The sequence below is a fragment of the Amycolatopsis ruanii genome (assembly GCF_003385175.1).
GTDB classification, from domain to species: Bacteria; Actinomycetota; Actinomycetes; order Mycobacteriales; family Pseudonocardiaceae; genus Amycolatopsis_E; species Amycolatopsis_E thermalba.
Genome location: NZ_PQHY01000008.1, coordinates 115,343 through 159,518 on the forward strand (window position 1 = coordinate 115,343; position 44,176 = coordinate 159,518).

44 protein-coding genes and 3 pseudogenes (1 of these 47 only partly in view) are annotated in these 44,176 nt (G+C 71.8%); 15 read left to right on the top strand and 32 right to left on the bottom strand.

The window, feature by feature from the left end; all coding sequences use genetic code 11:
• Positions 1-433, top strand: partial view of a GAF and ANTAR domain-containing protein gene (locus D0D28_RS06525; protein ID WP_094004885.1) — the 3' portion only. Its footprint begins 281 nt before the window's first position; 433 of the gene's 714 nt are visible here — the last part of the coding sequence; its start codon lies off the left edge, out of view; it ends in the stop codon at positions 431-433.
• Here D0D28_RS06525 and D0D28_RS06530 read toward each other — a convergent pair.
• Positions 430-1,200 (bottom strand): crotonase/enoyl-CoA hydratase family protein, encoded by a 771-nt coding sequence (locus D0D28_RS06530; protein WP_116110063.1) that lies wholly within the window; start codon positions 1,198-1,200, stop codon positions 430-432. The two genes, D0D28_RS06525 and D0D28_RS06530, sit on opposite strands and share 4 nt — an antisense overlap.
• Before the next feature lie 60 nt (positions 1,201-1,260).
• Positions 1,261-2,142 carry a MerR family transcriptional regulator gene (locus D0D28_RS06535; RefSeq protein ID WP_116110064.1) on the bottom strand — a complete coding sequence of 294 codons (882 nt, stop codon included), beginning with the start codon at positions 2,140-2,142 and terminating at the stop codon, positions 1,261-1,263.
• Positions 2,143-2,315: 173 nt separating this feature from the next.
• On the opposite strand from D0D28_RS06535, the gene D0D28_RS06540 reads away from it, so the two are divergent.
• Positions 2,316-2,894 carry a TetR/AcrR family transcriptional regulator gene (locus D0D28_RS06540; RefSeq protein ID WP_094004882.1) on the top strand — a complete coding sequence of 193 codons (579 nt, stop codon included), beginning with the start codon at positions 2,316-2,318 and terminating at the stop codon, positions 2,892-2,894.
• Positions 2,895-2,952: 58 nt separating this feature from the next.
• Positions 2,953-4,119: an MFS transporter gene (locus D0D28_RS06545; protein ID WP_116110065.1), complete on the top strand. Its 1,167-nt coding sequence runs from the start codon at positions 2,953-2,955 to the stop codon at positions 4,117-4,119.
• 30 nt (positions 4,120-4,149) lie between these two features.
• Here D0D28_RS06545 and D0D28_RS36580 read toward each other — a convergent pair whose 3' ends face one another.
• From D0D28_RS36580 to D0D28_RS06560, 4 genes and pseudogenes are all read right to left on the bottom strand, one after another.
• On the bottom strand, positions 4,150-4,623 hold the full coding sequence (locus D0D28_RS36580) for an aldehyde dehydrogenase family protein (protein WP_240323112.1): 474 nt from the start codon (positions 4,621-4,623) through the stop codon (positions 4,150-4,152).
• 241 nt (positions 4,624-4,864) lie between these two features.
• A pseudogene (locus tag D0D28_RS36585) lies at positions 4,865-5,680 on the bottom strand (aldehyde dehydrogenase family protein); the annotation flags it as partial.
• Positions 5,681-5,696: 16 nt separating this feature from the next.
• Positions 5,697-6,607 (bottom strand): annotated as a pseudogene (locus D0D28_RS06555) (C-terminal binding protein).
• On the bottom strand, positions 6,604-7,797 hold the full coding sequence (locus tag D0D28_RS06560) for a fumarylacetoacetate hydrolase family protein (protein WP_116110066.1): 1,194 nt from the start codon (positions 7,795-7,797) through the stop codon (positions 6,604-6,606). The pseudogene D0D28_RS06555 and the gene D0D28_RS06560 overlap by 4 nt, the downstream one beginning before the upstream one ends.
• A gap of 146 nt (positions 7,798-7,943) precedes the next feature.
• Here D0D28_RS06560 and D0D28_RS06565 point away from each other — a divergent pair, with 146 nt between their 5' ends.
• The 3 genes and pseudogenes from D0D28_RS06565 (at position 7,944) to D0D28_RS06575 (ending at position 10,585) form a co-directional block, all read left to right on the top strand.
• Entirely contained in the window at positions 7,944-8,663 is a 720-nt protein-coding gene (locus tag D0D28_RS06565; RefSeq protein ID WP_094004877.1) for a FadR/GntR family transcriptional regulator, read from the top strand.
• Between the two features lie 136 nt (positions 8,664-8,799).
• A pseudogene (locus D0D28_RS06570) lies at positions 8,800-9,743 on the top strand (class I SAM-dependent methyltransferase); the annotation flags it as partial.
• Between the two features lie 125 nt (positions 9,744-9,868).
• Positions 9,869-10,585: an anti-sigma factor gene (locus tag D0D28_RS06575; RefSeq protein WP_116110067.1), complete on the top strand. Its 717-nt coding sequence runs from the start codon at positions 9,869-9,871 to the stop codon at positions 10,583-10,585.
• A 27-nt stretch (positions 10,586-10,612) separates the two neighbouring features.
• Here the strand turns inward: D0D28_RS06575 and D0D28_RS35510 are convergent, their stop codons facing one another.
• The 4 genes from D0D28_RS35510 to D0D28_RS06585 form a co-directional block, all read right to left on the bottom strand.
• Complete coding sequence (locus tag D0D28_RS35510; RefSeq protein WP_094004875.1) at positions 10,613-10,828, bottom strand: hypothetical protein; 216 nt, start codon at positions 10,826-10,828, stop codon at positions 10,613-10,615.
• A 379-nt stretch (positions 10,829-11,207) separates the two neighbouring features.
• Positions 11,208-11,345: a hypothetical protein gene (locus D0D28_RS35515; RefSeq protein ID WP_158224409.1), complete on the bottom strand. Its 138-nt coding sequence runs from the start codon at positions 11,343-11,345 to the stop codon at positions 11,208-11,210.
• 686 nt (positions 11,346-12,031) lie between these two features.
• Positions 12,032-12,184, bottom strand: a complete 153-nt coding sequence (locus D0D28_RS35520; RefSeq protein WP_162830994.1) for a hypothetical protein — start codon at positions 12,182-12,184, stop codon at positions 12,032-12,034.
• 104 nt (positions 12,185-12,288) lie between these two features.
• Positions 12,289-14,058 carry a caspase family protein gene (locus tag D0D28_RS06585; RefSeq protein WP_162830995.1) on the bottom strand — a complete coding sequence of 590 codons (1,770 nt, stop codon included), beginning with the start codon at positions 14,056-14,058 and terminating at the stop codon, positions 12,289-12,291.
• Between the two features lie 82 nt (positions 14,059-14,140).
• On the opposite strand from D0D28_RS06585, the gene D0D28_RS35525 reads away from it, so the two are divergent.
• On the top strand, positions 14,141-14,524 hold the full coding sequence (locus D0D28_RS35525; protein WP_162830996.1) for a hypothetical protein: 384 nt from the start codon (positions 14,141-14,143) through the stop codon (positions 14,522-14,524).
• Positions 14,525-14,654: 130 nt separating this feature from the next.
• Here D0D28_RS35525 and D0D28_RS06590 read toward each other — a convergent pair whose 3' ends face one another.
• The 11 genes from D0D28_RS06590 to D0D28_RS06640 form a co-directional block, all read right to left on the bottom strand.
• Positions 14,655-15,323, bottom strand: coding sequence for a fasciclin domain-containing protein (locus D0D28_RS06590; protein ID WP_116110070.1), 669 nt, complete (start codon positions 15,321-15,323; stop codon positions 14,655-14,657).
• A 112-nt stretch (positions 15,324-15,435) separates the two neighbouring features.
• Complete coding sequence (locus D0D28_RS06595) at positions 15,436-17,007, bottom strand: molybdopterin-dependent oxidoreductase (protein ID WP_240323113.1); 1,572 nt, start codon at positions 17,005-17,007, stop codon at positions 15,436-15,438.
• A gap of 197 nt (positions 17,008-17,204) precedes the next feature.
• Complete coding sequence (gene fahA, locus D0D28_RS06600) at positions 17,205-18,386, bottom strand: fumarylacetoacetase (protein ID WP_116110071.1); 1,182 nt, start codon at positions 18,384-18,386, stop codon at positions 17,205-17,207.
• The gene (locus D0D28_RS06605) at positions 18,383-19,243 is read right to left on the bottom strand and encodes a hypothetical protein (protein WP_116110072.1); all 861 of its coding nucleotides are present in this window, start codon (positions 19,241-19,243) and stop codon (positions 18,383-18,385) included. The genes fahA and D0D28_RS06605 overlap by 4 nt, the downstream gene beginning before the upstream one ends.
• The gene (locus D0D28_RS06610) at positions 19,213-20,403 is read right to left on the bottom strand and encodes a homogentisate 1,2-dioxygenase (RefSeq protein ID WP_094004869.1); all 1,191 of its coding nucleotides are present in this window, start codon (positions 20,401-20,403) and stop codon (positions 19,213-19,215) included. The genes D0D28_RS06605 and D0D28_RS06610 overlap by 31 nt, the downstream gene beginning before the upstream one ends.
• A 63-nt stretch (positions 20,404-20,466) precedes the next feature.
• Positions 20,467-20,991: a MarR family winged helix-turn-helix transcriptional regulator gene (locus tag D0D28_RS06615; RefSeq protein WP_094004868.1), complete on the bottom strand. Its 525-nt coding sequence runs from the start codon at positions 20,989-20,991 to the stop codon at positions 20,467-20,469.
• 36 nt (positions 20,992-21,027) lie between these two features.
• On the bottom strand, positions 21,028-22,350 hold the full coding sequence (locus D0D28_RS06620) for an MFS transporter (protein ID WP_116110073.1): 1,323 nt from the start codon (positions 22,348-22,350) through the stop codon (positions 21,028-21,030).
• Between the two features lie 28 nt (positions 22,351-22,378).
• Positions 22,379-23,785 carry an FAD-dependent oxidoreductase gene (locus D0D28_RS06625; protein WP_116110074.1) on the bottom strand — a complete coding sequence of 469 codons (1,407 nt, stop codon included), beginning with the start codon at positions 23,783-23,785 and terminating at the stop codon, positions 22,379-22,381.
• Entirely contained in the window at positions 23,782-24,558 is a 777-nt protein-coding gene (locus tag D0D28_RS06630) for an SDR family NAD(P)-dependent oxidoreductase (RefSeq protein ID WP_116110075.1), read from the bottom strand. Before D0D28_RS06630 ends, D0D28_RS06625 begins: the two co-directional genes overlap by 4 nt.
• Positions 24,551-25,357, bottom strand: a complete 807-nt coding sequence (locus tag D0D28_RS06635; RefSeq protein WP_205413195.1) for an SDR family NAD(P)-dependent oxidoreductase — start codon at positions 25,355-25,357, stop codon at positions 24,551-24,553. Before D0D28_RS06635 ends, D0D28_RS06630 begins: the two co-directional genes overlap by 8 nt.
• On the bottom strand, positions 25,354-25,761 hold the full coding sequence (locus tag D0D28_RS06640) for a nuclear transport factor 2 family protein (RefSeq protein WP_094004864.1): 408 nt from the start codon (positions 25,759-25,761) through the stop codon (positions 25,354-25,356). The genes D0D28_RS06635 and D0D28_RS06640 overlap by 4 nt, the downstream gene beginning before the upstream one ends.
• Positions 25,762-25,873: 112 nt before the next feature.
• Here D0D28_RS06640 and D0D28_RS06645 point away from each other — a divergent pair, with 112 nt between their 5' ends.
• Entirely contained in the window at positions 25,874-26,545 is a 672-nt protein-coding gene (locus tag D0D28_RS06645) for an IclR family transcriptional regulator (protein WP_233157184.1), read from the top strand.
• 1 nt (position 26,546) lies between these two features.
• On the opposite strand, the gene D0D28_RS06650 is transcribed toward D0D28_RS06645, so the two are convergent.
• Entirely contained in the window at positions 26,547-27,254 is a 708-nt protein-coding gene (locus D0D28_RS06650; protein WP_116110076.1) for an SDR family oxidoreductase, read from the bottom strand.
• Between the two features lie 321 nt (positions 27,255-27,575).
• On the opposite strand from D0D28_RS06650, the gene D0D28_RS06655 reads away from it, so the two are divergent.
• From D0D28_RS06655 to D0D28_RS35535, 4 genes are all read left to right on the top strand, one after another.
• Complete coding sequence (locus D0D28_RS06655; protein ID WP_094004862.1) at positions 27,576-28,196, top strand: L-threonylcarbamoyladenylate synthase; 621 nt, start codon at positions 27,576-27,578, stop codon at positions 28,194-28,196.
• A 46-nt stretch (positions 28,197-28,242) separates the two neighbouring features.
• On the top strand, positions 28,243-28,401 hold the full coding sequence (locus tag D0D28_RS35530; RefSeq protein WP_162830990.1) for a hypothetical protein: 159 nt from the start codon (positions 28,243-28,245) through the stop codon (positions 28,399-28,401).
• 3 nt (positions 28,402-28,404) lie between these two features.
• Positions 28,405-29,085, top strand: a complete 681-nt coding sequence (locus tag D0D28_RS06660; protein WP_094004861.1) for a hypothetical protein — start codon at positions 28,405-28,407, stop codon at positions 29,083-29,085.
• 76 nt (positions 29,086-29,161) lie between these two features.
• Positions 29,162-29,320, top strand: a complete 159-nt coding sequence (locus tag D0D28_RS35535; RefSeq protein ID WP_162830998.1) for a hypothetical protein — start codon at positions 29,162-29,164, stop codon at positions 29,318-29,320.
• Between the two features lie 35 nt (positions 29,321-29,355).
• Here D0D28_RS35535 and D0D28_RS06665 read toward each other — a convergent pair whose 3' ends face one another.
• The 3 genes from D0D28_RS06665 to D0D28_RS06675 are packed head-to-tail and all read right to left on the bottom strand — an operon-like array spanning position 29,356 to position 32,836.
• Positions 29,356-30,294: an SMP-30/gluconolactonase/LRE family protein gene (locus tag D0D28_RS06665; protein ID WP_116110077.1), complete on the bottom strand. Its 939-nt coding sequence runs from the start codon at positions 30,292-30,294 to the stop codon at positions 29,356-29,358.
• Positions 30,291-31,586 (bottom strand): phosphotransferase family protein, encoded by a 1,296-nt coding sequence (locus D0D28_RS06670; RefSeq protein ID WP_116110078.1) that lies wholly within the window; start codon positions 31,584-31,586, stop codon positions 30,291-30,293. Before D0D28_RS06670 ends, D0D28_RS06665 begins: the two co-directional genes overlap by 4 nt.
• Positions 31,583-32,836 (bottom strand): acyl-CoA dehydrogenase family protein, encoded by a 1,254-nt coding sequence (locus tag D0D28_RS06675; protein WP_116110079.1) that lies wholly within the window; start codon positions 32,834-32,836, stop codon positions 31,583-31,585. Before D0D28_RS06675 ends, D0D28_RS06670 begins: the two co-directional genes overlap by 4 nt.
• Before the next feature lie 118 nt (positions 32,837-32,954).
• Between D0D28_RS06675 and D0D28_RS06680 the strand changes: the two genes are divergently transcribed.
• Positions 32,955-33,650, top strand: coding sequence for an SDR family NAD(P)-dependent oxidoreductase (locus D0D28_RS06680; protein ID WP_240323114.1), 696 nt, complete (start codon positions 32,955-32,957; stop codon positions 33,648-33,650).
• A 170-nt stretch (positions 33,651-33,820) separates the two neighbouring features.
• Here D0D28_RS06680 and D0D28_RS06685 read toward each other — a convergent pair whose 3' ends face one another.
• Genes D0D28_RS06685 through D0D28_RS06710 form a run of 6 tightly spaced genes read right to left on the bottom strand, consistent with a single transcriptional unit; the run spans position 33,821 to position 40,392 of the window.
• Entirely contained in the window at positions 33,821-34,699 is an 879-nt protein-coding gene (locus D0D28_RS06685) for an enoyl-CoA hydratase-related protein (RefSeq protein WP_116110080.1), read from the bottom strand.
• A complete protein-coding gene (locus D0D28_RS06690) occupies positions 34,684-35,466 on the bottom strand; it encodes an enoyl-CoA hydratase/isomerase family protein (RefSeq protein WP_116110081.1) in 783 nt (260 codons plus the stop codon). Before D0D28_RS06690 ends, D0D28_RS06685 begins: the two co-directional genes overlap by 16 nt.
• Positions 35,463-36,518 (bottom strand): acyl-CoA dehydrogenase family protein, encoded by a 1,056-nt coding sequence (locus D0D28_RS06695; protein ID WP_116110082.1) that lies wholly within the window; start codon positions 36,516-36,518, stop codon positions 35,463-35,465. Before D0D28_RS06695 ends, D0D28_RS06690 begins: the two co-directional genes overlap by 4 nt.
• 13 nt (positions 36,519-36,531) lie before the next feature.
• Positions 36,532-37,704 carry an acyl-CoA dehydrogenase family protein gene (locus D0D28_RS06700; protein ID WP_116110083.1) on the bottom strand — a complete coding sequence of 391 codons (1,173 nt, stop codon included), beginning with the start codon at positions 37,702-37,704 and terminating at the stop codon, positions 36,532-36,534.
• Complete coding sequence (locus D0D28_RS06705) at positions 37,701-38,834, bottom strand: thiolase family protein (RefSeq protein WP_116110084.1); 1,134 nt, start codon at positions 38,832-38,834, stop codon at positions 37,701-37,703. The genes D0D28_RS06700 and D0D28_RS06705 overlap by 4 nt, the downstream gene beginning before the upstream one ends.
• A 10-nt stretch (positions 38,835-38,844) precedes the next feature.
• Complete coding sequence (locus D0D28_RS06710) at positions 38,845-40,392, bottom strand: acyl-CoA synthetase (protein WP_094004851.1); 1,548 nt, start codon at positions 40,390-40,392, stop codon at positions 38,845-38,847.
• 93 nt (positions 40,393-40,485) lie between these two features.
• On the opposite strand from D0D28_RS06710, the gene D0D28_RS06715 reads away from it, so the two are divergent.
• Together D0D28_RS06715 and D0D28_RS06720 are read left to right on the top strand one after the other, a co-directional pair.
• Complete coding sequence (locus D0D28_RS06715; RefSeq protein ID WP_240323115.1) at positions 40,486-41,115, top strand: TetR/AcrR family transcriptional regulator; 630 nt, start codon at positions 40,486-40,488, stop codon at positions 41,113-41,115.
• A 62-nt stretch (positions 41,116-41,177) separates the two neighbouring features.
• On the top strand, positions 41,178-42,770 hold the full coding sequence (locus D0D28_RS06720; protein ID WP_116110086.1) for a long-chain-fatty-acid--CoA ligase: 1,593 nt from the start codon (positions 41,178-41,180) through the stop codon (positions 42,768-42,770).
• Here the strand turns inward: D0D28_RS06720 and D0D28_RS06725 are convergent.
• The gene (locus D0D28_RS06725) at positions 42,767-43,705 is read right to left on the bottom strand and encodes a hydroxymethylglutaryl-CoA lyase (protein ID WP_162830999.1); all 939 of its coding nucleotides are present in this window, start codon (positions 43,703-43,705) and stop codon (positions 42,767-42,769) included. The genes D0D28_RS06720 and D0D28_RS06725 overlap by 4 nt on opposite strands.
• Between the last annotated feature and the right edge of the window lie 471 nt (positions 43,706-44,176).

A 44,176-nucleotide genomic window follows, 5' to 3' on the forward strand; every position in this document is an offset into this window, starting at 1 on the left:
CACCTACCGCACCGGCGACATCGCGGCGGACGTGCGCTGGCCGAAGTTCGGCGACGCCGCCGCCGCGCTGGGCGTCAACTCGATGCTCGCCGTCCGCCTGTTCACCGGGAAGACCCTGCTCGGCGCGCTCAACCTGTTCTCCTCGGCGCGGGAGGCGTTCGACGAGTCCGCCGAGCACGTCTGCGGCCTGTTCGCCGCGCACGCCGCCGTCGCGCTGGCCGGGTCGCGTGCCCAGGCGCAGCTGCGCAACGCCCTGGAATCCCGCGACGTCATCTCGATGGCCAAGGGCATCCTGATGGAACGCCACCGGGTGACCGACGACCAGGCCTTCGACCTGCTGGTCCGCGCCTCGCAGAACACCAACCGCAAACTGCACGAGGTCGCCCGCTGGCTGGTGACCGGCACCAACAACGCGATCAACGACGGCAACTAGCCGAACGATCCGCCCCGGCCCTCGCCCGCCGCGAAGCGTTGCGCTCCGCTCGTCGCGTCGGCGGCCAGGGAGACCATGCCGTGCCGCCATTCGTTCGCCATCGCGGCCCGTTCGTCCAGCCCGTCCTGCTCCAGCAGCGACAACCGGTCCTCGCGCAGGCACGTCTGCGGGAACTTCGCGATCGCCGCCGCCAGTTCCTCCGCCGCGGCCCGCTCGGTGCCCGCGGGCACGACCCGGTTCGCCAGCCCCATCCTCGCCGCGGCGTCCGCGGGCACCGGGCGGCCGGTCAGCACCAGGTCCATCGCCTGGCTCGCGCCGATCAGCCGGGGCAGGCGCACCGTGCCGCCGTCGATCAGCGGCACGCCCCAGCGGCGGCAGAACACCCCGAACACCGCGTCCTCGGCGGCCACCCGCAGGTCGCACCACAGCGCCAGCTCCAGCCCGCCGGCCACGGCGTGCCCGGCGACCGCGGCGATCACCGGTTTGCCCATCCGCAGCCGCGTCGGCCCCATCGGCCCGGGACCGTCCTCGCCCAGGCGGTTGCCGCGCTCGGTGCCCACCGCCTTGAGGTCGGCGCCGGCGCAGAACGTGCCCCCTTCGCCCCACAGCACGGCGACCGCGGCGGACGGGTCGGCGTCGATCGCCTCGAACGCCTCCAGCAGGGCCTGGGCGGTCGGCCCGTCGACGGCGTTGCGCGCGTGCGGACGCGACAGGATCACGGTGTGCACCGGGCCGGCGCGCTCGACCCGGACGGCAGGTTCGATCATGCGGTCACGCTGTCACACGGTCGCCGCCTTGTCACTCAGCCCGGCGTCGCCGGGCACCGGTCAGGCCAGCGCCTCCACCGCTTCGGCCAGGGTGCGCAACTGCCGCGTCCCGTCCGGTAGCGGCACCGCGTCCCAGCCGGGGCCCGCCACGAACAGGCGCGTGCCGGTCAGCTCTCCGGTGGGTACCTGGCGCGCCAGCTCCGCCGAGTGCGCCCACACCACCGTCGCCGGGGGTTTGCGGATCGTGACCGTCGTCAGCAGCGACCGGGGCGGCACCCGCGCGCCCAGTGAGATCGTGCCGCGGCCGCGCTCGGCGAGGGCGTGCCGCAGCACCTCCAGCGGCAGCGAGTGCTGCTCGTCGGGCGCGCACGCGAGCAGCACCGACGCCGATCCGGTCTGTCCCGGCGGGACGGCGTGCAGTGCGGCGATGATCCCGTCGGTCGCGAGGTGCTCGACCTCGACCGGTCCCCCGGGCTCCGCGCACCGCTCACCCAGCTCCTGCAGGAACGGCACGAGCAGCTTCTGCCACGTGTCCACGGTGCCGTGCCGGTCGAGGAAGCCGACCACGATGCGGCGGAACGCGTCCGGGTCGAGCTTCTCGGCGGCTCCGCGCAGTGACCGCCGCCGCCGGCTCGCCACCCGATCGGGGACCTGGGCGGGCGAGGCGATCGGCAGGGTGGCGCCCGCGCTCACCGTCGCGGCCGCCGTCGCCACCGGCACGCCCTGACGCACCAGGTGCACCACGCGCTCCAGGCGCCGCAGGTCGCCGACCGTGTACCGGCGGTGCCGACCCGGTTCGCGGGAGCTCGGCCCCAGCCCGTGCCTGCGGTCCCAGCTCCGCAGGGTCGCCACCGCGACACCGAGCCGGCTCGCCACCGCGGCGGGGGTCAGCACCGCTTCGGGCGGTACCGCTTCGCGCGCGGCCTGCCCCGTGCGGCTCATCAGTTCACGCCTCCCGATGACTTCCGGTCACCGCCGCACCGGCGGATCCATCATTCGATTGTGCAACATCACGGCCGCGCGCGGTTGCCGATCAACTCGATCACCGGCCGGCGTGACTCGTCCGGACGAGGGTTACTGGAACGATCGGTTGGCAATACGCTAGGCTCCCGGTCATGGCGAGGACCAAGGAGTTCGACCCCGACGCCGCGTTGCACGCCGCGCTGGAGCTGTTCTGGCGCCAGGGCTACGAGGCCACCTCGATGCAGGACCTGGTCGGCCACCTGGGCGTCAACCGCGCCAGCCTGTACGCCACCTACGACAGCAAGCACGACCTCTACCTGCGCGCCCTGGACCGGTACTGCGAGATGCGCGGCGTCCAGACGATGACCGCGCTCAACCGGCCCGGCCCGGCGCTGGACGCGGTCCGCGACTTCGTCCGCGGCTACGCCGCCGAGTGCCACGAAGACACCGACCGCAAGGGCTGCCTGGTCACCAACACCGCGACCGAACTGCTGCCCCGCGACGCGAAGGCGGCGCGCCGCGTGGACATCGCCTTCGGGGAACTGGAGGCGGCGCTGGCCGGCACCCTCACCCGCGCCCAGCACGAGGGCGGCCTCGCCGCGGACAAGGATCCGCGCGCGCTGGCCCGCTTCCTGGTCACGTTCGTCCAGGGCATCCGCGTCGTGGGCAAGACCGACGACGCCCGCCGCCTCGACGAAGCCGTGGACCAGGCGTTGTCCCTGCTCTCCTGACAGCCCTCGTGGCTGGGCCGCTTTTTGGAACGAACAGTTGTCTATGGAAGGAGTGCGCATGCCGCGCGCGATCTACCTGCTGAGCCTCGGCGTGTTCGCGATGGTCACCAGCGAATTCGTCGTGGCCGGCCTGATGCCCCAGCTCGCCGGCGGGCTGGGCGTCACGGTTCCGCAGATCGGCTACCTCATCACCGCCTTCGCGGTCGCGATGGCCGCGGGCGGCCCGGTCCTCACCGTCGCCCTGATGCGGCAGAACCCGAAGACCGCGCTGATGGTGTTGTTCGCGATCTTCCTGGCCGGCAACGTCCTGGCCGCCACCGCGAGCGACTACGGCACGATGCTGGCCGCCCGCATCGTCACCGGCGTCGCCGCGCAGGCGTTCTTCGGCATCGCCGTCTCGTTGACCGCGCAGCTCACCCGCCCCGAGGTGCGCGGCCGCGCGATCGCCGTGGTGATGAACGGCCTGATGCTCGGTACCCTGCTCGGCCTGCCGCTGGCGACCGTCGTCGGCGAGCACTTCGGCTGGCGCGCCGCGTTCTGGGCGATCGGCGCACTCGCCGCGGCCGCCGCGCTGGCCACGCTCGCCGGGGTGCCCGCGCTCGCGCCGTCCGCCGACGGTGGCACCTTCCGCGAGGAGCTGGGCGTGTTCCGCACCCCGCGGCTGTGGCTGGCGCTGTCCACCAGCACGCTCGTCATCGGCGCCACGTTCTCCGCGTTCAGCTACTTCACGCCGATCCTCACCGAGGTCACCGGGTTCGCCGGCAGCACCGTGCCGCTGCTGCTGGTCGCCTACGGCGCGGCCACCGTGGTCGGCAACCTGGTCGTCGGGCGGCTCGCCGACCGGCACACGGTGCCCGTCCTGGTGACCGGTCTCGCGCTGAACCTCGTCTTCCTCGCCGCGTTCGCCCTGCTCGCGGACCTGCCCGCGCCGGCGGTGGTGGCGATGCTCGGCATCGGGCTGGTCGGCGTCACGATGAACCCGGCGATGGTGACCCGCGTGCAGCGCGCCGGCAACGCCCGCCCGCTGGTCAACACGGTGCACTCGTCGTTCATCACGCTCGGCGTCATCCTCGGGTCCTCGCTCGGCGGGCTGGTGATCGAGACCTCCGGGTTGCGTGCGCCGCTGTGGCTGGGCGCCGGGCTCGCGGCCCTCGGCCTGCTGACCGTGCTGCCCGAACTGCTGCGCCGCCCGGCACCCGCGCCGGCCATGCAGCCGTGCGCCTGACCGGACGGGCAGCAGCGGTTCGCGGCCGGATCAGCCTGTCCGCCCGGCATTCCCGCCCGTGGTCAGCACGCCGTCGACCCGGCGCGGGATGCCGAGCGGGTTGCCGTCGCGGAGCGCGGCGGGCAGCAGCGGCTGGGGCATGTCCTGGTAGGTGATGGGACGCAGGAACCGCCGGATCGCCGTGGCGCCCACCGACGTGTGCAGGACGGCCGTCGTCGCGGGCCACGGGCCGCCGTGGTGTTGCGACCAGGTCACCGCCACGCCCGTGGGCCAGCCGTTGTGGACGAGACGCCCGACCCTGGCGCCGAGCGCCGCCACGGCGGAGGCGGCGCCGGGGTCGTCCGGCTCGGCGTGCACCGTGCCCGTCAGCGACCCCGGGACGCGGGCGAGCGCGGCCGCGAGTTCCTCCTCGGTGGAGTAGGTGACGAGAACCGTCACCGGGCCGAAGCACTCCTCCGTCAGGACGGCGGCGTTGGCCAGGAACGTCCGGGCATCGGCGGTCACCACCTGCGGGGCCACCCGGTGCCCGCCGCCGGCCGGCTCCCGCCCCGTCCAGCAGGGCGCGCACTCCCGGGACGTTCAGCAGTCGTCGCAGGCCCTCGCGGAATCCGGCTTCGATCCGCGCGGTGAGCAGCGGGGCGACCTCCGCCGCGGCGACCCGCTCCGCGACCCGGCCGGACAGGCCGGCCGCCTCGGGCACGAACACCAGCCCGGGTTTGGTGCAGAACTGCCCGCTGCCGAGCATCGCGCTGCCCGCCAGGCCGTCCGCGATCTCGTCCGGCCGGGCCGCTCCCGCGGCGGCCGTCACCACGACCGGGTTGACGCTGCCCAGCTCGCCGTAGAACGGGATCGGATCGGGCCGCGCCACGGCGATGTCGAACAGGGCGCGGCCACCGCCGGGCAAGCCGGTGAACGCGACGGCGGTGACCGCCGGATCCGCCACCAGGGCCCGGCCCGCCGCCTCGCCGTGCACCAGGGTCAGCACACCGTCGGCGGCACCGGCGTCGGTCAGGGCGGCGGTCAGGATCTCCGCGGTGCGCACCGAAAACCCCGGATGCCCGGGGTGCGCCTTGACGACGACCGGGCAGCCGGCGGCGAGGGCGCTCGCGGTGTCGCCACCGGCCACCGAGAAGGCGAACGGGAAGTTGGACGCGGCGAAGACCGCCACCGGGCCCAGCGGGACGAGCATGCGGCGCAGATCGGTGTGCGGGGGCACCGCCTGCGGGTCGGGACCGTCCAGCGTGGCCTCGCAGAACGCGCCGTCCCGGAGGACCTCCGCGAACAGGTCGAACTGCGCGGCGGTGCGGGCGAGCTCGCCGGTGAGGCGCGGCCGGCCGAGCGCGGTCTCGGCATCGGCCAGTGCCACGAGCTCGTCGGAGTGGTCGCGCAGCGCCTGGCCGAGAGCCGCGAGCAGCGCGGCGCGCTCCGGGAAGGCGAGCCCGCCCAGCCACGGCGCGGCGCGCCCCGCGCGCGAACACACGTCGCGGATCCGATCCGGTGTGGTGTCGGCGATCTCCGGGCCGATCGCGGCTCCGGTGCGGGGATCGATCGCGCGGCTCATCGGCCACCTCCTCCGGTCACGGGGCAGCGCAACGGTTTCCCGGCCAGCGCGCGTTCGGCCTCTTCGGCGGCCAGCCGTTGCAGCGCGGCCGGCGAACTGTCCGAATAGCACGTCGCGTGCGGGGTGAACAGGATCTGCGGCAAATCGCGCAGCGGCGAGTCCGCGGCGCGGCCGCGGCCACCCGGCCCGTCCGCACCGCCCCGGCGAGCGCGTCGTGGTCGACCAGCCCGCCACGCGAGGTGTTGACCAGGACCGCCCCTTCGCGTATCCGGGAGAACGCCGCGGCGCCGAGCAGGTGCCGCGTCCGCGGGGTCAGCGGTGCGTGCAGCGAGACCGCGTGCGACTCGCGCAGCAGCGTGTCCAAGTCGGTGTGAGGGTGATCCCGTCGGCGGGCTCGGCGTAGGGATCGTGCGCGATCACGCGGAAACCGAACGCGGCGAGCCTGCGGTGCACCGCGAGCCCGATCCGGCCCAGGCCGACCAGTCCGACCGTGGTGTCGGCGAAGCCGGGGATCGAGCCGAGATCGCGCGGGGCGCACCAGCCGGTCTCGCGGATGCGGCGGTCGTATGCGGGGATCCTGCGCAGCAGCGTCAGCAGCAGGGCGACGGTGTGGTCGGCGACGGTGTCGCTGCCGTAGTCCGGCACCGTGGCCACCGAGATCCCGCGCGCCCGTGCCGCGGCGACGTCCACGTTGTCGTAGCCGATGCCGTAGCGGATCACCGTCGCGCCGGGCGCCATCGCCGCGAGCACCGCGTCCGTCACCGGGGCGAAGTTCACGAACGCCACGTCGGCGCCGTCCACGGCCCGGATCGTCTCGTCCTCGCTGCGGCAGGCGTGCACCGAGAACTCCGCGCCGAAGCGCTCGGCGACGGCGGCCTCGTCCGCCACCCCGCCGAAGGCGTGATCGGTGACGACCACCCGGGTCACGAGCCCACCTCCACCGCGCCGCGCAACAGGCCGCGCCCGGCGAGGTTCGCCATCAGCGCCCGGATGCCGAAGGTCCAGTCCGCGGCCGCTTCCGCGGTGGTGACGACGTTGACCAGGGTGCCGAGGGCGGGCGAGCTGATCGCGACGACATCGCCCCGCCGGTGGGTGAAGCCCTGCCCCGGTTCGCCGCGGTCCTCGATCGGCGCGAACATCGTGCCGGTGAACAGGACGAACCCGTCGGGGTAGCTGTGGTGGGCTCCGTGCGCGTGCCGGATCAGGTCGGTGAGGTCCCGGCTGATCTCGCTCACCGGGTTGACGCCGTGCAGCGTGAACCCGTCGCTGCCGGTGATGTCCAGCGCGACCTCGGTGGCTCGCGCGTCGTCCAGCGTGAAGCCGTCGTCGAACAGCCGCAGGAACGGGCCGATCGCGCAGGAGGCGTTGTTGTCCTTCGCCTCGGTGAGCAGGAGCGCGCTGCGTCCCTCGAAGTCGCGGAGGTTCACGTCGTTGCCCAGGGTGGCGGCGACCGGCGTGCCGGACGAACTGACCGCGAGCACCAGCTCGGGCTCCGGGTTGTTCCAGGTCGAGCGGGCCAGCACGCCGATCTCGGCACCGGTGCCCACGGCGGACAGGACGGGCGCCTTGGTGAAGATCTCCGGATCGGGCCCGATGCCGGCCTCGAGGTACTGGGACCACAAGCCCTCCTCGACCAGCACGTCCTTGACGCGGGCCGCCTCCGGCGACCCCGGGCGCAGCTGGGCGATCCGGCCGCGGACGACCTCGGCGATCCGGGACCTGATCTCCTCGGCCCGGCCCGGATCCCCCTTCGCGCGCTCTTCGATCACGCGCTCGAGCATGCTGCGGACGAACGTCACCCCCGCCGCCTTGAGGACCTGCAGGTCGACCGGGGCGAGCAGGTGGGGAACGCTCCGGTCGCGCCGCAGCGTGGCCTCGATCAGCGCGGACAGCTCCCAGTGCCCGCCGCCCTGGTGCCCGCGGACGAGCGAGACCGCGTCGTGCCGGTCCAGCAGTTCGGAGACCGTCGGGGCGACGTGGGTCAGGTCGACGGCGCGGTCGCCCCGGACCGCCGCCACGCACGGCCCGCCGACCGCGGGATCGAACACGCGGGCCACCAGGGTGGCCCGCGCGGCGTCGGCGGGGAGCACGGCCCCGGAGTAGGCGTGCAGGTTCATGGATCGGCAGCCCTCCTCGTCGCGCGCCACATCCGGGCGCCGTTAACGTCCTATCATCGTACAAAGATGCCGTCAATCGGGCCGATTCTCCGCCACGGAGGCGCACAGGAGGAACCGCGCAGCGCGGTTTATCGTACGATCGCCGAATGGCCGAAGCACTCCACAAGCGCCTGTCGGAAACCCTCGCGGACAAGCTGCAGGACGAGATCGTGCGGCTGGCACCCGGCGAGCGGCTCCCGACGGAAGCCGAACTCGCCCGCCGCTTCGACGTGTCGCGCACCGTGGTGCGGGAAACGGCCCGGCTGCTGATCCAGCGCGGGCTGGTCACCGTGAAGCCCGGTCGCGGCATGGCCGTCGCGGAGCTGGACGGACGGCTCATCGCCGAGCAGTACGGCCTGCTGATGCGCCGCAGCGAGGGCTCGTTCGCCCAGCTCCTCGAACTGCGCCTGGTGCTCGAGGTCGAGATGGCGCAACTGGCCGCGGCGCGGCGGACCGAGCAGCACCTCGCCGACCTCGAAGACGCCAACCGCCGGCTGGCCGACGCGCTCGGCCGGCCCGAGGCCCGCGACGAATTCCTGGACGCCGACCTGCGGTTCCACGAAATCGTGGCGCAGGCGAGCGGCAACCCGTTCTTCTCCCTGGTGATCCGCCCGCTCAACGGGTTCCTGCGCGACACCTACCGCACCGGGCCCGGATACCCGTCCGAAGCGGCCAACACCCTGGAAGAGCACGTCCAGATCGCCGAGGCGATCGCCGCCGGCGACCCGTCACGCGCCCGCTTCGCCACCGAGAACCACCTGCGCCGCGTCATGCGGCACCGGGACCGCCTGCTGGCGGAGAACCAGGCGGTCCCGGCCCGCACCTGACCCCCGCCCTCTTGCGCGACACGCGACTCCCACCCTAAGGTCCGATTATCATACAAAAATCGACAAGAAGTTCTCCGTCTCGCCGTTCCTGCCCGTGCACGGCCGGTACCGGATGCGCCTGCCGCTGCCCGGCGACGACCTGGCCGACGTCCGGGCCCCGTTCGCCGCGCGCATGGCGACCCTGGTGCCCGAACCCCTCCAGGCGCTGCGCCGGTTCGCCGACGCCCGCAAACCGGCCGGCGAACGCGACACCATCTCGGGGGCGCAGGCCAACATCTCGCGGCACTACGACCTGTCCAACGAGCTGTTCGCCGAGTTCCTCGACGAGACCATGACCTATTCCTCAGCCTGGTTCGCCGGCGACACCGACGACCTCGCGACCGCGCAGCGGCGCAAGATCGACGGCATTCCGGACCTGGCCGGAGTCCGCGACGGCACCCGGCTGCGGGAGATCGGCACCGGCTGGGGCGAACTGGCCCTGCGCGCCGCGCAGCGCGGCGCGCAGGTCACCACCCTCACCATCTCGGCCGAGCAGCAGACGCTGGCGCGCAAGCGTCTCGCCGAGGCCGCGTCGCGGACCGGGTGGAGGTCGTCCTGTCCGACTACCGCGAGGCCCACGGCAGCTACGACGCCATCGCCAGCGTCGAGATGATCGAAGCGGTCGGCGAAGAGTACTGGCCCGCCTACTTCGCCACGCTCGACCGGCTCCTGGCTCCCGGTGGCCGGATCGGGCTGCAGGCCATCACCATGCCGCACGACCGCATGCTCGCCACCCGCCACTCCTACACGTGGATCCACAAGTACATCTTCCCCGGCGGGCAGCTGCTGTCCCGGGAAGCGATCACCGACGCCGTCGGCCGCCACACCGGGCTGCGCATCGGCACCCGGCGCAGCCTCGGCGATTCCTACGCACGCACGCTCCGCCTGTGGCGGCAGCGGTTCCTCGACGCCTGGCCCCGCATCACCGAACTCGGCTTCGACACCTTCCGCCGGATGTGGGAGTTCTACCTCGCCTACTCCGAAGCCGGGTTCCGCGGCCGGTACCTCGACGTCGTCCAGTTCGGCCTCGGCAAGCCCTGAACCGCGCGCGACACCGGGGAGGGCGAGCGGGGAACACCGGCAATCCGGGGCGGCCGCGGCACCGAATCGCGAAAACCGGTGGTGGTCTCCCTGCTGCCGTGGCAGACCGACGCGAAAGGACCGACGTGACCGGCCACCTGCACGCGCTTTCCGGCGCCTACGCCCTGGATGCGCTCCCTCCCGAAGAGCTCGCGCGCTTCGAGGAACACCTCGTCGGCTGCCCCGCGTGCCAGGCCGAGGTCGCCGGGTTCCGCACGACCGCCGCCCGGCTGGCCGCCGCGGCCGCCCGAACCCCACCCCCTGGCATGAAGGGGCTGGTTCTCCGCAGCGTCGCCCGGGTGCGCCAGTCCGCGCCGCGGTCGTGGCCGTCCCGGCGCACGGCTCGCCGGATGGCCCGCGCCGCGGTCCTGCCCACCGCCGCGGCGGCGATGGTGGCCGCGGGGCTCGGCATCCAGACGGCCGGCCAGCAACGCGACGAGTTCGCCGCCGCGCAGCAGCACCTGAGCGAGGTCAACACGGTGCTCGGCGCCCCGGACGCGGCCACGCGCTACGACGCCGGCCACACGGACCGGGCCCGGGTCGTGGCGTCCCGCCTCCACGGCAAGGCTGTGGTGCTGGCGGGCTTGCCGCCCCTCGATCCGGCTCGCACCTACCAGGTCTGGCTCCTGGGGCCGGCGGCGGCGCGGTCGGCCGGTGTGCTCACCGCCGAGACCCCCCACCAGTGGCAGCCGCTGCTCGTCGCGCTGCCCCCGGACACCAACCGCGTCGCCATCACCGCCGAACCCGCGCCGGGCTCCGTGCAGCCCACCAATCCCGCGGCCGCGATGGTGTTCCTCGGCTGAGCGGTTGGCCGGCGATCGTCCGGTGTGTCACCAGGACCCGGTCCGGCGCACGGCCCCGACGACGGCGGCCCACGGCGGCAGGCACCGCCCGGCCGGCGGCGGGACCAGCCACTGCCCGGGCAGGGCGACGATGGGCGCGACGAGCATCGAGCGGACGAGCTGGTGGTTGACCTCGCCGGTCAGGGGATCGGCGAGGACCGGCAGGCCAGTACCTCGGAGTAGTACCGAGCGGACGGGGGACACGGCTGGATGACGATGGACATGGCGGTTCCGCTGAGGGGCTGGAGTCGCTACCGCGGTGCCGAACGGTGGACACCCGGTTCGTAGCGGCCTACAGGTGATTCGCCACCCACCCCCCGCCGGCTTGCCCCGGGCTGGTCCGGTGAGTGGCCCGGAACAACTCGGGGACGGCTGGTCGGCGTGACCGCATGCGACGACGCACAACAGGGTCGATCCCTAGTACGTCCGGGAAGCCAAAGCGGCCAGCCGCCGGTGTCGACAGGCCGATCGGAACCGCGTGCGATCAACTCTTGACGGCCACGCCTGCCGACGCCAGCGACAGCAGGCCCGACGGGACCTCGCCAGCTGGTCGAGACGCCACGTCCTGGGCAACTGCAGTTCTTCAGAACGCCATGCCCAGAACGGCGCCGAGCTCGGTCGCCACGGTGGCGTAGCTGACGACGCCATGAGCCCCGCCGGACGCCCAATGCCGCGAGACCTCAGCGTCGACTTCGCCGGCACCGATCGCGTCGATGACCAACGTATGCGGTCCACGGCGGCGAGTAACGGCACCGACAGCTCGAGCACCCGCTGCCGATGCGCCTCGATGAGTTGGTCACGTCGCTGCACGTAGTTGCCATGGTCAGAACCGCCGCCGAGGTCCCCGCGCCTGCCAAAATGCCCGGCGGCCCAAGCGCTTCTGGGCAAATCGACGGGGACGTGCGACCGGACTCCTGCTGCAGCATGCCTCAGCTCTTCGTACGCACGCCGTTTCCGGAGCACTGCTGCCTGGATCCGCGACCTCCGGTCATGTTCCGCCGCTTCGCGCTGCTTCACAAGCCACCTGAGCGCCCACGTGCGTACCAGCCGTAGAAGCCCCTATTCCGGGCGTAATCACAGGCAGGCGTTGCCGTAACCCAGGTAGAGCGGGGCGGTGTCCGGGGCTGAGGCAGCCGCGGACATGTTCCGACCGCTCCTTGTCCATTCGGGAAGTACGCCGTGCAGCCTCAACAGCTCGGCGAATTCGGTCGTCGGCAGGCGGGCAGCCATGGGGCAGGTCTTCGCCCTGTGCTCGTGCACCCAGGCCAAGGGGATCGCCTCCTCCGCTCGGCCGTCGAACACCTCGGCGATGGTCGGATTGCGGCTGCATCGCCTTCATCACCTGCACGAGGGCACCACTGGGCATCAGCGCCACGCCGAGGGTGGTGAACGCAGCGGAAGCGTCGGTCACCGCCAGGTCCGCTTGGTTGCGGCCGACTCCTCGTTGCCGGCACCGAGCGAGTCCACTGGCTCGGTCTGCTCGTCCTCGCCGTCGACCGGTGGCTCCTGTCCCAGCAGCAGATCCCGGGCGCGTTCGAGACGGGATGCGGCGGCGAGCATGCTCTGCGCGGCGCTGTCGAATGCAGATCCGGCATCAGGGCCAGCGTCGCCTCCGTAGCGAGGTCCGGAGATGAGACAGTGGACCAACACCAAGGTGCACGACATCAGAATCGCCAGACCAACCAGTTCATCACGGTTCGGCCCAGCTCATCCAGCCACCGCCAGTGCGGTTGCTGCACATGCAGGTACGCCATCAGTCCGCAGATGATGAAGCAGAGCGTCCAGTACATTTTAGCGAACTCGACCATGGCAGCGGTGGTGCCCGCGACAGCCGCGATGCCCAGCACAATCGCCCACAGGGGAACCGGCAACGGGAACACGGCGAGACACACCCCGGTGAAGAGCGCCAGGGCAATCGCGGGAACCGGCGCCAAGACGTCCTCGGAATCGGCGAACACCGCTCCCGCCAGCGCGAGCCCGAGCAGAGTGACTGTACCGGCGCCGAGCCAACCGGTGCCCATCACACCCGCCGAGGCGGAACCAGCGACGAGGAGGCCGGGAAGTAGTCGTTGCGAGGGGTAGATGTCCAAGTCCCCCTGGGTCCACCAGAACGACGCGACACCGGACAAGGAAAGGCCGACCACGAACACGCTCACGACCAGCGCGGCGATGTTGCCGATTCCGAGCCCCGTGAGGTCGGTTATCCGACCGAACGCGCTTCCCAGCACGAACGGGGCGAGCACGCTGAAGAACCAGACCACCACACCGATGGCGAAGACAGCGCATGCCGCCGCAGCACCCAGTTCATCTCCCGCCGTTCTACTGCCGGCCGTCGCGGATGCACCGCCCGTCGTCAAGGACGTAGCCGTCGTCCTCGCCCACTCGACCAGCCCTGATTGCCCCGGCATCGGGTGGCCCTCGGTTCCCGGCAGCGGATCGGCACCCGCCCACAAGGGCCCGGTCAGCAATGCTCGAGCACGCGCGGCCACTGCCGGCTCGGGGTCACCGGCCAGGCGCGCGAGCACCTCCTCGTCACCTTCGCCCGCCCCTCCACGCAGCTCGATTCCCTCCAGCAGCGCCAGCTTCAGGTTCGAATTGCCGGCGACCAGGTCGACGACGTCGGCCGGATGAGAACCGCTGGTCCCCGGCACCGGGGAAGCTGCGATGTACAGGGTGCCCTCGATGCCGAACTCGGCCTGCGGTCGCTGGGGGGAACCGGACTGTCGAACGTGGTCGTAGACGTAGTCGTACAACTCCTCAACATCAACGAGGCCGTCGTTGTCCTTGTCGGCATCACCGGTGCGCAGGCCCTCGACCAACACCCCGGTGAAGATCGACGGTGTCGCGGACCCGGTCACGGTCGGGGTCGCACCGGCGGTGACCTCGTACGAATACTGCACTGCGGACGACGAGGTGATCACCGCCCGGCCCCGTCCGCGCAACTGGGGCACCACGTCGACACGCTCGCCCGTCCTGTGCCGTGAATTCACGAGGAACGCACCCGCGTAGCAGCAGTCCAGCAGCACCACGATGCGGCGGGAACGGCTGCGCTCCATCTGCTCGCGCACCCAGTCCCCGTCGATGGCGGTAGACTGAAGCCGCCGCGAGTTCGAGTTCCGCATGACGAAATACAGCCGGCCGTCATCGCCCTTCACGCCGTGCCCCGAGACGTAGAGCAGCACCAGATCGTCGGGCCGGGCTTCGGAGAACAGGTCGTCGATCGCGATACGGACCTCATGCTCGGCTGCGTTGTGCAGCAGAGTGACGTCGTACCTCCCGATGCGCGGGTCCGCCAGGACGGCCTGGAGCGCTTCAGCGTCTGCCTTCGGCGCGTCGAGCTGGCGGAACGTTTCGTCGGCGTAGGTGTCGGTCGTGATGACCAGCCCGATCCTCCGCTCCCCCACCGCGCCGAACCTCCGCTTCCGAGCAGTCAACGCCGACGATCGTACAAGTTCCGTGATCAGCTCGTTGCCGGTTGTGGCATCCTGGGGTCGTTCCGGATGAAAGGACGTGCTGGTGCGTGCGGTGGTGCAGGTCGAGGCCGAGGACGGCGATCTCGAAGAACGAGAACGTTTGACCCGATTGCTCCGCAACGAACTCCTGGCTGCCGACGTCGACGACGTCGAATATGCGCGCGACGGACATGCCCCCGATGGCGCCAAAGGAAGCGTGGACAGCGTCGGCGGCCTGGTGGTCGCCCTCGCCGACTCGGCGGTGCTGAGCGCCGCGCTGACGGGGCTCACCCAGATCGTGAGAGGGTGGATCACTCGGGGGCGGGGCCGCCGGGTGAGCATCACCATCGATGACCACGTCCTGGAACTGTCCGACGCCGAACCCGCGCAGCAACAGCAACTGGTGGACGCGTTCATCACCGCAGTTCGGCAGGACCGCCAGAACTGATCAGCAACGGCCGTGCTCGGAGGGGCATCGGCGGTTCGCCGGGAGGCGGTGCCAGACGCTGGTCCCGGACATGACCGAAGCCCGGACCGCCGTGAGGGCGGTCCGGGCTCGGAGTGGTACTGCCGGGTTCTTACTTGTTCGTGCCGGGGGTGAGGACGGTGTCGATGACGAAGACCGTCGCGTTCTTGGTGGGGATGTTGCCGCACAGCACCTTGGCGCCGTTGACGGTCATGTTCTCGCCGCTGCCGGCGATCTTGACCGAGCCGCCGTCGGTGTTGAGCGTCTGGGCCGTGGCGGCGTCCTGCAGGCCCTTGGCGTCGTAGCGCTGCGGCAGCACGTGGTACTGCAGGATCGGGGCGAGCTGGGACGGGTTCTGGGCCAGCTCGTTGAACTTCGCGTCACCCAGGGCCTGGAAGGCGCTGTCCGCCGGGGCGAACACCGTGATGGCTTCCTGGCTGTTGAGGGTGTCGACCAGGTTGGTCGCCTTGACCGCGGCGACCAGTTTGGTCAGCAGCGGGTTGGTGGAGGCCGCGCTGGCCACCGGCTGCGGGCCCATCGAGTCCAGCGAGCCCGGCGCGTTGCCCTGCGGCAGCTGGCCACAGGCCGGACCGAACACGTCGGCGTTGGTGGTCACACCGGTGGCCGCGCCGCTCGACATCGGCGCGGACATCGAGCCCGAGGGCGCCGTGGTGGGGCTGCTCGGGCTGGAGGCGGAGTCGTCACCGCTGCTGCCGCAGGCGGCGAGGGAGAACATCGCGGCGGCGGCGAGGCCGGCTCCGGCGTAGCGGGCAGTCTTCACGAGGAATCACTCCATTTCGGGATTGGCGGGGCCACGCGAGTGGATGCGCGCCCTGCTGTCATCGGGTATTCGGCGGTGCCCGGGTTCCGGATTGGACCGGGCTCGATTTTTTTTATTTGGCGGTGAAGGAGATCGTGTGCCAGCCGGTCGCGCCGTCGGGAACGGTGCCGACGCGCTCCTGCGTCTGCGTGTAGCCCGATCGGTCGGTTGCCCGGCAGCTCACCTGATGGGTGCCCGCGGGAACCGTGATCTCGGCGTACCACATCCGCCAGGTGTCCACATTGACCTCACGGGACAGCGTCGCGTCCTGCCAGGGTCCGTTGTTCACGCGCACCTCGACGCGGGCGACGCCGGTGTGCTGCGCCCACGCCACCCCGGAGATGCGCACCGTTCCGGCCGGAAGGGTGGCGAAACCCTTGGGGAAGTCGATGCGCGACTGGGTCTTGATCGGAGCCTGCTCGCCCCAGCCGCGGTTGAGCCAGTACGCCCGCCGCGCCCGCCAGGTGGTGACCTCCAGATCGGTGACCCACTTGGTGGCCGACACGTACCCGTACAAGCCGGGAATGACCAGGCGCGCGGGAAACCCGTGCTCCAGGGGCAGCGGTTCACCGTTCATCCCCAGCGCCAGCATTCCGCCACGCTCGCGGTCCAGGGCCGCCGGCACGGGTGTGCCGGAGGTCCAGCCGTCCACACTGGTGGCGAACAACTGCTCCGCGCCCGGCTGGACACCGGCCTCCTCGAGCAGATCGGCCAAGTCGATGCCGATGAAGTTCGCGGTCGACACGTAGGCACCACCGACCTCATTGGACACGCACGTCATCGTGATCGTGCGTTCGACCAGGGGGCGGTCGCGGATGTCCTGGTAGCTGTACCGCTTCTCCCGGCCGACCATGCCGTGCACCCGCAACGACCAGTCCTCGGCGCGCACCTGCGGCACGGTCAGCGCCGTGTCCACCCGGTAGAACTCGGGGTTGGGCGTCAGGAACGACGGGGTGCCGAGCCCGGCGAAATCGGTGCCGGCCGGGATGGCCGGTGCCGTCCGCGCGGGGACGAGCGGGCCGACCGCCGCCCGCGACGCCGCCGCGTTCTTCGAGCCGGCCAGTGCCTGACCGCCCACCCCGGCCAGAGCCGAGCCCACCACCACGCCGGCCCCGGTGGTCAGGAACGCCCGCCGCGACGTGCCCGTAGCGGCGGAAACCGCCCGGGGACGGGCGGCGCGGTGCAGCGCCACGAACACCGCGGCGCCGGCTATCAGGCTCACCAGCGGTGCCAGCAGAGCCGCCGCGCCGAGGTCGGGCCGGGCGGCGACCGCGACGATGCCGACGACACCGAACAAGGTGATCACCACCGCGCCCGGCCACACCGAACGGCGCGAGGCCAGCCCCGCCAGCGCGGACACCACGACCAGCACCAGCGCCATGCCGGCCAGGAGCACCAGCTTGTCGTAGGTGCCGAAGGTGCGCACGGCGAAGTCCTTCAGCTCCACCGGCGTCAGATCGATCGCGCCGTTGCCCACCGCCAGGTACGGCGAGGCGTTCACCGCGATCAACCCGGCGACGAGGTGCCCGGCCGCCAGCGCCGCGACCAGCGCCAGCACGCCGCACAGCGCGGCCACCCACGCTCTCAGCCGCACCCGTTCGGGTGGAGCGGACGGTGCCTGCGGCGGTGTTCCGGTCTCAGCCATACTCGGCATTCGCCACGGAGGCCCGCGAGTATTGGTGCCGCGCCGAATTCGCCCGGAATGGTGGTGACTGTGACCGCCGTCACGAGCACCGGCCGGCCGCTGCCGGACGCCTGGGAGCTCAACCGTTTTCGTTGATCCGGGTGAATCGAGCGGTCACCGCCGGGAGGCACCCCAGCGCGAGCCGGGGTGCCCTCGCCTCAGCGCTTGGCCTCCGTGGCCGGCCGGATCCGGCCCCGCACCTCGCCGAAGCCGATGCGGCCCGCCTGGCCCGGGGCGGTGGCCGAGATGACCACCTCGTCGCCGTCCAGGAGGAACGTCCGCTCCTCGCCGTTGACCGTGACCGGCTCCTTGCCGCCCCAGGTCAGCTCGATGAACGCGCCCCGCTGGTCCTTCGCCGGGCCGGAGATCGTGCCCGAGGCGTACAGGTCGCCCGTGCGCGACGACGCGCCGTTGACCGTCATGTGCGCCAGCATCTGCGCCGGTGACCAGTACATCTCCCGGTACGGCGGGCGGCTGACCTCCTGCCCGTTCCATGACACCGACAACGCGACGTCCAGCCCCCACGGCTCGCTTTCCCGCAGGTACGGCAACGGCACCGGCGACTGCTCCGGCGTCGGCACGCCCGCGGCCTCCAGCGCCAGCAGCGGCACCACCCACGGCGAGATCGACGTGGCGAAGCTCTTGCCCAGGAACGGGCCCAGCGGGACGTACTCCCAGGCCTGGATGTCCCGCGCCGACCAGTCGTTCACCAGCACCGCGCCGAACACGTGCTTCGCGAAGTCCTCCGTCGGCACCGCGGTCCCCAGCCCGGACGGCACGCCGACGATGAACCCCAGCTCGGCCTCGATGTCCAGCCGGCGGCACTCCCCGAACGTCGGCGACGGCTCGTCCGGCGCCTTCCGCTGCCCGCACGGCCGCACGATGTCCGTCCCCGACACCACGACCGTCCCGGCCCGCCCGTGGTAGCCCACCGGCAGGTGCTTCCAGTTCGGCATCAGCGGCTCGGCGTCCGGCCGGAACAGCCGCCCCAGGTTGGACGCGTGGTGCTCGGACGCGTAGAAGTCCACGTAGTCCGCGACCTCGACGGGCAGGTGCAGCTCCACTTCGGACACTCCGAACACCGCCTCCGCGGGCACGTCCCCGGCGACCAGCGCAGAAATCCGCGACCGCACCTCGACCCACCGGTCGTACCCCTGCGCCATGAACGCGTTCAGCGACGGCCGCGCGAACACCTCCTCGCCCAGGGCCACCGCCAGGTCGACCACCGAATCGCCGACCCGCACGCCGACCCGCGGTGCACTCCCGCGCGTGGAGAACACGCCGTAGGGCAGGTTGTCCAGCCCGAACAGCGACCCCTCGGGGATGTCGATCGTGGTCACGCCGTCACTCCTCCATCCAGCGCCGAAGCCGGGACCAGTCCGAGGTCCACCAGCTCGGCCACCGGTTCGTCGATGCTGCAGGTCCCGAACGAGCGGAACGACTCGCGCGCACCCGGGTCCACTTCGGACACCAGCTCGGCCACCCGGGATCCGTCCCGCTCCGCCAGCAACGCGACCAGCTCGTCCTCGGACGAGCCGGACCGGGCTGCCGCCGTCGCCAGCAGCAGGTTCAGGAAACCGTGCTGCTCGAACCCGGTCGACGGGTCGGTGTTGCGCAGCGCGTGGTGCAACCCGGCCGTCGCCTTGAACGGCACGCCCGCGCGGACCACGGCGAGCACCGCCGCGGCCAGCTCCGCCTCGCCCGGATACAGCGAAGCCTGCACCCCGCCGGTGCGGAACTTCGCCGAATGCCCGGTCTTCGCGCAGGTCGCGATCACCTCGGCGCGGCGGGAGTCCCGCGGCACCTCGACGAACACCGGCACGTCACCGGCGACCTCCAGCGCGCGGAAGAACTCCGGCACCGACGACTCGGCGGGCATCGCGACCTCGAACCCGGCCAGCCGCACCGGCAGGTCGGCGGCCCGGCCCAGAGCGTCCGGCAGCTGGGCCGGGCCACCCGGCGCGGTCACCGCCAGGTCCAGCGGCTCGGAGACGACCGCGTCCAGCTCGGCGAGCGCGGGCGCCGCCAGGACCAGCGGGCCGACCAGCTCGCCGTAGCCCGCACGCAGGTGCGTGGCGTGGTCCGGCACCGCCCGCGCCAGGGGTTTCAGCCCGGGCGGGAACACCGCCGCGTCGTCGAGGAATCCGCGGAACAGGTTCACGGTGTTCACCGGGGCCCCCGCCCGGCCCAGGTCCACGCGTACGCCGGGTCTTCGGCCGCGCGGCCGCCCTCGCCCAGCTCCAGCGGCCGGAACGTGTCGACCATGACCGCCAGCTCGTCGAAGTACTCGACGCCGATGCTGCGCTCGTAGGCGCCCGGCTGCGGGCCGTGCGAGTGGCCGCCCGGGTGCAGCGAGATCGAGCCCTGCCCGATGCCCGAACCCTTGCGCGCTTCGTAGTCGCCGCCGCAGTAGAACATGACCTCGTCGGAGTCCACATTGGAGTGGTAGTACGGCACCGGGATGGACAGCGGGTGGTAGTCCACCTTGCGCGGCACGAAGTTGCAGACGACGAAGTTGTGGCCCTCGAACACCTGGTGCACCGGCGGCGGCTGGTGCACGCGGCCGGTGATCGGCTCGAAGTCGCTGACGTTGAAGGTGTACGGGTACAGGCAGCCGTCCCAGCCGACGACGTCGAACGGGTGCTGCGGGTAGACGAACCGGGTGCCGACAATCCCGGTGCTGCCGCGGTGCTTGATCAGCACCTCGACGTCGGTGCCCTCGACCAGCAGCGGCTCGGTGGGCCCGTGCAGGTCGCGCTCGCAGTACGGCGAGTGCTCCAGCAGCTGGCCGTACTTCGACAGGTACCGCTTCGGCGGCGTGATGTGCGAGTTCGCCTCGATCGCGTACGCGCGCACTGGGCCGTCCGGCACCCAGCGGTGCGTCGTGGCGCGTGGCAGGATCACGTAGTCGCCCTGGCGGAACGGCAGCACGCCGAACACCGTCTCGACGACACCCTCACCGGACTCGATGTAGACACACTCGTCGCCGATCGAGTTGCGGTACAGCGGCGACGCCTCCCCGGCGACGACGTAGGAGATCCGCACGTCGCCGTTGCCGAGCACGAGCCGCCGCCCGGTCACGACGTCGTGCGACTTCCACTCCTCGCCCGGGAACAGCTCGTGCAGCTTGAGGTGCCGCGGCCGGAGCGGGTGGTTGGCCTCGGTGGTCAGGTCCGGGAGCTCCCAGACGGTCGAATCGACGATCGCCGACGGGATGTTGCGGTGGTAGAGCAGCGAGGAGTCGCTGGAGAAGCCCTCCTCCCCCATCAGCTCCTCGTAGTACAGGCCGCCCTCGGGCGTGCGGTGCTGCGTGTGCCGCTTGGGGGGAACCGCACCGACCTGCCGGTAGTACGCCATGACCTCGCCTCCTTGCCGGTCCGATGTAGTAAATGTATGTACTACTTCTCCGGCGCGCAAGGGTCAGTTGCGGCCGCGCACGTCGAACTGGTCGCGGTTGGTGATCAGCTTGTCCAGCAGCATCACGAGAATGCGCTGCTCGGCCTCGGTGAGCACGCTGGTCCACTCGTGCTCGCGCTCGTTGTGCTCGCGGAACACCTCGACCATCTCGGCCCGGCCGCGCTCGGACAGCGACAGCAGCACCGAGCGGCCGTCGTGCTCGCCGGGCGCGCGCTCCAGCAGCCCGTCCGCGACCAGGGTCTTCGCCAGGTTGGACACCGCCGCGCGGCTCATGCCGGTCAGCTCGGCGGCCTTCTTGGCCTCCAAGGGGCCGGCCAGCCAGGTGACGAACAGCAGCCGGAACGCCGACCAGGAATGGCCGCGCGGCCGGTGGACGCTGGCCTCCAGGTCGTAGGTGACGATGTTGGAGGCCCGGTTCAGGGTCAGCAGCACCTCGGTGGCGAGCTGGTGCCGGAAGCCGAACTCCCCGGCGAGCCGGCGGTTGGCGAGCTCGACGAAGGACCAGAAGTCGAGCTCGCCCTCAGCCATGACCGCAACCCTATCGCCGGAAGAAGTAGTTAATATCTAAACTACCTCATGGGCGGCAGCTGCGACACGTCGTTCCCTGGTCACCTTGAGGAAGGACAGCATCACCGCGCAGAGGACCAGGCAGCCGATCGGGAAGTACAGGCCCACCGACACGTCGTCGGCCGTGGCGTTCTTGCCGATCACGTACGGCCCGAAGAACCCGCCCAGCGCGGCGATCGAGTTGATCGCGGCCAGCCCGACCGCGGTGTGCTCCTTCGACAGCACGCGCGAGGCCAGCGCCCAGTACGGCGCGAGGTAGCCGAGCACGCCGATCGCGACCAGCGACAGGCAGATCAGCGCCGCCACCGGGGTGTGCCGGAACTGGATCGTGCCGAACAGGCCGATCGCGGCCAGCAGCATCATCGCCACCACGTGCCCGCGCCGTTCGCCGGTGCGGTCGGAGTTGCGCGCCACCAGCAGCATCCCGATGGCGCCGACGATCCACGGGATCACGCCGAGGAACCCGATGTTGGTCGCCGAGTACGACGGGTCCATCTGCTTGACGATCTGCGGCAGGAAGAAGGTGAACCCGTACAGGCCGCACGCGGCGAACAGGTTCGCGAACGCCAGGTACAGCACCTTGCGGTCCTTCATCACCCGCAGCTGGCCGAGGAAGGTCTCCTGCTGTTCCGGCGCGTAGTCCTTGTTGATCTCGGCTTCCAGCCATTCGCTCTCCGCGCGGGAGAGGAACCGCGCCTGGCTGGGCTTGTTCGGCAGGTACGCGAGCACGATCAGGCCGACCAGCACCGCGGGCAGGCCCTGCAGGATGAACACCCAGCGCCAGCCGGACATGCCGAACCAGTGGACGTGGTCGAGGATCAGGCCGCCGGTGAGGCTGCCGAGGATCATCGCGATCGGCTGCGCGATCGCCAGGGTCGCGATGGCGCGGCCGCGTTCCTTCGGCCGGAACCACAGCGTCAGGTAGAGCAGCAGGCCCGGGTAGAGGCCGGCCTCGGCGATGCCGAGGACGATCCGCGCGAGGTAGAGCTGCGGGATGTTCTGCACGAACCCGGTGACGGCGGTGACGATGCCCCAGCTGATCGCGATGCGGGCGAGCCAGATCCGCGCGCCGATCTTCTTCATGATCATGTTGCTGGGGATCTCGAACACGACGTAGGCGAGGAAGAAGATCGCCGACGCGGTGCCGAACACGGCCGTGGTGATCAGCAGCTCGTGCTGCATGCCCAGCTGGGCGTAGCTGATGTTGGACCGGTCCATGTAGTTGAACACGTAGAGCAGCGCGACCAGCGGCAGCACTCTCTTGCTCACCTTGCGGATCGTGCGGCTGCCGGGATCCCCGGCGGCGGTGGTTTCGCTCATGTCTCTCCTCGTTGAGTGTCGCGCGAAGTCAGGCCGCGGCGTTGACGCCGGCCAGGCGGCCCATGGTCAGGGCGTTGGCGACCGCGTTGCCGCCACCGACGTAGCGCGGCCCGAGCACGCCGGCCCCGGCCTCGCCCGCGGCGAACAGGCCCGCGATGACCTCGCCGCGTTCGTCGCGCACCGCCCCAAGGGCGTCGATCTCCAGCCCGGCGTGCGTGCACACCAGCTCCGCGGGCAGCAGGCGCGCCGCGTAGAACGGGGGTTCGCCGATGGGGTCCGGGTGGCCGGTCGCGCCCTTGGCGGCGAGCGTGCGGTGCCGCAGGAACTCCGGGTCGTGACCGGACGGCAGCTGCTCGTTCCACCGGCGCACGGTGGCGACCAGGGCGTCCGCGGGGATCCCGGCCTTGCCGGCCAGCTCCTCGAGGCTGCCCGCACGCAGCGTGCGCCCGGCCTCGGCCTCGGCCAGCACGTGGCCGGCGTCCCAGTGCGCGTACCCGGGCGGCAGGCCGCGGCGGGCGCGTTCGTCGAAGATCACCCACGCGGTGCCGCCGTGGGCATCGAGGATGCCGCCGGACACCGCGTAGGAGGCGTCCTCGTCCATGAACCGGCGGCCGGCCGCGTCGACGTGGATCCGCGACTTGGGCGGGAACCCGGACTGCCAGTGGTGCAGCCGCTGGAAGTACGCGGTGGGCAGCATCAGGCCCCAGCCCGCGCCGGTGACCCCGGCACCGACCTGCTCGCCGAAGCGCAGGTGGTCGCCACGGCTGCCGTCGGCGGCGACGACGAACAGGTCCTCGCCCGCCCGCAGCGCCGCCGGGTAGTAACGGGCCAGCAGGCCGGGGTCCCGGGCGAACCCGCCGCTGGCGACCACCACGGCGGTCGCCCGCACCTCGATGCCGTCGGCGACGACGCCGCGGACCCGGCCGCCGGTCTCGATCAGCCGCTCGACGCGGGTGTTGAGGACGACCTCGACGCCCCGGGCGCGCGCGGCCTTGGCGAGCACCTGCACCACGCCGTAGCCCTGGTCCTTGGGCACATGCCCGCGCCACACGTCCTCGACCCCGGCCCGGCACAGGCCCGGGGTGTGCGCGTCGCCGGACACCTTCGCCGGGATCTCCACGCCCAGGCCGATCAGCCACTCCAGCGTCGGGCCCGAGTGGCGGCAGAAGGCCTCGATCAGCCCGGGGTTGAGCTGCCAGGCGTTGAGGTCCATGTAGTGCTGGAAGAACCGCTCGGCGGAGTCCTCGACGCCCAGCGCGGCCTGCACGCTCGTGCCGGCGGCGGTGAACATGCCGGCGGAGAGCTGGGTCGAGCCGCCGAGGTCGGTTTCGGATTCGAACAGCAGCACCGAAGCGCCCCGCTCGGCGGCGGAGACGGCCGCGGCGAGCCCGGCGCCGCCACCGCCGACGACCACGACGTCCCATTCGTCGGTCACGCGAAATCCCCTCCGGTCTCGGCGATGATGCGGTGGTAGAGGCCGTTGGACACCAGACCGCCGTCCACGGTGACCTCGCTGCCGGTCATGTAGCTGGACCTGCTCGACAGCAGGAACAGCACCGCCTCGGTGATCTCCGCGGGTGTCGCCATGCGCCCGGCCGGGATGCTCGCCACGGCCGAGGTGACGAAGCTGCCGGACCCGGCCAGCAGCGCGGTCTCGACGAGTCCGGGGTGGACGGAGTTGACCCGGATCCCCCACTTGGCGAAGTTTCCGGCGGCCGATTTGGACAGTCCGGTCAGCCCCCACTTGCTGGAGCTGTACGCGGGCGAGAAGTAGCCGATCTGGCCGGAGATCGAGGAGATGTTGACGATCGACCCGCCGCCGGAGTCACGCATCAGCCCGGCGACGGCCTTCATGCCGTAGAACGGGCCGGACAGGTTGACGCGCAGCACCCGGTCCCAGATCTCGTCGGTGGTGTCGAGGAACTCCAGGCGACGCGAGATGCCGGCGTTGTTGACCAGGCCGGTGAGGCGGCCGCGGGCCGCTTTGATCTCCTCGACCACGCGCGCCCACGCGGCGGGGTCGGTGACGTCCAGTTCGTGCACCGAGACCGAGCCGCCGTCCTCGGCGATCTCCTCGGCCACCGGGGTCGCGTCGGCGATGTCGGCGAGGCAGACGTGCGTGCCGTGTTCGGCGAGCGCGCGGGCGTGGCCGGCGCCCATACCGGCGGCGGCGCCGGTGATCAGCACCGTGTCCGGGTATTCAGACATGCCGCGACCCGCCGTCGACGGCGATGCTGTGCCCGGTGACGTACCGGGCGCTGTCGGAGAGCAGGAACAGCAGCGGGCCGACCACCTCCTCCGGCGAGCCGAGCCGGTGCAGCGGCACGACGTCCAGCGCGTGCCGCAGCGCCTCCGGGTCCTCCTTGACCCAGCGGGTCATCTCGGTGTCGATGTAGCCGGGGGCGATCGCGTTGACCCGGATGCCGCGGTCGCCGAACTCGACGGCGAGCGACTCCGTGAGGTGCGCGACGGCGGCCTTCGAGGTGCAGTAGGCGGCGCGGCCACGGCGGACGCGGACGGCCGACACCGACGACATGTTCACGATCGCGCCGCCCGGTTCCAGGTGCCGCGCGGCGGTCTGCGCGCCGTAGAGGACGCCTTCGACGTTGACCGACAGGGTCGCGGTGATCTGTTCCGGCGTGATGTCTTCGGCCGGCGCGAACGGGAAGATGCCGGCGTTGTTGACCCAGAAGTCGAGGCGCCCGAACCGCTCCAGCGCCAGCTGTGCCACGGTTTCGTGGTCCGCGGGCTTGGTCACGTCGAGGCGGGCGCCGACGATCTGGCCCGGCTTGTCGCTGTTCGCGAGTTCCGCGGTGAGTTCCTTCGCGGTCGCCAGCATCTGCTCTTCGTTGATGTCGGCGGCGACGACGTGCACCCCGCGCGCGGCGAGTGCGGCGGTGAAGCGCGCGCCCATGCCGCGGGCGGCGCCGGTGACGACCGCGACCTTGCCCGCGAATTCCGGGTAGACGGCCGTCATCGGCTCGTGCTGGGCGCGTGTGTCGCTCATCGGTTCTCCTTCAGGTCGTCGCGGCGCACCGTGCGGTGGCGGATGCGCCAGGTGCCCGCGTGGCGGACCAGGTGGTCGGTGATCGTGGTCTGGCGCAGGAGTTCGGGCGGGCTGTCCGGCAGGGTGCGCACGATCTGCAGGTAGGCGCGCACGACAAGGCCGTCGTCCGCGGGCGTGACGTGCAGGTTGGTGAGGACGTGCCGCGTGACGCCGTCCTGCCCGGCGAAGTCCTCGGCGAACTTCGTCAGCGCCGCCGTCCCGGTGACGGGCGCCGGGTAGCTCGGTGAGCAGAACTCGCCGTCCGGGGTGAAGGTCTCCGCCCACTCGTGGGCACGGCCCTCGTCGATGTGGTGGCTCTGCGCGCCGTACAGCTGGTGCACGAGCGCGAGCGTGTCCGCGTCCACGTTGACCTCCTCCGGGGCTTGCACGCTGCGATCTGCGTGCTATTATCGCACGCAGCGTGCGACTACGGAAACAGTAGGTCGCGGTCCGGTTCGTCGTCAAGGGGGTGCCCGCGTGTCCGAAGTCGACTCGGGGATGTCGAAAACGCTGCACAACGGGCTGCAGATCCTGGAACTGCTCGTCGCGCACCCGCAGGGGATGACGCTGACGGAGATCGCGGAGGGGGTCGGCGTGCACCGGACGGTGGCGCACCGTCTCGTGCGGACGCTGGAGGCGCACCGGTTGTGCCGGCGGGACCGGTTCAAGCGGATCTCGCTCGGCGCGGGCCTGGTGCGGCTGGCCGAGCCGGTGGAACAGGACCTGCGCACGCTCGCGCGGCCCGTGCTGGAGGAGCTGACCGACCTCACGCAGGCCACGGCGCACCTGGTGGTGCGCGAGAACGCCGACGAGGTGCGGATGCTGATGATCGTGGAGCCGCGGCAGGCGCGGATGCACGTGAGCTTCCGGCCCGGCCAGGTGGACCCGATCGACCGCGGCTCGGCGGGCCTGGCGCTGCTGGCCGCGGCGCCGCCGGTGCCGGGCGAGCGGGAGGAGGTGTCGCTGGCCCGCGAGCGGGGTTTCGCGGTGTCCTACGGGGAAATCGCGCCGTCGGTGATCGGGATTTCGGCGATGGTGCCCGGGCGGGAGGTCAGCATCGGCCTGTCGCTCTTTTCGGCCCCCGACGAGGAATCGCTGGGCCGCACGGTGGTGGAGGCGGCCCAGCGACTCGGTTCCCTGCTGCGGTGAACTACGCGGCGGGCCGGACGATGATCTCGTTCACGTCCACCTGCGCCGGCTGCTCGATCGCGTACGCGATGGCGCGGGCGATCGCCGTGGCCGGGATCGTGTTCGCGCGGTAGGTGCGCATGCCTTCCGCCGCGTCCGCGTCGGTGATGGTGTCCGCCAGCTCCGATTCCGTCACGCCCGGCGAAATGGTGGTGACCCGGATGTCCGGGCCGGTCTCCTGGCGCAACCCCTCCGACAGCGCCCACACCGCGTACTTCGTCGCGCAGTAGACCGCGGCCGTCGGGACCACCTCGTGCGCCCCGATCGACGCCACGTTCACGAAGTGCCCGCCACCCTGGCGCTGCATCACCGGCAGGCCCGCCGCGATCCCGTGCAGCACGCCGCGGAGGTTCACGTCGATCATCCGGTTCCACTCGCCGAGCTTCAGCCGCTCCAGCGCGGACAACGGCATGACGCCGGCGTTGTTCACGATCACGTCGACGCGGCCGTGCCCGGCCACCACCCAGTCCACAAAGGACTGCACGTCCGCGGAGTCCGTGACGTCCAGCCGGCGGTACGACGCATCACCGATCTTCGCCGACAGCTCCGCCAGCCGCTCGACCCGGCGCGCGCCCAGCACGACCCGGTGACCGGCCTCGGCCAGCACTTCCGCGGTCGCCCGGCCGATCCCGCTGCTCGCGCCGGTGATGACAACGATCTTGCCCGACATGGGTTCTCCTTTCCTCACCGGCCACTCTCCGCGGAACCGCGCGCCGCAACCAGGGTGTGGTGCACCCACCGTTCCGCACAGCGCGGGGTCCTGGCTGCGCAAGCCCAGTTCCGCGTGCACTTGGCCCAGGTTCCGCTGCCGTGCGGATTGCGGCGGATCTCCTCGACGGTCCCGAGTGCCGAGCGTCCGTCGGCTGATCCGTACGCTGTGCCGCAGCGGTCAACGGGACCCGGGCCTCGAGTCGTACGACACCCTCTGGTCGTTCACCGGCAACTGACGGGCCGTGGGCGGGGCCGGCCGGCCGGACCCTAAGCTCGGGGAATGGCGAAGTACTTCGACGTGCACCCGGACAACCCCCAGCGCCGGTCGATCGGTCAGATCGTCGACCTGCTGCGGCGCGACGGCCTGATCGTCTACCCGACCGACTCCGCCTACGCCCTGGGCTGCCAGCTCGGCAACCGGGACGGCCTGGACCGCATCCGCGCCATCCGGCACCTCGACGACCGGCACCACTTCACCCTGGTCTGCCGCGACTTCGCCCAGCTCGGCCAGTTCGTGCACGTCGACAACACCATCTTCCGCGCGATCAAGGCCGCCACCCCGGGCAGCTACACGTTCATCCTGCCGGCCACCAAGGAGGTGCCGCGGCGGCTGCTGCACCCGAAGAAGAAGACGGTCGGCGTGCGGATCCCGGACCACGTCGTCGCGCAGGCGCTGCTCGCCGAGCTGGGCGAGCCGCTGGTGTCGAGCACGCTGCTGCTGCCCAGCCACGAGGAGCCGCTCACCCAGGGCTGGGAGATCAAGGACGAGCTGGACCACGTGGTCGACGCGGTGGTCGACTCCGGCGACTGCGGCACCGAGCCCACGACGGTGATCGACTTCTCCGGCGGGGAGCCGGAGATCGTCCGAACGGGTGCCGGGGACACCGCGCGTTTCGAATAGCTCTGGACATCGCCGCGCCGACGGGTCACGCTGGAAAAACGCATCCGTGATCCGCGAGGAGGCTGCGATGAGACTGGGCCGGAAACTTGCCGTCGGCGTCGTCGAGGAATCCACGGCCGAAGAGGTCACCCCGGTCGAGGAACCACGCGAGACCGCCGAAACCCCCCAACCGGAGCGCCCCGCCCCCGTCACCGCCGACCGCTGAGCCATGGCGGGCTGGCTGTCGTTGCGCCGCACGCCCCAGGAACGGCGCGACGTCCCGCTGCGCGGTTACAAGCTCGCGTACCCGATGCTCTCCGCCGACGGCACCGAAGCCGGGTTCACCGGGGTGTCGCTCGGCCGCACGCACGCCTACCGCGTGACCGCCGAGGCGAAGTGCGCGCAGAGCAGCCGCCACCAGAGCCCGTCCCGCCTGTGCGACTGCGGGTTCTACTGCTTCCACGAACTCGCCGACGCCCGCGCCCTGGCGTGCGATCCGCAGTACCAGCAGAGCGTGCTGCTGGAGGTGGACGCCGCGGGGCGGTACTTCCTGTACGAGCGGGGCGTGCGGTACTCGAAGCAGACGGTGACGGCCGTGCACGCCGGGTTGTGCGCGTGCGGGTGGCCGGCGCAGGTGTTCGTGGCGACCGGCACCGGGGTCGTGGGGTGGCGCAAGCTGCTGCCGGTGTGCTCGACGTGCGCGGGCAACCGGCCACCGCTGACGCTGGAGCACTTCAGCCGCCTGGCCGGGGTGCCCGTGCACCGGGACGACCGGGCGGTGGCGTTCACCACGGGCGCCACGACCGGCGGGCCGGAGCTGGTGCCGCTGCTGTCGGCGGAGGTGGCGCTGCTGCACGCGCGGCTGGACGAGCTGCAAACGCAGCTGGACAAGCTGACGAAGGGCAGCTGAGCCCGCGGGCCGGGCGGTTGGCTCCGGAACGGCCGCCTCGCGCCGGTGCCCGGAAACGACCACCCCGGAAGGTGACTTGCGCACCGTCCCGGGCCGTCACCGCGGCCCGTGCCCCCGCATAGTTGAGCCGCAACCCGAGCGGGTGGCCCGGCACGACCGGGCGAGTGGCTCACGCACCCTCGCGGAGGTGGCGCTGCTGCAAACGCAGCTGGACAAGCTGACGAAGGGCACCTGAGCCCGCGGAGCCCCGTCCGGGTGAATTTCCGCCCGTCAGCTGCCTGTCGGCGCGGCATCCGCGTAGTTCAGCCGCAGGCCGGGGCGCGGCCACTCCGTCGCGTAGAGCTTGCCGGCACCCGACGACGTGATGTACGCCGTCCGCAGGCCGGGGCCGCCGAAGCAGATGTTCGTCACGAACCGGTCCGGCTCCGGCGGCCGCACCACCTCCAGTAGCTCCCCCGCCGGGCTGAGCACGCTGATCCCGCCCGTCATGAGCGTCGCCACGCAGACGTTGCCCGCCGAATCCACCGCGAGCGAGTCGAGCATCTGGTAGCCGCCGAAACCGTGCAGCAACGCCGCCCCCGCGGGGCCGTGCACCCCACCCGGCGGGCGCGAAATCCGGCCCGGCCCGTCCACGTTCCAGAACCACACCCGCCCGGTCACCGTCTCCGCCGCGTACACCCGCGAACCGTCCGGGGACAGGCCCACCCCGTTCAGCCCGGTGAACCCGTAGGCGATCTCCGCGACCCGCGAACCGTCCGCCCGCGCGTAGTACAACCCACCGCGATCGCTCTCCCGCGGCCGGTGTTTGCCCAGGTCGGTGAAGTAGAACCCGCCGTGCGCGTCGAACACCAGGTCGTTGGGCCCGCGCAACGACCGCCCGTCCACCGACGTGTACAGCTCCGTCACCGCGCCGTCCCACGACACCCGCTGGACGCACCCGCCCCGGTAGTCCGGCGGCTGGTCCCCGGGCAGCGTCACCCCGCCGCGGTGGTGCCAGGCGAACCCGCCGTTGTTGCAGACGTAGACCGCCCCGTCCGGGCCGATCGCCGCGCCGTTCGGCCCGCCGCCGCAGTCCGCCACCACGGTCACCGACCCGTCCGGCCACACCCGCGACACCGTGCCGCGCTCGATCTCCACCACCAGCACCGAACCGTCGTCCAGCGCGACCGGCCCCTCCGGGAACCGCAGCCCGCTCGCGATCTCCCTCACTCCTGCTCCAGGTACTTCGGATTCGCCACCAGCACCCGGTCGGTCACGTCGGCCCGCACCGCCGCGACGACCTCCGCCACCGCCACGGCACCCGACCGCAACGCCCGCGCCAGCTCCGCGCGCGACGAGAACCCCAGCGCCGCCAGCCGTTCCCCGTGCCGCCGCTCCTGCCCGGCACCGCAACGCAACTCCCGCGAGACGATGCCCAGCACGTTCGCCGCCACCCGGGCCTGGAACGACAACCGCCCCTCGGTGCCCGGCATGACCTCGGCGCGCAGGAACTCCCCCACCGCTTCGACCAGCTCGGCCGCGCTCGGCCGGCCGTGCAGATCGGGCACCGGATCCGGCACCGCGTCGACCGGAACGGCGGGCACCCCGAGCGCGGTCAGCAGGTCGTGCTCCTGCTCGCACACCCGCCGCCCGACCGCCGCCAGCTCGACCGACCGGATGCGCCCGCTCAGGTGCCGGTCGGCCTGCCGCAGGCACAACACCGCCCACCGGACCGTCCCGAACACCTCCCACCAGCGCACCGCCGCCGGATCGGGCCGGAACCCGGCCACCTCGGCGTAGCCGTCCAGCAGCTCCTCCCGGCTGCCGAACCCGCCCACGGGCAGCGGCGAGCCGAACCGCCACGCCTTGACGCACAACCAGCCCAGGTCCTCCAGCGGGTCGCCGCGGTGCGCCAGCTCCCAGTCCAGCACGGCGGCGAGCCCGTCCGGGCCCACGATCAGGTTGCCGTTGCGGAAGTCGCCGTGCACGACGGTGTCCCCCGCCGGTTCCGGCCGATGTTCTCGCAGCCACCGCAGCCCGATTTCCAGCGACGGCAACGGCTGGCCGAGCGAGTCGTACAGCTCCACCAGCGAGTTCAGCGGATCCACCTCGGACAGTCCGGGCACGGCGGGCATCGCGTGGATCCGCGCCGCCACCCGGCCCAGCTCGGCGGCGAGCTTCGGCCGCACGTCCGCGAGCTCCGGTTCCCGCAGCAGCCGCCGGGGAATCGTCTCGCCGTCGACGTGCTCGGTGATCAGGTACGGCGAGCCCAGCACGTCCGCGCCGTGGTCCACCAGCCGCGGCACCGGGACACCGGCCTCGCGCGCGGCCCGGAACAACGCGGCCTCCTGCGCCATCTCCTCCGGACGGCACTCCCCCGGCGGGTCTCGCCGCAGCACCAGCCGCCCGCCGGGCTCGGCCGTGAACGCCCAGGTCTCCCGGCTCGCGCCACCGCTGAGCCGCCGCAGCCCGGTGATCTTCGCGCCCAGCCGCCGCCCCAGCGCCTCCGCCAGCCCGGTCATCGCCTGCCCGGCCCCGCGAACCCGAACAGGTACCCGGCGATCTTGCGCATCTGGATCTCCTCGGCGCCCTCGGTGATCCGGTAGCGGCGGTGGTGCCGGTAGATGTGCTCGAACGGGGTGTGCCGGGTGTAGCCGAGCCCGCCGTGCACCTGCATGGCGCGGTCGGCGGCTTCGCACACCAGCCGGTTGGCGCGGTAGTTGCACATCGACACCTTGTCGCTGATCAGCAGGTGGTCGGTGCGGTCGAGTTCCCACGCGGTCTTGCGCACGAGCGTGCGCACCAGCTCGGCCTCGGTCTGCAGCTCGACCAGCGGCCACTGGATCGCCTGCCGCTCGGCCAGCGGGCGGCCGAACGTGCGGCGTTCCCGCGCGTAGTCCACGCTGCGGTCGATGCAGTACTGCGCGGCCCCGACCCCGGAGGCGGCCTGCCGGATGCGGTTCTCGTGCACGAAGTGCTGCGCCAGCGCCAGCAGGCGGCCGACCTCGCCGAACACCGCCGTCGACGGCACCCGGACGTCGGTCAGCGTCACCTCGGCGTGGTCGGTCGGCATGTTGAACGTCCACCAGTGGAAGTCCACGGAGAACCCGGGCGTGCCGGTGGGCACGATGAACGCGGTGATGCCGCGTGGATCGCCGCCCGCGCCGGAGGTGCGGGCGAAGATGACGTCGTGGGTGGCGGAGTGCAGGCCGGAGTTGAACCGCTTGGCGCCGTTGAGGATCCAGTCGTCGCCGTCGCACACCGCGGTGGTCTCCAGCCAGGTCGCGTCGCTGCCGTGGTCCGGTTCGGTCAGTCCGAACGCGACCCGTTTGCGGCCGGTGATCATGTCCTCGACGAACTCGCTCTGCTGCTCCGGCGTGCCGGCGGCGAGGAACATGTGCACGAACGGGAAGTTGCCCACCACCGAGGATTCGTTCTGCAGGTCGTTGTGCAGACCGAGCCCCTTCGCCGCGAGGTGCTCGCGGATCACCGCCATGTCGAGGTTGCTGCCGTCGCCGCCGCCGACCGACTTCGGCAGCCCGTACCGCAGCCAGCCCGCCCGGTCGGCGCGCCGGAACATCTCCCGCAGCAGCTCCTCCCACTCCGGGCGGGGCGTGCCGCCGGCTTCGAAATCGGTGCGGGCGTACTCGCGGCGGTGGTCGAAGAAGCGTTCGTTGTCGTCCTGGCGTTGCAGGGGCCAGATCTCGTCCGCGAGGAACCGGTCGAGGTCGGTGAGCAGCTGCCGCAGCGCCCCGGGCAACTCGAAGTCCATCAGGCAACTCCTTGCGTGGCGGGAGAAACGTGGGGCACTATCCGCGGATGACCAACCCGTTCGACCTCACCGGCACGCGTCCGTCGTCACCGGCGGCAATTCCGGGATCGGCCTCGCGATGGCCGGCGCGCTCGCCGCCGCCGGCGCCGACGTCGCCATCTGGGGCACCAACCCCGAACGCAACGACACGGCCGTCGCCCAGCTGTCCCGGCACGGCACGACGGTGCTCGCCGTTCGCTGCGACGTGGGCGACGAGGACGAAGTCGAGTCCGCGATGGCGCGCAGCGTGGAAGCGCTGGGGCGCCTGGATTCCTGCTTCGTCAACGCCGGGGTGGGCGGCGCGGGCAGCCGGTTCACCGAGACGTCGCTGGCGGAGTTCCGCCGCGTCACCCGGGTGGACCTGGACGGCGCGTTCCTGACCCTGCGGGCGGCGGCGCGGGTGATGCTGGCGCAGGGCACCGGCGGCAGCCTGGTCGGCACCTCCAGCGTGGCGGCGGTGCAGGGCCAGCCGCGCGGGCAGGCGTACGCGGCGAGCAAGGCCGGGCTGACCGCGATGATCAAGTCGATCGCGGTCGAGCTGGCCCGGCACGGCATCCGCGCCAACGCGATCCTGCCCGGCTGGGTGCACACGCCGCTGGCGGCCCCGGCGCTGGACTCGGAAGGGTTCCAGCGCCGGGTGCTGCCGCGGATGCCGGTCGGGCGCTGGGGCAGGCCGGACGACTTCGGCGCGCTCGCCGTGTACCTGGCCAGCCCGGCCAGCGCCTTCCACACCGCCGACACGATCACCGTCGACGGCGGCTACCTCAGCTTCTGACCCCGCGAGTCCCACACTCAGGACCGCGAGTCCCACATTCAGGGCCGCGAGTTCCACATTCGGCCGCAGCACGACACCGCCGCGAACGTGGAACTCACGCGCGGGAACGTGGAACTCGCGCGCGGGAACGTGGAACTCGCGCGCGGGAACGTGGGACTCGCGGGGCGGGCTCACGGGGTCCCGGGGAAGGGTGGCACACCGGAGGGGTAGTCCGTGGACACGCGGCCCGGGAAGGTCGGCGCGCGTTTTTCCAGGAACGCCATCACGCCTTCCATCGCGTCCTTGCCGGCGCCGAGCTGCAGCAGCGCGCGGGAGTCCGCGCGGTGGGCGTCCCACGGCGTGGGTGAGCCGAGCATGCCCCACAGCAGCTGCCGCGACACCGCGACCGACACCGCCGACGTGTTGTCCGCGACCTCCCGGGCGATCGACATCGCCGCCGGGATCAGCTCGTCCGGCGGCACGACCCGCGAGACCAGCCCGCCGGCGCGCGCCTCGGCCGCGTCGAACACCCGCCCGGTCGCCACCCACTCCATCGCCTGCGAGATGCCGACGACCCGCGGCAGGAACCACGACGACGCGGCCTCCAGCAGGATCCCGCGTCGCGCGAACACGAACCCGAACCTGGCGTTCTCGCTGGCGATCCGGATGTCCATCGACAGCGACATCGTCACGCCGACACCCACCGCGGGCCCGTTGAACGCACCGATGACGACCTTCTTGCACGCCGCGATCCGCAGCGCCACCGCGCCACCGGCGTCCCGCGGCACACCGTCGATCTCGCCGAACCCCTCGACGTCGCCGATCGCGTCCTTGTTGAACGTGCCCGCGCCCCGCTCCAGGTCCGCGCCCGCGCAGAACCCGCGCCCGGCGCCGGTGACCACCACCACGCGCACCGAGTCGTCCGCGTCGGCCTCGTCGAACGCCGCGACCAGCTCGTGTGCCATCTCCAGCGTGAACGCGTTGAGCCGCACCGGCCGGTTCAACGTGATCGTGGCGATCCCGTCGGAGACCTCGTAGATGATCTCGTCGTAACTCACCGCACCGCCCATCGTCCCGTGTACACCGCTTCGGTCTTGCTGAGGAACGCCTCGAACGCGGCCGGCGCGTCCTCGGTCGCGAAGTTCACCGTCTGCGCTCGTGCCTCGCCCTCCAGGGCTTCGCGCAGCGTCCGGCTCGCGCCCTCTTCGAGCAGCCGTTTGCTCAGCGCCAGCGCGATCGGCGGCGCCTCGGCCAGCTCCGCCGCCAGGCCGTCCACAAAGGAATCGAGCTCGCCGTCCGGCTGGATCCAGGTGACCAGGCCGAGGTCGTGCGCCTCGGCCACGCCGATCATCTCGGCCCGCAACGCGAGCCGTTTCGCCTGCTGCAACCCGACGAGCCGGGGCAGCAGCCACGAGCCACCGAAGTCGAGCGACAGCCCGCGGCGGGCGAAGATCTGGCTGAACCGCGCCCGCTCGGTGGCCACCACCAGATCACACCCCAGCGCGAGGTTCCAGCCCGCCCCGACCGCGACGCCGTCTACCTTCGCGATCGTCGGCTTCGAGATCTCGTTCAGCGCCAGCGCGACGTCGTTGACCCGGTGCATCCGGGTCAACGGGTGGTCCTTGCGGTCCGCGGACAGGTCGGCGCCCGCGCAGAAGTCACCACCCGCGCCGGTGACCACGACTACCCGCACGTCGTCGTCCCGCTCGGCCCGGTGGAACGCGTCGTACAGCCCGTCCCACATCGCCTGGTCGATCGCGTTCTTGCGGTGCGGCCGGTTCAGGGTCACGGTCAGCACCGCGCCCGCCCGGTCGAGCAGCACCGGCTGGTCCGTCACGAAACACCGTCCAGCCGCCGCGCGAGCCGGGCCAGCTGCTCGTCGTGGCCGCCGAACAACAGCTCGCTGCTCTTGGCCCGCTTGTAGCAGAGGTGCGCGTCGTGCTCCCAGGTGTAGCCGATGCCGCCGTGCAGCTGGAGCCCGGACGCCGCCGCCGCGAAGTAGGCGGGCCCGGTGAACACCTGCGTGGTGGCCGCGGCCAGCGGCAGCGCGTCCGGGTCGTGGTCGGCGGTCCACGCGGCGTGCCGCAGCAGGGATTCCGCGCGTTCACTCGTGCTGTAGAGGTCCGCGCAGGCGTGCTTGACCGCCTGGTAGGAGCCGATGGCGCGGCCGAACTGCACCCGCACCTTGGCGTACTCCACGGTGGTCTCCAGCACCTTCGCGATGCCGCCGACCTGCTCCGCGGCCAGCGCCACGGACGCGAGGTCACGCACCTTCTCCAGCACCGCGGCCGGATCCGCGGTGTCGACTCTCCGCGCCGGGGTGCCCGCGAAGTCCAGTTTCGCCTGCCCGCGCGTGGGGTCCAAAGTGGTCAATGGCGTGCGCCGCGCGTCCTCAGCGACGAACCAGCCGTCGGCCGAGTACACCACGAAGACGTCGGCCACGTCACCGGAGATCACGAACGGCGCGTGCCCGTCGAGCACCCAGCCGCCGTCCCGCTCGGTCGCGGTCACCGGCGCCGGGCCCCAGGACTCGGACACGGCCAGCGCGCCGATCTTCTCCCCGACCGCCAGCGCGGGCAGGACCTCGGTGTCCCCCAGCGCCACCAGCGCGTCGGCCGCGAGCACCGCGGAGGCGAAGAACGGCACCGGCGCGAGCGCGCGGCCCAGTTCCTCCAGCACCACGCACCGTTCGACGTGCCCGGCGCCCGCGCCGCCCTGGTCCTCGGGCACGACCAGCCCGGTCAGGCCCAGCTCGGCCAGGTGCCGCCACAACACGGCGTCGTAGGTCTCGTCACCGTCCACCACGGACCGGACGTCGCTGTGGTCGGCGAGCAGTTTGCGCACCGTCGACCGCAGTTGCTGTTGTTCGGTGTCGAGCACCAGCTGCACGATCCCTCTCCTTTCAGGCGGGTCGCTGCGTGCCCACCCGCAGCTCGCGGAAGGGCACGTCGCGGTCGACGACGGGTTCGCGGGGCAGGCCGAGGATGCGGTCCCCGATGATGGTGCGCTGGATCTGGTCGGTGCCACCGGCGATGCTCGACGACGGCGTCTGGTTGATCGCCAGCGCCAGTTCGTCCCCGGCCGCGTCGCCCGGCTCCCACGCCGTGGCCCGCGGCCCGGCGATCAGCCCGGCGACCGCGACGGCCTGCTGTTGCAGCTGTGCACCGGCGAGCTTGGCCACCGACCCGCGCGCGCCCGGCGGGGACCCGGCCTCGGCCTCCTGCCGCAGCCGCGTGTTGAACAGCGCCAGCGCCCGCTCCGCCGCGTACAGCTTCGCGAGTTCGGCTCGCACCACGGGATCGGCGTCGCGCCCGTACCGGCGCGCGGTCTCGGCGAGGTTCGCGTGGGCCAGCGGGTCGTGCCGCTTGCGGACGAACCCGCCGATCGACACGCGCTCGTGACCGAGCATGGTCACCGCGGCGAGCCAGCCCTGCCCGACCTGGCCGAGCACCGCGTCCGCGGGCAGACGCAGGTTCTCGAAGTACACCTCGTTGAACGGCGCGCGCCCGGTCATGTCCTTGAGCGGCCGCACCGTCACGGCCGGGTCGTGCATGTCGATGAGGAACATCGTCAGGCCCTGGTGCTTGGGCACGTCCGGGTCGGTGCGGGCGAGCAACGCACCGAAGTCGGCCAGGTGCGCGACCGTCGTCCACACCTTCTGCCCGTTGATCACCCACTCGTCCCCGTCGCGGACCGCACGGGTCTGCAGGCTCGCGACGTCGGACCCGGCGCCCGGCTCGGAGAACAGCTGGCACCAGATCTCGTCACCACGCAGCAGCGGCGGGATGTAGCGCGCCTTCTGCTCGGGTGTGCCCAGGTCGAGGATCGTCGGCCCGCACATGCCCATGCCGATCCGGAACACCGAGTTGGGCAGGTCGTAGCGGGCCGACTCCTGGTCGAAGACCTGCTGTTCGGCCGCGGTGAGGCCCTGACCGCCGAACTCCGCCGGCCAGGTGATCCCGGCCAGCCCCGCGTCGTAGAGCGCGGCCTGGAACCGCTTGGCGGTCGCCAGTTCCTCGTCGCCGGGGACGTTCTCGGCGAGCCACGCCCGGACCTTCTCGCGGAACTCGCTCATGCGACCAGCTCCAGGATGGTGGCGTTGGCCTGGCCGCCGCCCTCGCACATGGTCTGCAGGCCGTAGCGGATGCCGGCGGCACGCATGTGGTGCACGAGCGTGGTCATGATGCGCGCGCCGCTCGCGCCGAGCGGGTGGCCGAGGGCGATCGCGCCGCCGTGCGGGTTGAGGGACTTGGCATCGGCGCCGGTCTCGGCCAGCCACGCCATCGGCACCGGCGCGAACGCCTCGTTGACCTCGAACACGCCGATGTCGGAAATCGACAAGCCACTGCGCTGCAAGGCCTTCTTCGTCGCCGGGATGGGCGCGGTCAGCATGATCACCGGATCGTCGCCCGCGAGCACCGCGGTGTGCACGCGTGCGATCGGCCGCAGGCCGAGCTGGGCCGCCTTCTCACTGGTCGTCATCAGCAGGGCGGCGGCGCCGTCGCTGATCTGCGAGCTGTTGCCCGCCGTGATGACGCCGTCCTCGCGGAACGCGGGCTTGAGCCCGGCCAGCTTCTCCAGCGAACCGCCGCGGCGCACGCCCTCGTCGGCGGTGACGTCCGCGATCGGCAGCAGCACCGCGTCGAAGGCGCCCGCGTCCTGCGCGGCGGCGGCCTTCTCGTGCGAGGCGAGGGAGAACTCGTCGACCTGGGTGCGGCTGAACCCCCACCGCTCGACGATCATCTCCGCGCCGATGCCCTGGTTGGGCCGCACCCCGCCGTACCGGGCGAGGACCTGCTCGCCCAGCGGGTTCCTGCCCTGCGCGGAGAAGCCCATCGGCACCCGGCTCATCGATTCGACACCGCCTGCCACCACCACGTCGTAGTGCCCGGCGATCAGCCCGGCGGCGGCGAAGTGCACGCTCTGCTGGGACGACCCGCACTGCCGGTCCACGGTCACGCCGGTCACGCTCTCCGGCCAGCCCGCGGCGAGCACGGCGTTGCGGCCGATGTCGCCGGTCTGCTCACCGGCCTGGCTCACGCACCCCCACACCACGTCGTCGATCTCGGCCGGATCGAGCCCGGACCGCTCCGCCAGACCACGCAGCACGTGTGCCGACAGGTCCACCGGGTGCACGCCGGACAGGCCGCCCTCGCGCTTGCCCACGGGGGTGCGCACCGCTTCCACGATCACCGCGTCTCGCACGGCTCCTCCTTCACTCGGCCGCGGCCGGAGCCACGTACTTCTCCTTGAGCCGCCGCTTCACCAACTTGCCCGTCGGCGTGCGGGGCAGTTCGTCCACGAAGTCCACGCTGCGCGGCGCCTTGTAGTGGGCGATCCGCTCGCGGACGTAGGCCAGCAGCTCGGCCGCCAGCTCCGGACCGGGCGTGGCGCCGGGCGCGGGCTGGACGAACGCCTTGACCGCCTCGCCCATCTCCTCGTCCGGCACGCCGATCACCCCGACGTCGAACACCGCGGGGTGCAGCGCGAGCGCGTCCTCGACCTCCTGCGGGTAGATGTTCACCCCGCCGGAGATGATCATGAACGCCTTGCGGTCGGTCAGGTGGAGGAAGCCGTCCTCGTCGAGGTAGCCGACGTCGCCGGTGGTCGTCCAGGTTTCGTGCTCGGGGTGCTGCGCCTCGCGGGTCTTGTCCGGGTCACCGTGGTAGGTGAACGGGACCTCGTCGCGTTCGAAGTAGACGGTGCCGATCTCCCCGGGCGGCAGCAGCTCGCCCGCGTCGTCGCAGATGTGGGCGACGCCGACCACCGCGCGGCCCACCGAGCCGGGCTTGGCGAGCCACTGCTCGCTGTCGATGAACGTCATCCCGGCGCCCTCGGTGGAGGCGTAGTACTCGTAGAGGACCGGCCCCCACCAGTCGATCATCGCGCGCTTGACCTCGACCGGGCACGGCGCGGCGGCGTGCACCGCGACGCGGTGGCTGGACAGGTCGTAGCGGCCGCGCACCTCGCCGGGCAGCTTGAGCATCCGGACGAACATCGTCGGCACCCACTGGCTGTGCGTGACGCGGTGGGTCTCGATGGCGCGCAGCGCGGCTTCGGCGTCGAAGCGTTCCATCATCACCACCGTGCCGCCGAGGCGCTGTGCGGTCGCGCCGAACCGCAGCGGCGCGGCGTGGTAGACCGGCGCCGGGGACAGGTAGACCGTGTCCGGGCCGAAGCCGTACATGTGCTGCAGGACCGGGGTCAGCACGTCGCCCGGCTCGTCCACCTGGCGGTCCGGCAGGTCGACCTTGATGCCCTTCGGGCGGCCCGTGGTGCCGGACGAGTAGAGCATGTCCGCCCCGGCCGGCTGGTCCGCCGGGCGCTCGGGCGAGCCGGTGGCGAGGAAGTCGTCGAAGTCCGCGTACCCGTCGGCCGCGCCGCCGTAGACGAGCTTGACCGGCACGTCCGGGAGCAGCTCGGCGACCGCGGCGGCCAGCGGGCCCAGTGCGGCGGAGACGACCAGGGCCCGCGCGCCGGAGTCGGTGACGATGTAGGCGACCTCGCCCGGGGACAGGTGGCTGTTCACCGCGGCGAGGTAGCGGCCGGAGCGCAGGGCGGCCCAGTAGACCTCGTAGGCGCGCACCGAGTTGTCGCTGAGCAGGGCGACGGTGTCGCCACGGCCGAGGCCGGCGCGGGTCAGGGCGTCGGCGAGGCGGGTGGACCGCTCGTCGAGCTCGCCGTAGGTCAGCCGCTCGCCTGAACCCGCCATGATCACGGCGGGCTTGCCGGGATCGGCGTCGGCGTGGGTACCCGGGTACATGCGGCTCCTCCTCGAACCGTGGGACTCCCCTGCGAGAGTGCAAGGTTCCGGCGTAACAGTCAACACCGACTGTTAACGGCTATGGTGATCGGCGTGGTGACCGAAACCCGGAACCGGCAGGACCGCGCGACGAGCACGCGCACGTTGATCCTGGACGCGGCCGTGGCGTGCCTGGTCGAGCTGGGCTACGCGGGCGCGTCCACATTGGCCATCCAGGCCAAGGCCGGCGTGTCCCGTGGCCGCCTGCTGCACCACTTCCCGTCCCGGGACGAGCTGCTGGTCGCGGCCTCCCAGCACCTGACGGCGACCCGGCTCGCCCAGACCGAGGTGCGGGTCGCCGAGCAGCTCGCCGACGCGCCGGAGGGCCCGCGGCGGGTCGAGCGGTGCATCGAGCTGCTGTGGACGACCTTCCACGAGCCGCCGTTCTGGGCCGCGGTCGAGCTGTGGACGGCGGCGCGGACCAACCCGGCGCTCGCGGCGGCGCTGCGGCCGGAGGAGCGGGCGCTGCGGGAGGCGATCCGCGAGGTCGGCGACCGGATCTGGGGACCGGCGGTGTGCGCCCACCCGAACTACCCCGAGCTGCGCGAACTGCTGTTCACGAGCATGCGGGGCGCGGCGCTGCCCTACACCTTCGAACGCCACCGGGACCCGGCGAACGATCCGCACGTCCCGCTGTGGAAGTCGCTGGCGCACCGCCTGCTCTTCACTGACGGTCAGTGTTGACTGTTTCGCCGCGGGCACGGTAGAAACGCGGTACCTGACCCGCCGGATCGCCGAGGTTGCCGATGCCCGGAGTTGTCGAAGTACCCCGCCTGCTCGGGCGCGGGATGACCATGGGCGACCAGCTCGCCCGCCACGCCCGCACCCAGGGCGGCCAGCCCGCCTTCTCGTTCGAGGGCACCACCCTCACCTACGGCCAGTTCGACACGCGCGTGAGCCGGCTGGCGAACGCGTTGCGCGACCGGGGCGTCGGCTACGGCGACCGGGTGGTCGTGCTCGGCCTGAACACGCTGGAGGTGCTGGAGACCTACTTCGCGTCGACGCGCCTGGGCGCGATCTGCGTGCCGGTGAACTTCCGGCTCGTGGCCGACGAGATCGCCTACGTGCTCGCCGACAGCGGGGCCCGGGCCAGCGTGGTGCACGCTCCGCTCGCCCCGGCGCTGGCGAAGGCGCGCGAGCAGGTCGGCGACCGGGGCCCGTGCCTGGTGTTCGGCGGCGCGTTCGAGGGCATGGCGGACTACGCGGAGGCGCTGGCCGCGGCGTCGCCGGAGTTCGACGAGATCACGGTGGACGAGCAGGACCCGGCGTTCATCATGTACACCTCGGGCACCACGGGACGGCCGAAGGGCGCCGTGCTCACCCATTACAACCTGCTGATGCACGCGTTCAGCAACATGGCGACGCTGGGCACCGGGCCGGAGGACAAGGTGTGGCTGGCCGCCGCGCCGCTGTTCCACATCGCCGGGCTGTCCGGGATGCTGCCGAACCTGCTGCTCGGCGGCCGGACGGTGCTGCTGCCGAGCGGCCGGTTCGACCCGGTCGCGGTGGTGGACCTGATGGAGCGCGAGCGGGTGTCGTCGGTGTTCCTGGTGCCGGCGCAGTGGCAGGCGATCGTGAACGTGTCCGGGATCCGCGAGCGCGATCTGTCTGCGCTGTCGAAGATCTCGTGGGGCGCGGCGCCGGCGTCGACGACCCTGCTGCGCACGATGATCGACACGTTCCCCCAGGCCGAGGTGACGACGGCGTTCGGGCAGACCGAGTGCAGCCCGGTGACCACACTGCTGCGCGGCGAGGACTCGATCCGCAAGATCGGGTCGGTCGGCAAGCCGATGCTCAACGTCGAGGTGCGCGTGGTCGACGACGACATGAACGACGTGCCGCGGGGCGAGGTCGGGGAGATCGTCTACCGCAGCCCGATGGTGATGAAGGAGTACTGGAACAAGCCGGCCGAGACGGCGGAGGCGTTCCGCGGCGGCTGGTTCCACTCCGGTGACCTGGTGCGGCAGGACGAGGACGGCTACTACTTCGTGGTGGACCGCAAGAAGGACATGATCATCTCCGGTGGGGAGAACATCTACTGCGCCGAGGTGGAGAACGTCCTGGCGGCGCACCCGAAGATCGGCGAGGTGGCGTTGATCGGCGTGCCGGACGACAGGTGGGGCGAGACGCCGCTGGCGGTGATCGCGCCACGCACCCCTGGCGACGCGCCCACGGCCGCGGAGCTGGAGGAGTGGTGCCTCGACCGGTTGGCGCGGTACAAGCGGCCGCGCCGGATCGCGGTGGTGCCCGCCCTGCCGCGGAACCCGAGCGGGAAGGTGCTGAAGACGCAGCTGCGGGCCGACCGGGAGGCGGGCAAGCTGCCGATCGAATCGGCCTAGCCGCCGGTCAGGGCCTTGACGACGCGGGACGGGCTGGGGCGGCCGAGCCGCTGTGCCATCCAGGCGCTCGTCCGCACGAGCGCGTCCAGGTCCACGCCGTGCTCGATGCCCAGGCCGTCGAGCATCCAGACCAGGTCCTCGGTGGCCAGGTTGCCGGTGGCGGCCTTCGCGTAGGGGCAGCCGCCGAGGCCGCCCGCGGAGGAGTCCACTGTGGTCACTCCGGCCCTCAGGGCGGCGAGCGTGTTGGACAGCGCCTGGCCGTAGGTGTCGTGGAAGTGCACGGCGAGCTGGGAGACGTCGCCGAACGCGCCGAGGACCGCCTCGACGTGCCCCGGCGTGGCGACGCCGATCGTGTCCCCGAGGGAGAGCTGGAAGCAGCCCATGTCGAGCAGCCGCCGCCCGGCGGCCGCGACCTGCTCGACGGGCACGGCGCCCTCCCACGGGTCGCCGAAGCACATGGAGAGGTAGGCGCGCACCTCGAGCCCTTCGTGGCGGGCCCGCCGCACGACCGGCTCGAACATGGCGAACTGCTCGTCGAACGAGCGGTTGAGGTTCTTGCGCGCGAAGGTCTCGGTGGCGCTGCCGAAGATGGCGATCGCTTCCACGCCCAGCGCCAGGGCCCGGTCGAGGCCGCGCTCGTTGGGGACGAGGACGGGGTACTTCACGCCCGGGCGCCGGTCGAGCTTCGCGAGCAGGTCATCGGCGTCGGCGAGCTGCGGGACCCACTTCGGGTGGACGAAACTGGTCGCCTCGAGGGTCGTCAGCCCCGCCGCGGCGAGCCGGTCGAGGAACTCGAGCTTGGTGTCCAGGCCGATCACGGTCTGCTCGTTCTGCAGCCCGTCCCGCGGCCCGACCTCCCAGATCGCAACCCGAGCGGGCAACTCGCCCCGGGACGCCTCCCGCTGGGGCAGCCCCAGCTCACGCACACTCGCCACAGGAACAGGTTAACGCTGACTAACGCAGACGTCCAGCCGCGCAGCGCACACAGCGAAGCTGGGTGGTCATCCCGGAGCCTGACACCGGACGATCACCTTGAGCCAGGGCCGCAACCCGGGCTGGGTCGTGAGTTGGCATGCCAACCTTGCGGCCCTGGCTCAAGGTGATATGCACAAACCGGAAGGCGACGGGATGACCACCCAGCGACCACCCCGTCAAGGTGACGTGCCTGCATTCCCCGTCATCCCGGAGCCTGCCCGTCCGGCGAGGACATCTTTTGATCTTTAGAGGTGGCTGGGGGCAGACGAAGAGCCCGCCCTGCGGGCGGGAAAACCAGGGCGCCTACGGCGCCTGACGGTCACCTTGGGTGCCACCTCCCCCGCCCCCTCTCGTTGAGTGTGTATTGGTCGCCGAGCAGCGGCGTCAAGGCGGGAAAGAGTACCTTGACGCCGCTGCTCGGCGACCAATAC

What these genes read in the sequence shown, in the direction of transcription:
- D0D28_RS06650 (WP_116110076.1), bottom strand. Translation starts at nt 27,254, where the DNA reads ATGTCGGGCAAGATCGTTGTCATCACCGGCGCGAGCAGCGGGATCGGC.
- D0D28_RS06655 (WP_094004862.1), top strand. Translation starts at nt 27,576, where the DNA reads ATGGCGAAGTACTTCGACGTGCACCCGGACAACCCCCAGCGCCGGTCG.
- D0D28_RS06675 (WP_116110079.1), bottom strand. Translation starts at nt 32,836, where the DNA reads ATGGACTTCGAGTTGCCCGGGGCGCTGCGGCAGCTGCTCACCGACCTC.
- D0D28_RS06680 (WP_240323114.1), top strand. Translation starts at nt 32,955, where the DNA reads ATGGCCGGCGCGCTCGCCGCCGCCGGCGCCGACGTCGCCATCTGGGGC.
- D0D28_RS06565 (WP_094004877.1), top strand. Translation starts at nt 7,944, where the DNA reads ATGGCCGAAGCACTCCACAAGCGCCTGTCGGAAACCCTCGCGGACAAG.
- D0D28_RS06535 (WP_116110064.1), bottom strand. Translation starts at nt 2,142, where the DNA reads ATGAGCCGCACGGGGCAGGCCGCGCGCGAAGCGGTACCGCCCGAAGCG.
- D0D28_RS06620 (WP_116110073.1), bottom strand. Translation starts at nt 22,350, where the DNA reads ATGAGCGAAACCACCGCCGCCGGGGATCCCGGCAGCCGCACGATCCGC.
- D0D28_RS06720 (WP_116110086.1), top strand. Translation starts at nt 41,178, where the DNA reads ATGCCCGGAGTTGTCGAAGTACCCCGCCTGCTCGGGCGCGGGATGACC.
- D0D28_RS06560 (WP_116110066.1), bottom strand. Translation starts at nt 7,797, where the DNA reads ATGAACCTGCACGCCTACTCCGGGGCCGTGCTCCCCGCCGACGCCGCG.
- D0D28_RS06700 (WP_116110083.1), bottom strand. Translation starts at nt 37,704, where the DNA reads ATGAGCGAGTTCCGCGAGAAGGTCCGGGCGTGGCTCGCCGAGAACGTC.
- D0D28_RS06635 (WP_205413195.1), bottom strand. Translation starts at nt 25,357, where the DNA reads ATGAGCGACACACGCGCCCAGCACGAGCCGATGACGGCCGTCTACCCG.
- D0D28_RS35520 (WP_162830994.1), bottom strand. Translation starts at nt 12,184, where the DNA reads ATGCTCGCCGCCGCATCCCGTCTCGAACGCGCCCGGGATCTGCTGCTG.
- D0D28_RS06660 (WP_094004861.1), top strand. Translation starts at nt 28,405, where the DNA reads ATGGCGGGCTGGCTGTCGTTGCGCCGCACGCCCCAGGAACGGCGCGAC.
- D0D28_RS06610 (WP_094004869.1), bottom strand. Translation starts at nt 20,403, where the DNA reads ATGGCGTACTACCGGCAGGTCGGTGCGGTTCCCCCCAAGCGGCACACG.
- D0D28_RS06545 (WP_116110065.1), top strand. Translation starts at nt 2,953, where the DNA reads ATGCCGCGCGCGATCTACCTGCTGAGCCTCGGCGTGTTCGCGATGGTC.
- D0D28_RS06595 (WP_240323113.1), bottom strand. Translation starts at nt 17,007, where the DNA reads ATGGCTGAGACCGGAACACCGCCGCAGGCACCGTCCGCTCCACCCGAA.
- D0D28_RS06670 (WP_116110078.1), bottom strand. Translation starts at nt 31,586, where the DNA reads ATGACCGGGCTGGCGGAGGCGCTGGGGCGGCGGCTGGGCGCGAAGATC.
- D0D28_RS06615 (WP_094004868.1), bottom strand. Translation starts at nt 20,991, where the DNA reads ATGGCTGAGGGCGAGCTCGACTTCTGGTCCTTCGTCGAGCTCGCCAAC.
- D0D28_RS06540 (WP_094004882.1), top strand. Translation starts at nt 2,316, where the DNA reads ATGGCGAGGACCAAGGAGTTCGACCCCGACGCCGCGTTGCACGCCGCG.
- D0D28_RS06530 (WP_116110063.1), bottom strand. Translation starts at nt 1,200, where the DNA reads ATGATCGAACCTGCCGTCCGGGTCGAGCGCGCCGGCCCGGTGCACACC.
- D0D28_RS06685 (WP_116110080.1), bottom strand. Translation starts at nt 34,699, where the DNA reads ATGGGCGGTGCGGTGAGTTACGACGAGATCATCTACGAGGTCTCCGAC.
- D0D28_RS06630 (WP_116110075.1), bottom strand. Translation starts at nt 24,558, where the DNA reads ATGTCTGAATACCCGGACACGGTGCTGATCACCGGCGCCGCCGCCGGT.
- D0D28_RS06710 (WP_094004851.1), bottom strand. Translation starts at nt 40,392, where the DNA reads ATGTACCCGGGTACCCACGCCGACGCCGATCCCGGCAAGCCCGCCGTG.